Genomic DNA, 57,671 nt, shown 5'->3' on the forward strand with positions numbered 1-57,671 from the left:
GAGCTGCAGCGATGCAGGCATCTGCCGACTTGTGGCCGCGGATGACTTCCACGAGCGGCATCACCGGCGCAGGGTTGAAGAAATGAAAGCCTATGATGCGCTCCGGATGAGGCAAGCCTGCTGCAAGTTCCGTAATGGAAAGGGAAGACGTATTGCTCAGCAGCAGAGCATCACTGCTGCAAAGCTCTGTTAAGCGGGCGAACACAGAGCGCTTCAACTCCAGATTCTCGGGGATCGCCTCGATGACGATCGAGCATGAGCTTAATGCTGCCATGTCCTGCACTAACTCAATAAGATTATGTGTCGACCGTTTCTCTTCCGCCGAGATTTTCCCCTTCGCAACATCCTTCGACAGAACCGTACCAATATAGGTTTGCGCAGCTTCCAGCACCTCTGGCTTAATATCCTGCAATCGAACACGGCGACCCTGCCGAGCGCATACGAGCGCAATCCCCGCTCCCATCGTGCCAGCACCGATAATACCGACCATGCCGAGGCTTCCTCCGGAAACATAGTCTTCCATCGGCTATACCCCCTTGAACATAGGCGGCCGCTTCTCTAGAAAAGCCTGCATGCCTTCCCGGTGATCCTGCGTGCGTCCGGCAATCTCCTGGGCATATGCCTCCTGCTCCAGTGTCTCCGCCAGCCCCTTTTCCAGTCCCCGGTTCATTGTCTGCTTCATCAACCAGATCGCCCGCGTTGGAAGCTGAGCTAGCTTGGCTGCAAGCTCATCTGCTTCCTCGTCCAGCCGTTCGGCAGAGCATACGCGATTGACCAAGCCAATCCGATGCGCCTCCTTCGCCGTAACGCGATCCCGAATCGTGACAATTTCTATCGCCTTGGCCAAGCCGACAAGGCGCGGCAGGAAGTAGCATCCCCCTGAATCGGGAACAAGCCCTATATTAATGAATGCACTGACAAAATAAGCCCGCTCAGACATCACACGCATATCACAAGCAAGAGCGAGGCTCATCCCTGCTCCTGCCGCTACGCCGTTCACAGCCGCGATAACCGGCAGCTCCGTGTTGCGAATTTGCATAATGAGCGGATTGTAGCGCGAACGCAGCATGTCGCCGTGGTTTGCAGCTCCGTCCTGCCCGACCGCACTGCCGGCACCCGGCACATCGCCCAGATCCTGCCCTGCGTTGAATGCTTTGCCCGCTCCGGTCAGGACAATACAGCGCGCCGCAGCATCTTTGCCTGCTTGACGGAACGCATCAATGATCTCGGCGATCATCTTCCCGGTGAAGGCGTTGTACTTATCCGGCCGATTCATCGTGATCCGGGCTACGCCTGCTGATACTTCGTACAGAATCGTCTCATACACAGCCATGATTCCTCCTATCTGCCCTTGAATTGGGGACTTCGCTTCTCTTGAAAAGCAAGCATGCCTTCCTTCTGATCCTCGCTCGCGAACAACAGATGGAAACATTGCCGCTCAAAATCAAGACCTTCGGCCAGCGAAAGATCCTGCGCCTTGCGAACGGCCTGCTTAATAAGGGAAACAGCCAGTGGCGGCTGGTTGGCAATGCGCCGCGCAAGCTTCAGCGCTTCCTCCAAATAAAGCTCAACTGGAGCTACCTTGTTAATTAGACCACAGCGTAGAGCCTCTTCCGCGAGCATCGTATCCCCGGTCAGCAGCAGTTCCATCGCCTTGCGCTGCCCCACTGCCCTGGTCAACCGCTGCGTTCCTCCAGCACCAGGCATAACGCCAATACGAATTTCCGGCTGCCCGAAGCGCGCCGTATCCGAGGCAACAACGAGATCACAGTTCATCATCAGCTCACAGCCTCCACCGAGCACATATCCGCTCACAGCGGCGATGATCGGTTTAGCGATGCCGCCGATGCGATCCCAGACATCGAACTGCCGCTTCAATAGCAGCGATACAGCGGATTCATCCGCCATTTCCCTAATATCCGCTCCGGCGGCGAAGGCCTTATCATTTCCTGTAATAACTAGCACCTTCACAGCATCGTCCCGATCCATTCGTTCCAGCTCGACCACCAGTTCCTGCATCAGCTCGCGATTCAAAGCATTCAACACGTCAGGCCGATTCAGGGTAAGCACACCTACAGCGCCGTCCACCGACACGGTCACATTCCTACTGCCCATCTTCGTCATCCCGCCCCCACTCCTTCACTTTCTTGAACGTCTGCCGCTCGCTTGCGGTTATCAACAATGCGTACTGCTTTTCCCTCGCTGCGCGCAATCGAATCCGGCTCATTCACATGCAGTAAAACAGAGACACCGAGCGAGCATTTGATCGCCTTGCCGATCTCCTTTACCAGCTCGGCAACCTCCTGGCTTTCCAGAGCGCTGCCTACCCGATTCCAGAATTCCGGCGTAATCTCGCAATGAATCTCGAAGCGGTCAAGTGCATTGTCCCGCTCAATGACGACTTGATAATGGGGCGCAAGTTGGGAGAAGTTAAGCAGCACAGCCTCGAGCTCGGTTGGGTAAACGTTGACGCCGCGTATAATCAGCATGTCATCTACTCTTCCTTTAATCCGGGACATCCGCATCGTCGTGCGGCCGCATTTGCAGGTACCCGGGTGAAGCGACGCAATATCGCCCGTCCGGTAGCGGATGACTGGGAATGCTTCCTTGGTCAGTGAAGTAAACACCAGCTCGCCTTCCTGCCCGTACGGCAGCGGTTCACCCGTCTCGCGATCGACCACCTCCGCCAGAAAATGATCTTCGGCAATATGCAGACCATCCTGCGCTTCCTGGCACTCGATAGCGATACCTGGCCCAAGCACCTCACTCAATCCATAAATATCAATCGCCTTAATGCCAAGAGCATCCTCTAGATGGCGGCGCATTTCCTCCGACCAAGGCTCCGCGCCAAAAATGCCGTACTCGATGCTCGTTGAACGGGTATCAATGCCCTGCTTTCGCATTTCCTCCACCAGATTCAAAATATAAGACGGTGTACCTGACAACCCGCGCGGCTTGAAATCCTGAATAAGCGTAATCTGGCGCGGTGTATTCCCTCCCGACACGGGCACAGCGACTGCGCCCAGACACTCGATGCCATAATGCAGGCCCAATCCGCCCGTGAACAAGCCATACCCATACGCGTTGTGGAAAATATCCCCGGGTCGACCGCCTGCGCAGCAAATGGCGCGCGCAACAATTTCCGCCCAAGCTTCAATATCCTGCTTCGTGTACCCCACAACGATCGGCTTGCCTCTCGTGCCGGATGAACCATGGATACGTACAACTTCGCTCATCTCGGTCGCGAACAATCCGAACGGATAATAATCGCGCAGATCGGATTTCTTCATGAACGGCAGGCGGCGGATATCATCCAAACTGCGAATGTCCTCCAGATCAAGGCCCGCCCGATCCAACGCGGCACGATGAAAAGGTACTCGGTCATATGCCCGCTTGACGGCGTGGCGGAGTCTCTCCAGTTGGAGCGCTCGCATCCGTTCATGCGGCATCGTTTCCATTTCGACATTGAATATCACGCGCTACCCTCCTACTCCCCACGGAAGACAGGCTTTCGTTTATCCGCAAAGGCTTCTAATGCCTCCGCCCGATCCTTCGTCGGGATAATCATCTCATAGGCTTGTGCCTCAACCTCTAGTCCGGAATACAGACCAACATGGCTGCCCCGGTTTATGGCGTATTTGGCCTGATAGACCGCGAGCGGCGCATTAGATGCAATCTCATTTGCCAAATCAAGCGTCATTGTGTGGAGCTGCTCTGCGTCATCGGCTATTCCGTTCAGCAATCCGTATTGCAGCGCATCTTGGGCGTTCATTTTCCGCGCAGTCAGGATGAGCTCCTTCGCCCGCGCTGGCCCGATAAGCCGCGGCAGCCGCTGCGTTCCACCTGCACCGGGAATGATGCCCAGACTCACCTCGGTAAGTCCCATACGGGCATCCCGGACAGCTAAGCGCAAATCGCAGGCCAGCATTAATTCGAAACCGCCGCCGAACGCATATCCATTCACCGCTGCAATCGTCGGCTGCGGAAGCTCCTCCACGGCGGTGAATACATCCCGGATCGCACGCACGTTGCGTCTCACCTGTTGTTCATTCAGCGTGCGCCGTTCCTTTAGATCAGCCCCTGCGCTGAAGGCTCGGCCCGTGCCCGTCACGATGACGGCACGAATCTGATGACGATCCTCCCGGATTTCCACAACGATTTCTCCCAGGCGCACCAGCGTTTCATAATTGAGGGCATTTAAGTCGGCAGGCCGATTCAGCGTAATGACGGCAACATGACCGTGGCGATCCAGCTTCACTGACTGTACCGTCCCTTGCTCTTGGAGCGTACCCTGAACTTGTACCTGGTCTTTTACCTGGTCTTGTACCTGTTCATGTCCCTGTTTCAGATTTTTCTGATATTGACCCTGTTCTTGATCCTGCACCGGCACCTCACTTTGCACCGACGCCCTGCTCAGCCTCTGCTCCTGCATCTCCATCGATTCGTTCAAGCCCCCTCTTTTCCGCTGATCCGTCTGCTCGACAACCTCCCATTGCTTTTACTCCATCGCCTTATTCCTGCTTCGTGGACGGCAATTCCGCGCCTTGTTCCCCTCGTTTTGGACTGACGCGCGCGTATGTCCCCAAAGCGACAGCGACAAGCTTCCCATCGCAGGTAATGCGAGCGTCCGTCACAATTAAATTGCGCCCCCGCTTCAGCACCCGAGACTCCGCAACGAGAAGTTCGCCGATGGCCGGAGACAAATAATTGATCTTGCTCTCCACGGTTACACACTGCTGCACCCCGTCAATCGGGGGTGCAGCCGCATGGCCCATGGCGGCGTCAGCCAACGTGTTCGTCACGCCGCCATGTACAAAGCCTTCGATGCTGTTATGAAGATCAGGATGGGTATGCAATTGCATAACACAGCCATCTTCATCCAGCCGAACGATCTCGATTCCAAGCAAATCATTAAACCGGTTGCGATGCGTCGGCTTGCTCACTCATGAACCTCCGCCATATGCATGGATACCACTTTGCCGGCAAATCCCATCAAATCCTTGCCGGACGCCTTGCCCTCAGCGGATGACAGGGCTGCCTTCAAGGCCTCTTTCGATTCAAAATACATCTCGCAAATCAGGTGCAGATCGCTATCCCCCATTGGCGTTCCATAAATCGTTCCCACTTCCATCTTCACGAGTCCAGGCATTTTTGCTGCCAATGGAGAATGGGTATTAAAATAATGCTCGTTGAACGCCTCGACATCCTCAGGCTTGCGGTAGATCGCGATTAATTTGACCATGAATAAATCCTCCCTTATCTCTCAATATTCATTCATTACATCTATCAAAACGATGATTACAACCCGAACGAAACAAATTTCGTTTCCAAAAATGCATCCATTCCGTAGCGTCCGCCCTCCAGGCCAAGTCCGCTTTCCTTCCAGCCTCCGAATGGCGCCTGAGTCTGTGTTGGTGAACCATCATTAATACCTACGATGCCGTATTCCAAAGCCTCTGCCAGACGGAAACAGCGGCTGCTGTCGCGCGTATAGGCATAGGCAGCCAAGCCATATGATGTGTCGTTCGCCATTTGGATAACGTCCGTTTCATCCGTGAAGGTCATCATCGGCACAACTGGGCCGAATGTTTCCTCGGCAGCAATCTCCATTTCCTTAGTTACGCCCGTAATGACGGTCGGCTCGCAATAGAAGCCTTTGCCGTATTCCCCCTCCATCAAGCGCTTGCCGCCGAAAACAATTTTCCCGCCTTTGTCTTGTGCATCCTGAATATGGCGCAGCACTTTATCAAGCGCCCGTTGGTTGACGAGCGGGCCAATTTCCGTCTCTTTGCTGCGTCCGTCGCCGACCTTTGCCTTGCTCAGCCGCTCGATCAGCTTGGCGCTGAATTCCTCCGCCACAGACTCATGCACATACAGGCGGTTCGTACAGATGCACATTTGACCCGAATTGCGGAACTTGCTCTCGAACAGCCCTGCAACCGCCGCGTCCAAGTCTGCATCCTCGAACACAATAAACGGCGCATGCCCGCCCAATTCCAGACTGACCCGCTTCACGTGCTTGGCCGCCCCTTCCATCAATAGCTTGCCGACGCGCGTCGAGCCAGTGAAGGCAATTTTGCGAACCTTTGGATTGTCGAGAAGTTCCTGGCCCACCGTCTCCGGCTGGCCGATGACCAGATTAGCGACACCGGCTGGGAACCCTGCTTGTGCGATCAGCTCGAATAACTTAATTGCGCTTAGCGGCGTGCTCTCGGCTGGCTTCAAAACAACCGTGCACCCTGCGGCGAGTGCGGGCGCAATCTTCCGCGCGACCATATTAACCGGGAAGTTCCATGGTGTGATCGCTCCGACGACGCCGACCGGATGGCGGCTGACCATAATTCGCTTGTTCGGCACAGAGGACGGAACCGTCTCGCCATACACCCGCTTCGCTTCCTCTGCATACCACATGAAGTTGTCGGCAGCTCCCAGCACCTCGCCCTTGGCCTCACGCAGCGGCTTGCCCATCTCGGCCGAGATGATGCTCGCCAATTCATCACGATGGCTGCGCACCAATTCATATAATTGGTACAAATATTTTGAGCGCTCACGGGCAGTCAAGCGGGACCAGCTTGGAAATGCCAGATGGGCCGCATCGATGGCCGCTCTGGCGTCCAAATGGTCACCGTAGCTTACCGTCCCTACCTCTTCACCGGTTGCCGGATTAACAACGCGGAGCGTACCGCCGCCTTGCGCTTGCGTCCATTCTCCGTTGATAAACATCGACTTCAATTCAACAGTTTGCATGCTTTTTTCCATCGTTATCGGATACCCTCCCTCTTCCTCTGCAGCTTATTCCGCTCCAAAGGCAGCGCAAATGTGCGCAATAGTGTTTCTTGCCTTTCATGACGTTGCCTTTAAAATAACTTGATCAACCCTTACAGAACCTTGTAATACCACACAAAAAACGCAGTGCAACAAACCAAACGTCTAACAACATCACATTCCCGCTAAACTACAGGCATCAATCCTTAAAATCTTGAAGCCTTAGAGCACTAGAGATTAAGCATTAAGCATTAAGCATTAAATACTAAGCACTAGAGCATTAAAGGCATTACGAACCATACAAGCCCAAGCCTAGCCTCACAACACTTTCAAGGCTTCGAACGGATTTTTGCAGTGCCTGCAGTATAAAATGCTGCGGCAAGCCGCCGGACCGAACATATTGTCCACGCGAGTGTAGGGAGAATCGCAGTAGGGGCACCGCACCTTCCACTCCTCCCCCGGCGTACAACCGCGCGGCGGTGCAACAATGCCGAATGAACGCAGCTTCTCCCGGCCTTCGTCGCTAATCCGATCCGAGATCCAGGCTGGTTCCCGCAGGAAGTGGACGTTCGCCTCGCGCACTTCCTCGATGGAAAGCAGCTTCTCCTGAATTTCGCTCCTCATCAATTCCAGAGCAGGACAGCCAATGAAGGTCGGCAGTACCTCCACCTCAACCACGCTCTCGTCTACAACTACCCTGTGAATCATCCCCATCTCGATCATGCTGATGACGGGGATTTCTGGATCCTTGACCTCCTGCAGCAGTGCCCAAATTCGTTCCTCAAGCCCCGTTGGCATCTGCCGCATAATCTGCGTCACGATGAACCGCCTCCTTTACCAGCTGGCCGCCGGGTCAATCCGGTACACCTCCGACAAGATGCCAACGACTTGCGTCAAATCGTCGGTATGCTGCCCGTCGCGTCCAGTCCTGACAGGAGTATTCCAGTCTCCTGGCCATGCGAGCCCACTCGCTTCGAACAAGCTCTGCGCCGATGTCTTCCAGCGCCGTGCCAATTCATCGCCACCTATGCTCAGACCGAAGCGTACGATCGCCTCCTCCTCGCTGCCTAGCGGGAACAGGCTTCCAATATCGCTCCACACCTGGGCTACAGCCGCAATCAATCGGGAACGCGCCTCGTTCGTGCCGCCTGCCAGCCGCGTGAACCAGGAGCGCCAATACCGGCTGTGATACTGATGCTCGCGCAGCATTTTGCTGGCCTCCTGCCTTAGCGGCACATACGAGGAATAGGTCAGCACTTCCAGCCGGATTTCCTTGAATAGGCCGTATAGGCTGCAGCGGGCAATCGCGAACGCCCAGTCGTAATGCGGCTCATTCGCATATTCGCCTGGTCCGTTCGGTCGCTCGAGCAGTATGGCATTGCGGAACGCCTCCGGGCTGCGCAAATGCGCCAGGTCATCCGCCTTGCCAGCTCCCAACTCCTCCAGCATCTCGTATAGCATCGCTGCATGCCCCATCATGTCCTGCGCCATCGAGGAGAAAGCGACATCTTCTTCGATGTGAGGCGCCAGCCCAAGCCATTCCGATCCCCGGTATGCCAAAATATAGTCATCGTCTGCAATCTGCAGCAAAAGCTCCTGCAGCGCCCGAGTATAATCCGGGCGGCGCTTGGCCTCTTCCGCCGCCGCTACTTCGATATGCTCCGACATTTCACCCCTCCTTCTGTGCTGCGATATCCACCATGCTCTCATACTCTTCCTTGTGGCGCCGCCACCTCGATTGGATGTCGCCATATCCCTTTGTTTCGCGGTAGCTTTTGTTGTCCAGCCGTTCGAGGCTCTCGCGTTCCTCCGGTGTCAGTCCGTGAATATCATCGCGGTTCACAACCCAGATGTTGATGCAGGGCTCGCGGCGCATGAAGTTCTCCCGCGCCATCAGGAGCGCGGCTTCCGGGTTAGGCGCCAACAAGCTGAACTGGTGCACGAAGCCGGCAGACGGGCTCTTTTGGCTGAATACCTCATAGACGGCAAATTTCTCTTTCCGTCGTTCGCTGCTCATATCGCCTCTCCTCCAGCCGCATAGGATGTACGGGGCGGAGGCGCCACCATCGCTTCCCGCACCCATTCCGCCTCTTCGTAGGACGTTTTCCGCAGCCGCAGCCGCTGTACTGAGCAAGGCCCGTTTCCACGCACAATTTGTACAAAGAGATCCCAATCGGGCTGCTGGTAATGCCAGACGCCCTCCGCTTCGTCGTAACGAATCGTGTCGTCCGGAAGCGTCAAACCCAAATGATAAATCCGGTTCACATATTTATGGAAAAAGGCCTGCCGCAGCTCCTCGTTCGTCTGCGTGCGAATCTTGTAACGCATGTTCATCTGCTGGTTGCTGGACACGGTTCCGCCTTCTGGCGGGCCAAAGAACATCAGCAAGGAAGGCCACCAGCGGTTTACGGCCTCCTGCAGCATCCGGCGCTGCGCCGGCGTTCCTTCGGCCAGCCCCAATACAATGCTTTCACCGTGCTGGGCATGGAATTTCTCTTCCGCGCATATGCGCTGGAGCGCGCGGGCATATGGCGCGTAGGATGTCTCGAGCGACATAGACTGGGTAATGATCGCGGCGCCGTCGACGAGCCAGGCGATGACGCCGGCATCTGCCCATGTGGGCGCCTCCATATGGAACACGTTGTGGAATTTCAGCTTTCCTGAGAACAGATTGCGCAGCAGGTCCTCACGAGTCTGGCCAAGCGGCGCCATTAGATCCTCCGCGACCCGCAGCAGCAGCTGTCCATGTCCCATCTCATCCTGCACCTTAGCCATAATCGCCAGTTTGCGGCGCAGCGTCGGCGCCTTCGGAACCCATTCCTTCTCCGGAAGCGCCCCCATTATTTCACTAACGCCATGCATCGATATCAGCTTAATTAACTGGTTGCGGTAATCGTCTGGCATCCAATCGTCCGCTTCAATCTTGTCTCCCCGGTCAATTCGGTTCAGAAAATGCGCCAAACGCTCGTCGTCCAGCGATCCATCCTGGCCCTTCCGATTACTCATCTTCCAGCCTCCTCTCGTTCACAATGTGTATGGCATGCCCCAAAGCGGCGGCGGCGGCTTCCAGCCAGCCTTCACTAAGCGTCGGATGCGGATGCACCGTCATAGCCACATCCTCCGCTCTCGCAGCCATTTCGAGGGCGAGGACCCCCTGGCCAATCAAGCTGCCGGCATCCGCCCCAACCACATGCATGCCCAACAGCAAGCCGGTATCCTCTTCGATGACTACTTCCGCAAAACCGTCTATCTTCCCAGCCGCCAATGCGTATCCGTTAGCACGGAAAGGAAAGCGGCCCGTTTTTACCTTAATGCCCTGCCGCTCGGCTTCCGCCCGCGTCAGTCCCACTCCGGCAATTTGCGGGTCAGAAAAAATAACGTACGGCACATACGGCGAGTCGAAAGCACTCGGCAATCCGCCGATCACCTCCGCGGCGACCGTGCCCTGCCTCGCGGCGCGATGAGCAAGAGCAGGCCCCGGCGTAATATCACCAATGGCGAAAATGTGGCGCACATTGGTTCGACATTCCGCATCGACCGGAACATAGCCGCGCTCATCCATTCGTACCCCGGCCTGACTGAGACCGAGTCCTTCTGTGTTCGGCATGCGTCCGACTGTCACAAGCACCTTGTCGCAGAGGACGCTCTCCTCCCCTTGCTGCCTCGATTCGAGTCGCAGCTCAACATGATCATCATGCTCCATAACCGCGCGCACTTCCGTACCCATCTTGATGACCATCCCTAGCTTGCCGGCGCGCCGCTTCACTACCGCAGCGAGGCTGCCTTCCACAAGCGGGAGAATTCGCTCCTCGCGCTCAATAAGTGTGACGCGGCATCCAAGTTTGGCGAATGCCATGCCCAATTCGATGCCAATATAGCCGCTCCCGATAATGACTAAATGCTCCGGTATACTGTCCGATTCCAGCGCCCCCGTGGAAGTGAGGATGCGGGAACCACCTGCCGCAGCGAATGCTGGGAGATGCGGCCGCGATCCTGTCGCGATAACCGCCTGCTTGAACTTGTAGGTCTCGAAGCCGGATTCCGTCTCTACCCCGACGCGGTCATCGGACAGGAAGAGTGCGCTCCCTTTCACGACCGTAACCCCGTTAGCGGCGCAGAGCTGCGCCACTCCGCTTCCCAGCCTGCCGACAATTCCGGACTTCCACAACTGCCAATCGGACATATTGAAGGAAAGAGCCCCAGGCTCCATCCGCAGTCCCAGCTTGGAAGCCGATCTGGCTTCGTCATACAATCCGGCCGCATGAATCAGCGCCTTGGACGGAATGCAGCCCGAATGAAGACAAACACCGCCGAGCTCCTCTTTTTCCACCAACACGACCGATTTGCCTAACTGGCCCAGCCGGATCGCTGACGTATAGCCGCCAGGCCCGCCGCCAATGACAACAACATCCGTTTCTACTGCAATTTCACCGACGACCATCTATACCATCTCCGCCCATAATAAGTCGGGCTGCTCTAGCAGCCGCTTGATCCGATTCGTGAATCGAATCGCCTCCGCCCCATCGATAAGTCGATGGTCGAAGGAAAGCGCCATATTCATCATGAGGCGTATGACACCTTCCCCATTGCGAACGACCATGCGCGGCTCCATTTTGTGCAGCGCCAGAATGGCCGCTTCCGGATGGTTAATGATCGGCGTTGCGAGCAGGCTGCCGATCGGGCCGACGTTGCTGATCGTGAAGGTACCGCCGGTAATGTCCGCAAGCTTCAGCTTTCCTTCCCGCGCCCGCTCCGACAACCGCCCAATTTCTTCCGCCATCTCAAATACTGTCTTCCGGTCGGCGTCCCGGATAACCGGAACAATAAGACCGTCCGGTGTATCGGTCGCAATCCCGATGTGATAATAGCGCTTCAACACAATTTCCTTCGTCTCGTCATCAAGCGAAGCGTTGAAGAATGGGAACTCCTTAAGCGCGATGACAATTGCCTTGATGAAAAACGGCAAGTATGTCAACTTCACCTGCCGTTCGGCCGCCAGCGGCCGAAGCCGCTCACGCAGCGCCTGCAGGGCATCGGCTTCCAGTTCATCCACCTGCGTGACATGCGGGATGATGGTCACTGCCTTAACCAGCCTCTCGGCGATCTTCAAGCGAATGCCGCGCAGCGGAAGCCGCTCCTCGGCGCAAGAAGTCGGTGCGGCCCCATGCAACCCGGCAGCGGCATTCTGCGGCCGGACAGCGGAAGCCGTCCGCTCCAGCGCAGGCTGAACCGCATTTTCCCATGTTAGGTCTGCCCCTGCCCCTTCCGCTTCCTTAGTCGTGCCCGCAGCAGCATAGCGCCGTACGTCCTCTTCCGATATCCGCCCGGCGGCTCCGCTCCCCTTCACTTGCTCGATGTCGACATTCAACTGCCTCGCAAGCTGGCGAACATAGGGAGCTGCGCGCACTCTTTCCACAGGTAATTCAGCAGACACCGACGGCGATGTCGCTGCAGACAATGGCAAGGCCACTGCTGGTGATGGCGAAGGAGCGTTGACAACCGCTGCCACTGAAGCCGCCTGTTCCGCCTTGCCCGCTTCCATCGCAGGGATGCGCCCCTCCGCTTCGAGAAGGAACAATACCTCGCCTACTCGAACTCCAGCACCCTCGGCGAACATCAGCTTGCGCACTACGCCGGCCGCCGGAGAGGTCAGCTCGGCGTTCACTTTGTCCGTCTGCACCTCGACGATCGGCTGATCGCAGGCCACCCATTCCCCTTCCTTAATGAGCCATTTCCCGATCTCCCCTTCGTGGATGCCTTCTCCTACGTCGGGAAGCTTGAACTCTATCATTCGCGTTCCTCCTCCTGAACGGTCAGAACTGTATCGCTGCAGCGATTCCTTCTCTTACCCGCCCGACCGTCGGAACATAGACATCCTCGAGCGAGAACTGCGGAACTGGCACATCAAAGCCAGTAATTCGCTGAATCGGAGCCCGCAAATACATCAGCGCTTCATCATTGATCAGCGAAACAATTTCTGCTCCGACGCCGGCCGTCTTCTGCGCCTCATGAACAATTATCGCGCGGCCTGTTTTCTTCACGGATGCGGCAATTGCATCCCGATCAAGCGGATACAACGAGCGGAGATCGATGACCTCACAAGACCAGCCCTTCTCCTGCTCCAGCTGCCGCGCCGCTTCAAGCGCCACCCGCATCATGGCCCCCCATGAAATCAGCGTCACATCTGTGCCTTCCCGGACAATGTTCGCCTTCCCTAGCGGAATGCGGTACATCTCTTCCGGCACTTCTGCCTTGAAGGCTCGGTAAATCCTTGCCGGTTCCAAAAATACGACCGGATCGGGATCCTCAATGGCGCTAACAAGCAAACCCTTGGCATCGTAAGGATTGCTCGGTACGACCACCTTAAGCCCGGGCGTATGAACGAAGAATGCTTCCACACTCTCCGAATGAAGCTCTGGCCCTCTAATTCCCGCGCCGTATGGCGTGCGGATAACAATAGGGACATTGTACTGTCCCCGCGTCCGATACCGCATGCGGGCCGCATGTGTGACGATCTGCTCGAAGCCGGGATAAATGAAGGCCAAAAACTGAATTTCAACGACTGGAATGAAGCCATTCAGCGCCAGCCCGATTGCCGAGCCAATAATGCCGGCTTCAGCCAGCGGCGTATCCACAACCCGCTCCTGGCCGTACTTCTCGAATAGTCCTTCCGTTGCTCGAAACACACCGCCGTTGACGCCAATGTCTTCCCCTGTCAGCATGACGCGCTGATCGTCCGCCAGCTTCTGATCAAGTGCTTCATTAATCGCTTGCAAGATCGTTACGTTCCGGCTCATGCTTCACCCTGCCTTTCCGCACACAGGCCGCTCTGTTCCCGCTGCTCAGCCACAGGCCACAGCATGTCAGCGTTTACGTGCATGAACATATCCTCAGGCTGGGAATTCGGATAGCTCTCCGCCTCTGCAACCGCGGCCTCGATAAGGCCGCTGATCCGATCCACAAGACGCTCCTCATGCTCCTGGCCCCAAATTCCCCTCTTCACGAGATACCGCTTCAAGCGCTCTATTGGATCGCGCTGCTCCCTCCACTCGGCAGAGAGCCGGGCTTGATCCCGATATTTGCGCGGATCGTCGCTGGTCGTATGCGGCCCGTAACGGAACGTGACTGCCTCGATAAGCGTCGGTCCGCCGCCGTTCAAGCCGCGTTCAATCGCTTCGCGTACGGTCAGCCAGACGGCGAACACATCGTTACCATCCACTCGAACACCCGGCATATCGTAAGCAGCCGCGCGCTGGGCGATCGTTCGGGAAGCGGACTGCGCATGGAACGGCACGCTGATGGCGTAGCCGTTATTCTGGCAGAAGAATACAGTAGCCGTCTGATATACCCCGGCAAAATTCAAGGCCTCATGGAAATCTCCCTCCGAGGTTGCCCCTTCGCCGAAGTACACGATGCTCGCCTGCTTCTCACCCTTTAGCTTAGCGGCCCACGATGTGCCTACGGCATGCGTCAAATGCGTGGCTATCGGCACGCATGGCGGCATAATATGGCGGCCTTCCGGACTGATCGAGCCTTCCATATGGCCCATCCAATAAAGCAGCACCCTGCTGAGCGCCTGCCCATGCGTAATTGCAGCAGCATGATCGCGATAGCTGGGAAACAACCAATCATTGGGGGACAGTGCCAGTGCACTCCCGACCTGCGAGGCTTCCTGCCCCTCATAAGGGGCGTACGTGCCCATTCGGCCCTGCCTTTGCAGGTTGACCGCCTTCCGATCGAACATTCTTGTCAGCATCATGTTCTCGTACATTTTTATTGCCAGATCCTCGTCAATGGCTCCCTCGGTAGGGTGGCGAAGCTCTCCGTCCGGCGCCAGCACCTGATAGGGTTCAAGCACTTGATACGGCTCAAGCAGCCCGCGCATATCTTCATGCCGCATTCTCTTTCCTGCCTTCTCTATAACTGGCGAGGCAGACGGATGCCCCTGACTTTGAATCATCAATACCGCTCCCTTTCCCTTTTTTGCTATCCCAACAGCAAGCGGTCATCCGCGACTCCCTTCAACTGGGAGAATTTTTTCAACAATACCTCAATCGTCAAATGCTTCTTTTCCTCCTCCGGCACATCCAAAATAATCTCGCCTGCATCCATCATAATCAGGCGGTTGCCGAGCTCGATGGCTTGCTGCATATTGTGCGTCACCATCAGCGTCGTGAAGTTGGAACGCTCGACGACTTCCTTTGTCAGCGCTGTAATCAATTGCGCCCGCGCCGGGTCAAGCGCAGCCGTATGCTCATCCAGCAGCAACACCTTCGGCTGCGTGAAGGTCGCCATCAGCAGGCTAAGCGCCTGCCGCTCTCCGCCTGACAGCAGTCCGGCCTTAGCTGACAGCCGATTCTCGAGCCCTAGGTGCAGTGAGGCAAGGCTCTCGCGGAACAGATCCTTCCGCTTCTTGTTCACACCCCGGTACAGGGTACGTCCTTTGTCACGCGAGTAAGCAACCGCGAGATTCTCCTCAATCGTCATCGTCGGCGCCGTGCCAGCCATCGGGTCTTGGAACACGCGCCCGATCTTGCGCGAACGCTCGAATTCAGAGAGGCTGGTCACGTTCTCGCCGTCGATTTCAATGGCTCCGCTATCTGGAGTCATCCCGCCCGAGATCATATTCATCAGCGTGGACTTGCCCGCCCCATTGGAGCCGATAATCGTTACGAATTCACCCTCACGAAGCGTCAAGTTTATATGTTGCAGAGCAATTTTCTCGCTCGCCGTCCTGCGGTTGAACACTTTTCGAATCCCCTCAAGTTTCAGCATGGCTTTCCCCCCTTGCTCCGTGGTCGATGGACAGGTGTGGAGCATCTTCTTGAAAGGATCTCATTCGCCTTTCTTTCCATGTTGTTAGAACCCGTGACATGACAAGGGCAGCGACCACAATGACGGCGGTTAGCAGCTTCAGGTCATTCGGATTCAACCCGATGCGGAGTGCAAGCATAATAATGAGGCGATAGACTATAGCTCCTCCGATTACGGCGAAGGTTGCCCGCCGAATGGAAGCACGACCGAACACGGCTTCCCCCATAATGACGGAGGCCAAACCGATGATGATAATGCCGATTCCCATTGAGACATCCGCAAACTCCTGATATTGGGCGAAAAGCGCGCCGGATAGCGCTACCAAGCCATTAGACAGGCTCAGCCCGATAATTTTCATATTGTCGGTGTTCGCAGAGAGGCTGCGGATCATTTTCGTATTGTCGCCGGTGGCCCGAATCGCGAGGCCAATCTCTGTATCCAAAAACCAGTCAATGGCCCATTTGATGAGCAGAACGAATATCCCTACGGCTGCCAAAATCGCAAGCGGCTGCAGACTGGACAAGAAGGATTTGAGCTGTGTGAATAGAGTGCTTTCCCCCAGCAGCGGTGTATTCGCCTTACCCATAATCCGCAAATTGATCGAATATAAAGCAATCATCGAAATAATACCGGACAGCAGCGTATTGATTTTCCCTTTCGTATGGAGCAGTCCGGTCACGGTTCCTGCCACACATCCCGCCAGCAGCGCCCCCAATGTAGCGAGCAGCGGGGAATAGCCGGATGTAATCATGACAGCCGCAACGGCCCCGCCGGTGGCAAAGCTGCCATCTACGGTCAAATCGGGAAAGTCGAGAATTCGAAACGTTACGTAAACGCCCAGAGCCATTAACGCGTAAATGACCCCTGCTTCCAAAGAACCTGTCAGCGCATATAGCACGATAGCATCCTCCTAATTTGGAACGACTTATTTCTCTATCAGGATTGCGCCTTGTGTCATCTCTTCCGTCAATTTGATTCCTTGCGCCTCCGCCGCCTTCGGGTTAATCATCAGATCCAACTTCTTGGAGACCTCAACGGGGATATCTGCCGGCGATGTGCCCTTCAGAACCTTCACAGCCATCTCACCTGTCGCGTAGCCGAGATCATAATATTTGAATCCGATTGATGCGAACGCGCCTTCCCCAACCGATTCACTGCTCTCGCAGAAGAGCGGAATGTCCTTGTCATTAGCGACCGAAACGACTGAGCTTAGCGCCGAAATGACCGTATTATCAGACGGGAGATAGATGATGTCCGCGCGGCCTACCAGCGAATCGGCAGCCTGCTTCACCTCCGAACTGTTCGTCACGGTGGCCTCGACCGTCTCCAATCCGCCTTCCTGCAGCACCTGCTTCACATTGGCGATGTTGACAACAGAGTTCTGCTCCCCGGAATTGTAGATAACGCCTACCTTGCGGGCCTCAGGGAAAAACTTCTTCATCGTCTCCATCGTCTTCTTGATCGAGTCTGGATTCGTGTCGCGCGTGCCTGTCACATTGCCTCCTGGCTTTTCAAGACTGTTGACCAGCTTCGATGCAACCGGATCCGTCACAGCCGTGAACAGCACGGGAATGTCTTTCGTCGCCTTCACAACCGCCTGTGCGGTCGGTGTAGCGATTGCCAAAATGAGGTCATTTTTATCGCCCACCAGCTTTTGAGCGATCGTGAGATTGTTGTTCATATCCCCCTGCGCATTGTGGAAATCAACTTGCAAATTAACATTGTCCTCGTGCCCAGCGTCCTTCAGCGCCTGCAAAAAGCCTTCTCTCGCCCCATCCAGCGAAGGATGATCCGCGAACTGCGCAATGCCGATTTTGATCATCTTTTTGCCGTCTGCATCCTTACCCATGTCCTTCGGTTCGTCTGAGTTCCCACATGCTGTCAGCAACAGTGAGCAAACCATAAAAATCGGGAAAAACAGTTTCATCCAACCTCGCTCCTTTGCAACAATAATTGGTATTGATTGCGCTTTCAATATAATAATTAGATAAAAAGCGTATTGGCGAGTTGTTTAGATATAAGGCTTTCAAGGCTCTCTAGTGGTATCAAGACATGTTAGGGATTCGCTCTGCTGCTTCGCAGAAAATTCGTTCCTAGTCTGTTGCTGTGTTTCATCTGGAAGGATAAACGTGAATGCGCTTGCCCTCGTGGCTGAGCGCTGCTGCCTGATGGCTTAGATGTGGAGATGTCGCGTATGTATGCGTTGTAAAGATCGCGTAGATGCACAGATCCGTGCTAAATGCTGGAGTTTTTTCATTTCGAAATCGTTGAGTTGCTCAACATAATCGAGCATTTGTAATACGTTTTTTCTATGGTGCGTTATTTTAACGTTATATTATCATGCCGTCATAACTAATGTCAATATTTGGACAAATTTTTATATGAAATGTGTGATTTATGTTATATCCCATGCCGTGAAAACAAAAAAACCTGAAAGGTACAGGCCATTCAAGGTCGATTGAGCACTTATGCAAGCTTGTATAAATTTGTTGACTGGTCAAAAAATAAAGCGGTGACACCGCGATCATCAGATCGTCAGCGTACACCGCTATCCCGTATTTAGAGCAATAATCCCTATTCCTTTTGCTCAAAAAATTCCGTATGTATAGGCTTAAAAATCCGAAATCTCCGGTTTTTTCCACAGCATCGCTGCTTGCAAACGCGCTTAATGAAAAGACGGCAAAGAACAAAAGCGAAACACAGGTCAGAATACATATCGGAATCAAGAGCCATTTATTACGGTTCCCCATGATATAAAATTCAAATAATCCGAAGGCCACCGCAAGCGGAAATCCAGGCCATACCGTACCGAATGCATCGAACAGCATCCCGATTTGACATACCACACCGCTAACGATCAAGATCCCGCCAGGTATAAGCAGCCCCGCTGCGCGCCCCTTGGTAACAAAGAAGAACATAAAATGAAAAAACAAACCGAGTGGGATGACAAACAATGTTGGCCAAAAATAACCGAATATGCTCCCCGCAGTTGCAAACTTCTCAGCGCCCCATCCGCTCCATGTAACCAGCATCAGCAAAATACCGAAGCCGATTAATGAGAGCGCCTTAATACTTCTACTATTCAAACTCCTCTACCTCCCTTTACTTTCCCAATGTTACCCCTATTTCGTTATCCATACGCCGCTTCATAAGACGACATTCCCCTCGCTAATCCCTTCATTCCCTTTATGAAAAAAATTTATGTGACATGAATGACCTGCTCTCTCCGTTCAGCCTCCTTATAGGCGCTGGCAATCCCTGACTTGTGTATTTGCTCCTTGGCTACAACTTTATAAGATAACACGGCGGTAAACGGTTCCGTAAATGGAGTTGGAGTTACCCGAATCGTCCTGTCATCCAGCCACTCGGCTTGCAATTGCTCACCTGATTCCATATTAAAAGGCTCTGTGCGCTCGAAGCCGTCCTGGTACCAAGGGAACTCTTCTGCTTTTTGTACTCCTGGCTCATTCAAGCACACATACAGGGACAGATCATCGCAAAATTGAAGCATTCGAAAATGATTGGCTATCGTCGAATCCGACAAATCCACAACTTGTTCCCTAATTCGCTGTTGACGCTGCCGTTCATGCTGGAGAAATTCGATTACGTCCTGCTGCTCTTCTACATGAAAGAAAGAGGCGAAATGCTTGCTGCACAATAGGCTGGCATATGGATTGGCTGTCTCGATATCGTCCAGCCCCTTACGATAGAACACAAGCTTTAAGGCCATCGGATAATCCATGAATGTATACGGCTCCTGTTGTGCGTCATTCCAAATTGGTGTATCGTCAAGTCCGATCCAGCTGCAATCATGCTCGTAGGCAGCATATACGGCATCCTTATATCTGTCACAAGTACCAAGCAATTCCGTGCGGAACTTCGAAGCGATTTCGCCGGATAGATATCCATGGTCGTGCTGTGCAATGCATACGATTTCATCTTTCCTCGTCCGAATAATCATTTTCATACAGCTCCTTTATCGTCGTACTGTCCATATAAGGCAAGGAAGTGCCATTTTTGATCCTTACTTAGGACTCACGGTTATTGATTTTTCCATTGGCAGCAGTTATGCTGTGTGAGATGAACATTTAGGAGGGATATTATGAGTAAGACATCCAACAAGCGCCGCAAGTCAGAGCGCGCAGGACATTTAGACCCGAGCTTACTGCGGGGAAGCTGGACACGGAAGCCGTATACACAAGTCGTGCCGAATAAGAAAGCAGAGCAGCGCCGAAGCCTATGCCGGAAACGGGTAGATGACGGCGCTGTTGCTATTTAACAACATCTAATCTTTTTGTATCTCCTCATCTCCTCGAATTTGTTATCTTTTCGAAAAGTGCCATTGAACATTTGCAGCTTCTTCCCTGCTTCGATACAATATGAGTAAGCAGATCCGATTGGACGGATCCCACAGAAAGGAAGGTGCCGCCGTATGGCTAACACTCACACCTATTCGCGCGGCGAAGAAATCGCTAACGCGATTACGCATGGCATTGGAGTCGTTATGAGCATAGCTGCCCTGACGCTGCTTATCGTATTCGCCTCATTGTATGGACAACCCATTCATGTCGTCAGCTTTACGATTTATGGGATATCGATGCTTCTCTTGTATACCTCGTCGACATTGGTGCACAGCTTCCCTGAAGGAAAAGTAAAGGACTTGTTCGAGACCTTCGATCACGCATCCATCTATTTATTCATCGCAGGCACTTATACACCGCTTGTCTTAATCGCATTGCCTAAGCTTATCGGCTGGACACTGTTCGCCATCGTATGGACCATTGCTGTCGGAGGCGTTGTATTCAAAGCCTTCTTCACGAAGCGATTCCTCTTCATGTCCACGCTGCTCTATATTGCTATGGGGTGGTTGATCGTGTGGGCGTGGCATCCATTGACAGAGGCTATGCCATCCTTCGGACTGACGATGCTGATCATTGGCGGTATCCTATATACACTAGGCACTATATTCTACGTATGGAGAGGTTTCCCCTTCCATCATATGATATGGCATCTATTTGTGCTAGCAGGTTCCGTTGCTCACTTCTTCTCCGTACTGACCTTAGTCCAAATTCATGTATAGCTCGTAAGTAGAGGTTGTTCACAAAGTCCGCTTTTGATCACGCACTATGTAGGATTTACCCGATTGATGAAGCCGCCAATCTCCGCTTGCCGCAGAGATTGGCGGTTTTGTGTAGGTTGATGCAGAAGTTTATTGTTCGCTCTGGCATGGGCCAGTTGAACGTCTATTTACGAATTGAGGCTCGAGGATAACCTTGTGGTACGCTTCTTTGCCGGCTTGCCCTTCCTGGTCGGAACGCTCCATAATATCCGCTAATATCGTAGCGGCACGGCGTCCAATCTGTGCTTCATTCTGATAAATATGACTAAAGAATGTCTCTCGCTCCTCCAAGTGCTCTGGATCATCAAACGTCACGATCGAGATATCCTCTGGCACTCTCAGTCCCGCCCGCTTCGCGATCTGATGCATGCGCATACCAAGCTTGCCATGCAGCGCAATATACGCAGTGGCCATCTCACTCTTCATATACCGAGCAAGTACAGAATCATCGGCTTCCTCTCCGACAGGAAGCGTAAAATCAGTTAGAATGAGTGCCGGATTGATCATGGCCCCCCGTCTCTGATATTCATTCATATACCCTGCTATGCGATCCTGCACACTCACACAATCTCGGAACGCATCTGTGCAGATCGCAATATTCCGGTGACCGAGTTCCCATAAATGAGCTACCGCCATCTCCGCGCCTTTGCGGTTGTCCGAGCATACATAATGGGTGTCCACTCCAGGCAAATATCGATCGATAAGCACGAATGGGAAACCATTTACCTTCAATGACAATATTTCTTCATTGTAGATATCTTCATCCACAGGGAATAACAGCAAGCCTGATATGCCCATGTCCAGCATCTCCCGAATTTGCTGCTCTTCCCGCTCCTTCGAGCCTCCGCTAAAGGCCACGATTAGAGAGTATCCACGCTCGTTCAACGTCTGCTGAATCGAATTAATAAGCCGCATCGCAAAATAATCATCTAATGTTGGCATCATGAATCCGACTACATTTCTTCTTCGTTCCTGATTTCCAGAGCCTGCTCCATTGACATCCAATCCTTCTGTACCTCCAGCTTGCTCATCACGTACCGAGCTGGAGCCAATTGATTTCGGCTCCGCTACGAAGCTGCCTCTTCCGGGGACTCGATAAATCAACCCTTCCTTCACAAGAGCTGCAAGCGCATTCACAACTGTAATGCGGCTAACTTGGAACTGCTCCATCAGTTCCTTCTCTGTCGGAATTCGGTCATTCGTCTTCAATTGTTTCGTATGAATCATATCCTCAATATATCGCTGAACTTGCAAATATAGCGGCGATCGAGAATCATAGCTCATTTAGATCATCCTTAATTATTAATTTAATATATATAATATAGCATTTAGGTAGAAGAGACAATGATTAGGGAAAATTCGGAAGCAAAAAAGAGCGATGCACCACTCTCCACCGCTCTTTCCCAGATTCATATCTAAACGGACGACTATCGCTCGTGCTTCGGGATATACGTAAAGATATCACCGGATTCAAACGCATCTATCAATTGATTAAGCCATCCATAATACGCTTCCGCCTGCTCCATCTTGGCGATATCCTTCGCAATGACTGCTGCAAGCTGTTCATCCTCCGAGCTGCCGCGCAGCAGCTCCAGCTCTTTGACTGAACGCCGAATCGCAGACAAGTTCATCTCTACAGCTTTTCTCCATTTCAGACCGAAGTAATCAGCAAATGTCTGATGCCAGTCCTGTTCTGCCTCATATAAATCCTTGCGCGTCCCCTTCTCCCACACTTTATGCACCATCTTCATGTCTACAAGTGTGCGCACGCCCGTACTCATGCTTGTCTTGCTCATCTCCATCTCCTGCTTCATGTCATCCAACGTCATCGGATGATCACTGAAGAACAGCAGGCCGTACAAATGCCCAGTAGAATGGGTCATGCCGTACAAGTCCATATTTTGTCCGATCGCTTCAATGACACGATTGCGAGCCTTCTCCACGGCGCTCTTCTGCTCCTGTGTCAACTGTGCGAACGTAGTCATGAGTCATTCCTCCTGTGCCGAATCCTATCCCTGCAGCAATGGCAGACCGATTCGAAACCGCCCTATATATATTTGTCGAACATTGCTGTAAAAGCTCATTCTCTATGTTCCACGAACATTGTAAGAGAATAGGAACAAATTGTAAAGAAGCAAATGGGATAGCAATATTTAGCATATTGGAGAATTCGAAAGAATAAGTTTATAAAGTTTTTTCTGAACGTATCTTACAAACTGTTTTCATGGTTGTTCTCTGTTTTTTCCAAGGGTTAAAATGGATATAGCGTAAACAACGCTCAATTCCATACGCAAGAGAGGTGACAGGATTGTCCATGATCAAGGTCAACCAAGTGACTAAAATATTTGGACAGCACGAACAAAAAGCACTCACTCTACTGCAACAAGGGTGGTCAAGAGAGCGGCTCGCCACAGAAAAACAAGCGACCGTAGCTGTGAACCAGGTATCCTTTGCCGTGGAAAAAGGAGAAATCTTCGTTATTATGGGCTTGTCCGGCAGTGGCAAATCCACACTCGTGCGCATGCTAAACCGACTCATTGAGCCAACCTCAGGTGAAATCTGGCTGAAGGATCGCAATATTTCGAGACTGAATGCAGGCGATTTGCGAGAGGTGAGGCGAAGGACAATTGGGATGGTATTTCAGAAGTTCGCACTTTTCCCCCATCGTACTGTGCTTGACAATGCCGCTTATGGCCTCGAAATACAAGGTCTCTCCAAGGAACATCGCTACCGCAAGGCGACTGAAGCGCTAGAGCTCGTCGGTCTAGGTGGCTGGGAAGACAAATACCCGGAAGAACTGAGCGGCGGCATGCAGCAGCGAGTTGGATTGGCACGTGCCTTAGCTAATAATCCAGATATCCTCCTTATGGATGAAGCATTCAGTGCACTAGATCCGTTAATCCGCCGCGACATGCAGGATGAACTGCTTGCCCTGCAGCAGAAAATGCACAAAACCATCATTTTCATTACCCATGACTTGGATGAAGCGCTGCGCATCGGCGATCGCATCGCCTTGCTGAAAGACGGCAAGCTTATTCAGATTGGAACCCCTGAGCAAATGTTGATGCAGCCAGCTGACGAATATGTAGAGCGATTCGTTGAAGGCGTAGACTTATCCAAAGTCCTTACCGCCTCGCATATTATGCGCAGGCCAGAGACGATATCCTTAGATCGCGGGCCGCGAGTGGCGCTGCAATTAATGAGGGATATCGGTATTTCCACACTGTTCGTCGTCGGAAAGGATAAGTCCCTTCAAGGAGTCGTTACAGCCGAACAGGCTAGCGAGGCAGCACGCACAGGCCTATCCTTGCAACAAGTCATGCACATCGACGTTCCCATCGTACCTCCCTCTATTGTTCTTCATGAACTGCTCGCTCTATCTGGCGAAGCGAAGCTTCCTATTGCTGTTGTCGATCCGGATGGCAAGCTAATGGGCGCAATCGTACGCGGTGCCGTACTCGGAGCGCTGGCAGGCAATCTAATTGACTCAGCGGATGAGATGGATGATTCTACGAAATCTATGCCAACTGCCTCATTAGGACTCGAACGCCTAGAGCCCTTAGCTAACGCTGACAACAGCAGTCGCTCTACGGAAGGAGTGACAATCGATGCAGCTGAGAATCGGTGATTGGGTCGAGCACGCCGTCAATTGGCTAAGCACGAACGCAGATGGATGGTTCCGACTGCTCTCCAAATGGATTGAGCGAATCGTTGAGGGCATCTCGGATCTCTTTTTGCTGCCACCGTCTTATGTGTTCATCTTCATGGCCGCACTGCTTGCCTTTGTCATCGGCCGGTGGTCACTATCGCTGCTTACGCTTATCGGGCTCTTTATCATTGACTGGCTTGGATACTGGGAACCCACAATGAATACACTTGCACTCGTAATTGTCGCCACAATCCTATCAATCATCATCGGCGTCCCGCTAGGCATCGCTTGTGGAAAAATAGACCGATTGTCCCGAATTGTCAAGCCAATACTGGACTTCATGCAGACGATGCCGGCATTTGTCTACCTGCTTCCCGCCGTATTTCTATTCGGCCTAGGAATCGTTCCTGGCGTGATCGCCTCTATTATTTTTGCCGTTCCTCCTACCATTCGTCTAACGGAACTCGGCATACGTCAAGTGCCGCACGATATGATCGAAGCAGCTTCGGCGTTCGGCTCTACATCCATGCAGACCTTATGGAAGGTACAGCTTCCCGTAGCCATGCCGACACTAATGGCCGGCGTGAATCAGACCATCATGCTAACGCTATCCATGGTCGTGATCGCATCCATGATCGGGGCACAAGGGATTGGCACCGAAGTCTATCGGGCTGTCACCATGCTTAAAATCGGCAAGGGATTCGAGGCAGGACTGTCTGTTGTACTGTTAGCCATCATCTTGGATCGTTTCTCTCAACAATGGCTGAAAAAACGGAGAACGAATAAACAAGGAGCGTGATGGAAATGAAACAGCGTCGTACAAAGTATTGGGTGCTGGTTGGACTTGTTGCTATGTTAGGCTGGACTTTGGCCGGATGCACTGACTCATCAAGCAGCACGGCTGGCAATGATGGAACCGCGAGTTCAACAGGTGACAGCATCGGGAAGCAGGTTGATTATAAGATTATCGGAATTGATGCCGGTGCAGGCATTATGCAATCAACAGAAGCAGCTCTTAAGGAATATGATCTGACCGATTGGAAGTTGATCGAAGGCTCCGGGGCGGCGATGACTGCCGCTCTCGATAAAGCGATCAAGAAGCAGGAGCCTATCATTATTACGGGTTGGACGCCACATTGGATGTTCGCGAAGTATGAATTGAAATACTTAGAGGATCCAAAGGGAATCTACGGCGGCGATGAAGAGATTCATACGATTGCTCGCAACGGATTGAAGGAAGATGAGCCAAGTGCGTACAAGACATTGGATAGATTCGAATGGACGGCTGCAGACATGGCCAAGGTAATGGTGGACATTCATGATGGTCAGGAGCCGAAGGATGCAGCTAAGGCTTGGATCGAAGCGAATACAGACAAAGTCCAGGCCTGGACGAGCGGAGTCGATAAGGTTGAGGGGAAGAAGCTCAAGCTTGGATATGTGGCTTGGGATTCCGAAATAGCGAGTACAAATATCATTGCTTCCGTATTAGAAAATGAAGTCGGGTATAAGGTCGATCTGATTCAGGTAGAGGCTGGCCCAATGTGGACAGGTGTTGCCAATGGCGACGTTGACGCAATTGTAGCAGCTTGGCTGCCTACTACCCATAAGGACTATTATGAGCGCTTCCAAAATAATGTGGACGATCTTGGCCCGAATTTGAACGGTACCAAAATTGGTCTCGTCGTCCCTTCTTATGTTAATATTCAATCGATTGAGGATATGAAGAAATAGACCCCACATTATGGGCAGTCCTTGTCTGATAGATAGAGCGGAAGCATCGTACCGTGATATCCAAGCCATCACAGATGATTATGCGCATCGTAATAGCGAATACACGATACTATCATCCATTTAAAAAAAGCGCCTGTGGCAAGGATCGGATTCCCGATTCAATGTCACATGGCGCTTCTTCAATTGCGTACATATAAGTTGTTATCCGTTAGCTTCTTCCTTGGTTCCATGAATCAAGGAACGGTGTCACTGATCCAACTGCCAACAAGGCAAGGCGATGCATCGCTCGCGTACACACCGTGTAGAACAGCTTGCGATCTGCTTCATTCCCATAAGCCTGCTCTTGCGCGTCAAATACAATAACTCCATCGAATTCAAGACCCTTCGCCAAGTAGGATGGGACAACCCATAGTCCAGATACGAACTGCTTCGTATGCTTCGATACCCGCTTCAATTGCGGGAAGCTGTGCTGCAAGCGTTCGTGAACCTGCGCCGCTGTCGCTTCATCCTTCGTAATAATTGCGATGGAAGCAAGCTCCCCTGCCTCAGTCCATGCCGATAGCTGCTTACTAGCTTGATCCAGCTGCTCCTCCTCGTCCTCGCAGCGAATGAGAATAGGCTCTTCACCCTCTCTACTGAAAGGCTCTACCTTCTCGCCATTTGGCAGCACACTGCTCGCGAGCTCCATAATATTTCGGGTGGAGCGATAGCTCTTGCGTAGCGTAATAACACCGGACTTCTTCTCTGAGAATACAGCTTGCAGCGCGGACGCCGACCCCATACGATTCGATTCGTAGATCGCTTGATTCCAATCGCCCAATATCGTGAAGCGGCTGCGTGGGAATAACCGTGTCAGCAGCGCATATTGGAATGGCGAATAGTCCTGCGCCTCATCGATCACTACATGACGAATATGGTTGAAGGTGTCGAATCCTTCTACACTTTCAATCAAATACAGCAATGGGGAAGCATCTTCAAACGGAATCATCCCCGATTCGAACTGCTTTACTGCCCGCTGGCCAATTGCCCGTATTGTCTCCACGTCAATGGTTTCATTGCCGCTCGCGATACCATCCGTCTGACGTGCCCAATGCTCAAGCTTGCGCATGCAGTCACAATACATCTCTTCCCAATCGACGAAGCGAAGCTCCTTCGCCTGCTTGCGGAACCGCTTCAACCACTTGTTCACCTGCTTGCGGCTCAAGTCGCGAAGCTCTTCTTCCGTCCCTAAATAATTCGGCTGCTGCTGCAGCTTGCGATAGACACGCTTCTGTTCCTTCACTGCCCAAGCACGAAGCTGTTCCAGCAGCCAATCTCTCAGCTTGTCCATCCGAGCAGGCAATGACCAATCCGCAAGCTGGCCATAGAATTGCTCCGCAAGCTGTTCGGTGCTAATAATCGTCCGCTTCGGCGTTCCGAAGCGAATGAAGCGCATGCCTTCCCGCTGCAAGGATTCAATATAGCGATCGAGGATCTGCTGATAACCCGCCGAAGCTTTCCATCTTGCCGCAGCCGCTTCGACTCTTGCCCCTCTAGAAGCTGTCCAGCGTTCCATGCCCTGCATGAGGCGTTCCGTCTGGTCATAAATGTCCTCAATATTACGCTCGGTGACGAGGCGATGCTCGATATAAGATTGGAACGTCGTCTGCGTCATATTCTCCTCACCAAGCTCAGGCAATATGCTGGACACGTAATCATTGAATAGATCATTCGGTGAGAATAAGATAATTTGCTCGGAGCGCATGCTGCTGCGATATTTGTACAGCAGGTACGCAATTCGCTGCATAGCTGCTGACGTCTTGCCGCTTCCTGCCGCTCCCTGCACAATAAGCACATCATGCAGGTCATCCCGGATAATCGCATTCTGCTCGCGCTGTATCGTGCTGACGATACTCTTCATCTTCGTGTCAGCGCTCCGCTTCAGCATCTCCTTCAGCATGTCGTCGCCGATCTGAATACCGGTATCGAAGACAGCCTCCAAGCGGCCATTTCGAATAAGGAACTGACGCTTGAGCGTCATCTCTCCTTCAATAACTCCTGCTGGAGTCCGATATTGCACCGGACCTGGCGCATAATCATAGAACAACCCGGCTATCGGCGTACGCCAATCGTAAACAAGATGTTCTCCGCTCTCTTCATCCGACACGGACATGAGCCCGATATAGACTGGTAGCGTCTCCATGTCACCATCTTCTATAAAGTCAACGCGCCCGAAGTAAGGCGCCTGAATATGCTTGCGCAGCTTGTTCAGCCATTTGGCTGCATGCTTCTGTACGCGTTCGTGGCTTGCCAAGTCCTTCGCCTGCTGCATGATGCTCACATACGTCTCGAACATCTCGTCATTATCGACCGATACCTCGTCCCAGAATTGGCGCTTCATCTCCACAATTTCTGCTTGACGTTCCTCAGCGGTCGCTTCTAATGCAGTGATCTGGCGATCCATTAAGCGAAGCACGCCTGTTAGATATAATTCTTCCTCATCCCTCATGGATGGTTGTTCGTTCACCTTGCAACTCCTTTCTGCCTGCTGGCCGATTCGAATCCTCTTAGGATCTGTATCGAAAAGTACTATTATATCCTAAACTTAGGCCCCATGTAACGTCCCTGCACTTTCATTTGCATTCTCCGCATCATCTAAGTGAAGAATGACCGTTTCAAGCGCCTTCACCACATCATCCTGCGACATACTCGGCATGTTGGAATAACGAGCTGCCTGTACGGGCAAAAAAGGGATATGAATAAATCCGCCGCGCTTATAATTTGGATCTTGCTGCTCATTAAGAAGGTGCATCAGCTGGTAAAATATCGCATTACACACGAACGTTCCCGCTGTATAGGAAATCGAGCATGGGATGCCCTCTTCTTGTACAGCCGCGCGAATTGCCTTCAAAGGCATACGGGCCCAATAGGCAACTGGCCCATTCTCGACAATGGCTCCATCAGTTGGCTGCGCCCCATCATTATCAGGTATGCGTGCATCCTTCAAATTAATGGCTACACGTTCCAGCGTAATATCCGGTCTGCCTCCGGCTTGACCGACACAGATCACGGCTTCCGGCTTCACTTGCTCCATTACTTCCGCCAGCACGGTTCCCGCCCGCTCGAATGAGGTTGGAAGCTGGATGGCATGAACGTCGTAACGTCCGATACTGCGACCATGAAACAGCTTAACTGCCTCCCAAGAAGGATTAATCGTTTCATTGCCGAATGGGTCAAACCCTGTGATGATTACTGTGTTGCTCATCGATACAGCACCCCGCTCTGTTTTATTTTCAATACGTAGGAAATATGCTATTCTTGTCAACGAATGTGAAAGGAGATACATACCATGTCACAACTAGATATTTCATCCCTCATCCTGCTCGGATTTGCAGGACTCGGCATTGTAAGCGGCAATTCTACCGTTACGATCGCGATGGTCGTTCTTCTGCTGCTCCGCGTGACGAACATGCAGAGCCTATTCCCTTGGATTGAGAAGTACGGACTAACCGTTGGCATCATTATCTTGACGATCGGAGTCATGGCACCGATTGCAAGCGGCAAGATGTCCATCGATACGATCGCGCAATCCTTCATGAATTGGAAGTCGCTGTTAGCTATCGCCGTCGGAATCCTCGTTGCGTATTTGGGAGGCCGTGGTGCCCAATTAATGACTCAATCTCCAACTGTGGTCGCTGGTCTGCTCGTAGGCACCGTCCTTGGCGTGGCCTTGTTCCGCGGTGTTCCGGTCGGCCCTCTCATTGCAGCAGGCATATTGTCATTGCTGCTCGGGAAATCATAACGATGACCTCGAATCATCTTCATCATACGATGATTCCTGATATACGGCAAATCACCTATTAGGGCTATTTTTCTCGCATAGCAGCTGTTTTAGCTGCCGCATATTAGCAGTTGAGCAGCATATATGATCGATGGGATTAGGCACGTCAAATGTTAAATTTGTGCAACAAAATGATTGACAATATTTCATCCACAGTGCTAGAATCAACAAGCAGACAGGACGATAACAATGAATCGTCCAACTAAATTGATGCAGAAAGGCAGGTAAACTCCATGTTGACAGTACAATTGCTAAATCAACACATTGATAACGCAGCACAAGCAATTTCATATCAGTGGAGCCCTGCTGAACCGAGCGATCTGACTGGTTTCTAACCATTAGATCGAACGGAAGAATGAATCCATTTCGATAGATCATGAGGTACTGATTGGGTAATCGCCAATCAAGTGCCATGATGGATTTCGGATCGTGGAATCAGGATTGGACAACGGGCGCTCACCGCTCGTACATATGACCTTATTCAACAAGGGATATCGTTTACGAACGGTATGCCCTTTTTTTATTGTCTGACGATCAATCTGCAACAAATGACAAAGGATGTGAATGTATGTTTTCCGTACTAGGAAAGCTCGGCTGGTTCTTTAAAGAACACAAAACGAGATACTTAATCGGGGTAACCCTGCTCATCGCAGTAGGCATACTTGAACTTCTGCCTCCCCGACTGCTTGGTAATGCTATCGATGAGATCGTAACAGGTGCGATCACGTGGCAATCTCTTACGAAGTACCTATTTTACATTCTCGGTTCCATGGTTATCATTTATGGAATTACGTATGTATGGATGTATCAAATCTTCGGCGGAGCCAACCTTGTGGAGCGCAAGCTGCGCTCCAAGCTGATGCGCCAGTTCTTGAAGATGACGCCTCCGTTCTTCGAGAAGAATCGTACAGGCGACTTAATGGCTCGATCAACGAATGACCTGCGTTCCGTTGCCATGACAACTGGCTTCGGCATGCTTACCTTAACCGACTCGACTGCATTTCTCGCGACCGTGCTTGTCGCAATGCTTATTATGCAGTGGAAGCTGACACTTGCGGTGCTGCTCCCGCTGCCCTTCATCGCCATCGCAATGAAGATATTCGGCAAGAAGATTCATGAGCGCTACACCATTGCACAGGATGCGTTCGGCAAAATGAATGATCAGGTGCTCGAATCAGTTGGCGGTGTGCGCGTACTTCGCGCCTATGTACAAGAGAAATCAGATGAACAGCACTTCCGCAACATCGTACAGGACGTGTATGAGAAGAATGTCGCTGTTGCCAAAATTGACGCGTTGTTCGATCCGGTTATTCGCTTGTTTATCGGACTTAGCTATATGATCGGGCTTGGATTCGGTGCTTATCTGATTATTCATAATGAGATGACACTAGGTGAATTGCTGACATTCAATATGTACCTTGGATTTATGATCTGGCCAATGTTTGCCATAGGAGAACTTATCAATGTTATGCAGCGCGGGAATGCCGCAATGGATCGGGTAAACGAAGTTCTTCATTACACCCCAGATGTACAGGATGCAGCGCAACCGAAGGAAGTCGATGTTCCAGCGACTTTTACTTGGAAGCATTACAAATTCCAGTATCCATCGTCGACGGTGCCTAATCTGGAGGACATTTCACTTACGCTGCGCAAAGGTCAGACGTTGGGCATTGTCGGGCGTACCGGCAGCGGCAAGTCAACGTTCATTAAACAATTGCTGCGGGAATACCCGATTGGAAATGGTCAGTTCTTAATTAATGATGTGCCGCTCGATCAAATTCCAATGGATCAACTCCACAGCTGGATCGGTTATGTGCCGCAGGAGCAAATTCTATTCTCAAAGACCGTGAAAGAAAATATTCTACACGGTTCAGAACATGGTACGGAACAAGATGTGATGAATGCCATCGATACGGCCTCCTTCACACATGACCTTCCTACCCTGGTCAACGGTATCGACACGATCGTTGGTGAGAAAGGTGTGGCGCTGTCTGGCGGTCAGAAGCAGCGTGTATCTCTGGCACGTGCCTTCATTAAAGACCCAGAAGTGCTTATTTTGGATGATGCCCTCTCTGCGGTAGATGCACGGACAGAAGCGAATATTATTAAGAATATTCGTGAGCAGCGTGCCGGCAAGACGACACTCATTACCACACACCGTCTGTCTGCCATCGAGCATGCAGATATGATTATTGTCATGGATGACGGACGCATCGTCGAGCAAGGCACGCACGAGCAACTGCTCCAGCAAGGCGGCTGGTATAAGGAACAGTATGACCGCCAGCAATTGGAGTCTGGATTGTAAGAAGGGAGGAAATACACCGTGGAAATGGAACAACAAAAAGAAGCGCCTCGTCATGTAGGCAGACGATTATGGCGCTATGCGTTGAAATATAAAGGTACGTTCATACTTGCACTACTCATGTTGGCGCTGGCCGTGGCGGCAGAGCTGTCCGGCCCATTCATCGCCAAGACGATTATCGATAAGCATATCTTGGGGATTGAGAAGCCCTATTATGAAGTTAATGCGCTAGCAGAGGGTGCCATCACATACGAAGGACGTACCTTAAAGCGCGAGGATCGTTTTGAGCCTGGCGAGGAGAAAGGCGCCGAAGCACGCATTCTGCAAGTCGGCTCCCAATTCCTATTCGTGAATGGACACATTCCTGAACAAGCAACGGGTGATCGGATATTCAAGGATGGAACCTTGACGATCGGAACGGGCGATAAGGCTTATAGCTCCCCTGCTATCGTCATGTCTCTGCAAGAGATATTGCATTTCTACGAGCCGGAGATTGCAAGCATCGTGAAGTTGATGGCTCTCTATTTTGGATTGCTTGTCGTGAGTATCTTCATGAGCTTCGGCAAGACACTTGGCTTACAGACGGCTGCGAACCGAGTTATTCGAACACTTCGCGGCGATGTCTATGCCCATGTGCAGCGTCTGCCAATCCCGTACTTCGATAACCTGCCCGCAGGGAAGGTTGTCTCACGTGTAACTAATGATACCGAAGCAGTGAAAGACTTGTTCGTCTCCGTACTAGCGAATTTCACATCTGGGATCATTACGATATCCGGTATTTATGTCGCACTGTTCATCTTGGATGTAAAGTTGGCGCTCGTCTGCATGTTCGTGCTGCCACTTATCGTATTGTGGGTTATTCTGTACCGTAAGTTCGCTACTCGCTACAACAAGATCATTCGTTCGCGACTGAGCTCCATTAACGCCATGATCAACGAATCGATCCAAGGGATGCCTGTCATTCGTGCATTCCGCCGTCAGCGTCACACAATGGATGAATTCAATGCCATGAACGACGAGTACTTTACGTACCAGAATAAGATGCTGAACTTGAATGCATTCACCTCGCACAACTTGGTTAATGTACTGCGCAACATCGCATTTGCGGTTGTGCTCTGGTATTTCGCCGGCGCTTCCTTGAACGGCTCCGGGATCATCACGCTCGGCGTGCTGTATGCATTCACCGATCTGTTGAACCGCTTGTTCCATCCAATTATCGGAATGGTGAACCAACTGGCCAATCTCGATTCATCCATCGTCTCGGCTGGGCGCGTCTTCGAGCTCATGGATGAATATGGTGAAGAGCTCGACGAAGGCTCCATGCCGCGCTATAAGGGGCATGTTGAGTTTGACAGCGTCTCCTTCGCTTATAAGGAAGATTACGTCTTGAAGAACATCAATTTCGAGGCGAAGCCAGGACAGACGGTTGCTCTCGTCGGCCATACTGGTTCCGGAAAGAGCTCAATAATGAACTTGCTCTTCCGTTTCTACGACCCGCAAAAAGGGGAAATCCGCATTGACGGTACGCCTATCACGAGCGTTCCGAAGCAATGGATTCGCGAGCATATGGGAATCGTGCTGCAAGATCCGTTCCTCTTCACCGGAACAATCGCCAGCAATGTCAGTCTCGGCGATCCGCGCATTTCGCGCCAACAGGTGGAGGACGCCTTGAAGGCCGTCGGCGCAGATCGAATATTGAAGCAGCTTCCGAACGGTATTGATGAGACCGTTATCGAGAAGGGAAGCACACTCTCAGCCGGACAGCGTCAGTTGATTTCCTTCGCCCGTGCTCTAGCGTTCCAGCCTTCCATCTTAATCTTGGATGAGGCAACTGCGAACATTGATACGGAAACAGAGGCTCTGATTCAAGAGGCACTCGATGTATTGAAGCGTGGACGTACCACATTCATCATCGCCCACCGCTTATCGACGATTCGCAGTGCGGATGTGATTCTTGTGCTCCATCGTGGTGAGATTGTAGAACAAGGCTCCCATGATGAGCTTATGGAACTGCAAGGACGTTACTATAAGATGTACCAGCTCCAGCAAGGTTCAGTCGCTGCACCTATAGAGCATACCGCAGCAGTTTTATCCAGTACGAAGCTTGGCACGAGTTCGGCTTCTGCTGTCCCTACGACCTAATCGATCATAATCAATAAGAAGAGCGTTCACTACGTCTGCATAAGCAGACATGGTGAACGCTCTTTCTGAACGTACAATCAGTTAACGCAGGGAACACTTATTTTTAATAAAGTGGATTTGATTCTCTACTCGATTGAGTTCCTGCTCCAGATCATAAGACATGCCTCCAATCGCCTTTGAACGAAGCGATTCAAGTTCTGCCTTAAGCTGCGGCAAATCGGTACTTGCCTGAGAGCAGGAGTAGTCGCTCTCCAGATTCAGATGATCCATCGATTTGGCATCCTCCTTGAAAGGCGTTAGACAACAGGAACGGCAATACTTCATAACTGCAATATCGAGGATAAGCCAACATGATTCCTGTATACATGCTTAATTGTTATTGCAGTTACTTGTGTTTGCCTTTTGCATTATTGGCATCTGAAGTACGCGTCGTCGTATTTTGACGGGAATGTCCTTGTTGTTTATGTGCCATTTGTTTACACTCCTTTGTCTTGTGCTTTGTCGTCTGTCATCCATGAGTTGGGAAGGTCAGCATTGCACGCAAGTTTATTCCTTCTTCCGGAAGTACGAGGCATCAGGCATCATATAATGAATGAGTATCCGTCTAGCCTTGCTGCTTCGGAATCTGGTTCAAGCTTGCTGCCCGGTGGGCAATCTTGCCTAGCTTCGGAGTTACCTGCTCCTCCATGACGCTGGCCTGATTCTGTTGTTGATGAATTCGCTGCGCTTTGTTATGCGGCATATTACTCACCTCCACTTATAGACTTCCCGCTTACCTCACATTTATAACGTCTTATGCCGATCTAATTCCTGTAGGATTTCTTCAAGTATCTTCAAACATATCTTGGGACTATCCTCCGAGCACAACCCGATCATCCACGAATTTCTCCCCACGAACACGCTCGAACTCGCGAAGCAAGGAATCTACCGTTAATGTCTGCTTCGACTTCGCTGGAATATCAAGCACGATTTTCCCCTTATCCATCATGATAAGGCGATTGCCTAGCCGTATGGCCTGCTCCATGTTGTGTGTTACCATGAGTGTAGTAAGCGCTGATGCTCGCACAATCTCTTCTGTTAGTCGAGTAATAAGCTCAGCTCGGCCGGGATCAAGGGCTGCCGTATGCTCATCAAGCAGCAAGATACTAGGCTGCGTGAACGTGGCCATCAATAAGCTTAAGGCTTGGCGCTCACCGCCAGATAATAATCCCACCTTAGCGTTCAAGCGATTCTCCAAACCAAGCTTAAGTCTGGACAATTCCTCTTTGAACAAGGTTCGGCGAGCGCGCGTAACACCGAATCCCAGCCCCCGTCTCGTTGCACGGCGCAGGGCAATGGACATATTCTCCTCAATCGTCATATCCGGTGCCGTTCCAGCCATCGGGTCTTGGAACACACGACCGATCCAGCGACTCCGGCGATGTTCTGACATGGATGTTACCTCATGACCATCTAACGAGACGCTACCTACATCAGGCGCGATCACTCCGGAAATAATATTCATTAGGGTCGATTTGCCTGCACCATTGCTGCCAATAACCGTAACGAAGTCGCCAGGTTGTAAATGCAGTTGAATATGAGACAATGCCATCTTCTCATCAGCCGTATTCGCATTAAAAAACTTACTTACTTGATTGACATGCAGCATCTCTATTCACCACCCTTTTGAATCATCTGGATAGCACGAAGCTTGCTTGCACGACGTTGATTCCATGACTTGCGAATCATCGGTATCGTTAAGGCAATAATAACGATAATTGATGTGAGCAGCTTCAAATCGGTTGCATTCATTTGCATTCGCAAAGCAATTGCGATAATGACCCGATACAGAACAGCACCTAGCACCACAGCTAGCGTAGCACGCATGATCGTGCGATGGCCAAATATCGCCTCACCGATAATGACAGAGGCCAGCCCCACAACAATCATGCCTACCCCGGATTGGATATCCGCGAACCCTTGGGATTGCGCAACAAGTGCGCCTGATAGAGCAACAAGTGCATTCGAGAGACTGACGCCAAGAATAATCGTATTGTCGGTATGCACACCGAAGCTGCGAATCATCCGCGGGTTGTTCCCCGTCGCGCGCAGTGACAAACCAATTTCCGTACGCAAAAACCAGTCCAGACCAAATTTAATAAGCAGCGCAAATGCTCCCATTACCAAAAGCAGCGTAAATCCATGCGATAGAGGCGTCAGCAGCGTTTCATTCTGCATCAGGCCAATATTGGCCTTGCCCATAATCCGCAAATTAATGGAATGCAAAGCAATCATCATCAATATGCCAGATAGAAGTGCGTTGATTTTCCCCTTCGTATGAATAAGACCCGTAATCATGCCTGCAATTCCACCACCGAGAAATGCAAGCAGCGTACCAATCCAAGGCGATATGCCCGAAGTTATTGATAATGCAGCGATCGCTGCACCCGTCGTAAAGCTTCCGTCTACCGTTAAATCCGGGAAATCAAGTATGCGAAATGTTAAGTATACCCCTAACGCCATTACAGCATATAACACACCTAACTCGGCCGATTTCAGCATCGCTAATCCAAATCCATCCACGAGCCATCGCTCCTTCCTCGATTCGTATAAATGAACGAACGGCCCGTATCGAAATCAACCCGAACGACCACTTATGATCGCGGTCGCCAAGCCGTTATCGTACAGGCCGTATGTAGTGCGGCTGCCTGCTTACACTTGATGCGCGATTAATGCCTCATAGAACGGTTCGGTAAAGCATGATTCTGCTCTCTTTCGTCTTCCGCATGTGCAGCGAAGCAATGCATTCCGTCTTTATTGGAACAAGTTCTCCGGCTTGACCTGCTGCTTCATCGCATCCGATACATCGAATCCTTGAGCAGCTGCAGCCTTCAGGTTCAACGCCAAATCGAGAGATTCAGGAATACGAGCGGAAACATCAGCCGGTTTCTTGCCGTCCTTGAGGATTTCAACAGCCATCTTGCCGGTCGTATAACCTAGATCGAAATATTCGAAGCCGAAGGAAGCAACACCGCCGTTCTTTACTGAGTCTTTCTCTGCAACGAACACCGGAATCTTATTGTCATTGCCCACACCAATAACCGAGTTCAACGCACTTACGACTGTATTATCAGAAGGAACATAAATGGCCTGCACCTTGCCAATAAGCGATTCCGCAGCTTGCTTCACTTCCGAGCTATTCGTTACAGGGGCTTTGACAACCGACAACCCGAGCTTTGTTAGAGCTTCCTCAGCTTTCTGGACATTGACTACGGTGTTTTGCTCGCCTTCATTCGCGATGATGCCTACTGATGCAATATCTTTGACATTGTCCTTAATGAACTCCATCAACTTGGAGATCGCTTCTGGATGCAGATCTGTCGTTCCCGTCACATTGCCGCCAGGGCTCTCCATGCTCTGCACAAGACCCGCTCCTACAGGATCCGTAACCGCCGTAAACAGCACAGGAATATCCTTCGTCTCCTTCGCTGCAGCTTGAGAAACCGATGTGCCAATCCCTAAAATGAGATCCACTCCGCCCGTCGCGAATTTCTGCGCGATCGTAGCTGCATTTGTCTGATCACCCTGAGCATTCTGATAATCCAGTACTAAGTTCTCTCCTTCGACATAACCATTATCCTTTAATGCTTGAACGAAGCCTTTATAGGCCTCATCGAGGGATGCATGATTGACAATCTGGGTAATGCCAATTTTGACTTTCTTGCCTTCAGCAGAGCCCTTAGCTCCTCCGCTCCCTTCACTAGTGGCATTATTGGCAGATCCACCATTCCCACATGCAGCTGCAAACAGCATCAGAAGCGACATAATTGCAGCCATAACAAGATGAAGACGAGATTTCATCATGACCATTCTCCCTTTCACATCATAAATTCTTGTAAACTATCATTTTTTCTTGGTTCACCACAACACTAATGTTGTTAGCAGTGGTCAATTTCAACAAAAATGATTTATCACATAAAAGCATAAAACCACAAAAGCTTAAAAGCATGATCCAAGTAACGCGTTATAGGCATATTGTACCTACATATTCCAACTCGTCAATAATAACGTTTGATAAATATGGCATTTTCTAGTATTTTATTTCATTTTTTTGTGTTTTTCTCTACTTTTTAAATAATCGCTGTCCTACATATAAAACAGCCACCCCTTCAGACATCGTAGTTTGAAAGAGTGGCTGTCATGTATGATTGTTTTCAAATGTATTTCTAAGCATGAAACGCAAGCAGAACAAGGTGCATCAGGAAGCCTCGAGACTTATCCGCTTCCTACGATATTCAATTTCAGCAAGAAGCATATCGACAAATGTAGCCTCCAATTGCATACGAACAGCTTCCTGATAAGCTTCTTGTAGTGATTCGTCGGTCAATAACGTGTACATAACGTGTAGATTATACCCCTTTGTTCACGTCTCTGTAATCACGTCTGCGTGCCACGCCATCCGCATAGGCCGCATCTACGACCGCATCACGAACCTTCGGCACAACTTGTGCATTAAAGACGCTCGGAATGATATAGAGTTCATTCAGCTCATCGGCAGGTACAACTTCAGCAATTGCATGTGCCGCTGCCAGCTTCATACGTTCTGTCACCTTGGACGCACGGCAATCCAGCACGCCGCGGAACAGCCCTGGGAAACAGAGAACATTATTGATTTGGTTCGGGTAATCCGAACGGCCTGTTGCAATAATGCGAGCAATATCTTCGATTTCGTCCGGATCGATTTCTGGAGTCGGATTGGCCATAGCAAATACGATTGGGTCGGAAGCCATTGTCATGACATCCTCTCTCTTCAATACACCTGGCCCGGATACGCCGATAAATACATCCGCACCTCGGATAACATCACTCAGAGAACCGCTCTCTAAGTTCGGATTTGTCTTCGATGCGTACCGATTCCATGCTTCATTTTCATACACGGTATCGCGTACTAGCGCACCCTGACGATCGACACCAATGATATTCACAACTCCTGCTGTGAGCAGCATCTCCGTGCATGCCATTCCGGCTGCACCTACGCCGCACAGCACAATCTTGCAATCCTCGATCGACTTGCCAACGATGCGCAACGCATTGAGAATTCCCGCCAGCATGACTACAGATGTACCATGCTGATCATCGTGGAAAATAGGAATATCCAATTTCTCGCTTAATCTCTGCTCAATTTCAAAGCAGCGCGGTGCCGATATGTCTTCCAAGTTAATGCCGCCAAATGCCGGCGCAATCGCTTCAATCGTTCGTATGATTTCTTCCGTGTCCTGCGTATCCAGACAGATCGGGAAAGCATCTACATTGGCAAACTGCTTGAACAGCATTGCCTTCCCTTCCATAACTGGCATTGCTGCCAGTGCTCCAATATTGCCAAGCCCCAGCACTGCCGTTCCATCCGAGATGACGGCAACCGTATCCCGCTTAATCGTCAACGTATAGGCGCGGTTAGGATCTTCGTGGATGGCCATACATACACGGGCAACACCTGGCGTATACACGCGTGACAGATCGTCACGGTTACGAATCGGTACTTTCGGGGTCATTTCAATCTTGCCGCCGAGGTGCATCAGGAATGTCTGATCCGAGACGTTCACGATCGTAACACCCTTCAGCTGCTTCAACCGCTGTACAATGCGATCACCTACACTGCCATCATACACATTGACCGTAACGTCTCGTACTGTAAATGCCGGTGTGCCGCGAATGACGTCTATCGCAACAATATCCCCGCCGCTCTCGCCGATTGCTGCTGCAATCTGAGCAAATGTACATACATGCTTGTCAATTTCCATTCGAATAATAATATTCGTGCTTGAACCTAGTGACTTGGCCATGGCTTGCACTCTCCCCTGAATCAACTGCTTCCTTAACGTTACAGACGTTCCAGTATACTAGCCAACAATGCAGTTCGACGCGGCAGCTCATGCAGCCAAATAAATTCCGACGGTGAATGTGCGCCATCTCCGCGCACACCTAATCCATCGAGCGTTGGTGCTCCACATGCTGCTATGAAATTCCCGTCGCTTACACCGCCCGTGCTTGTCTCCTCCAACTCCAAGTTCAATTGTTCTTTCGCTGCTTCTCTAGCTATCTGATACAGCTTCGCAATCGAATCTGTCCGCTCCATAGGGGGACGATTCATGTCTCCAGTCAATCGGAGACGAACATCGGGATGAATTGAAGCAAGTCCATGAATCCTCTCTACAAATTGATTGAAATCTTCCATCGTCCGGACGCGCACATCAATGTCTGCTTCGGCATAATCTGCTACCACATTGGCTCCAATTCCACCGCTTATTTTACCAACGTTCACATGTATGCCGCGTTCTGGGTCCGACATACGGTGAAGTTGAATAATTTGATGTGCTAACTCTTCGACAGCAGATACGCCCGATTCGGGATTGACACCCGCATGTGCTGCTTGTCCCTCAACAGATAGATAGAATCGACCACTACCCTTGCGAGCTGTCTTCAATGCTCCAGTAGGCTCCATCGGTGGCTCTAGCACGAAGGCCGCCTCGCAGTCTCTCGCATAGAATTCAATCCATTGTCGCGAAGTTGGACTTCCAATTTCTTCATCACTATTAATTAATAACACAATTGATAGCTGTTCGGGAAGTCTGTTTGTAAATTGTAGAATTTTTATCGCAAATAATGCTTGGATCAAGCTCGCCTTCATATCATATACACCAGGCCCGTAAGCCCGTTTGCTGTCTACGCGGAATGGCCTTCTCTTCGTCTCTCCCGCAGGCCATACAGTATCCGCATGGCCCACGAGCAATATGTTCCTCGGACCGCTGCCTACACGAACGACGAGCCTATCTCCATATCTATCATTCGGAACTCGTTCTACTACTGCACCAAGTTCCTTCTTGAAGCAATCCTCATACCAATCTATCATCCGGTCGGTTAACACTTTATTCGTTGATGGAGAATCCATATTCACACTCTGCTCCAGCAGGGCAAGCATTTCGGGCAGCCACCGTTCCAATTGCTCTATGAATTTCATATCTACTTTACCTGCCTTAATGGGATTGCGAATTGGAGCCGAACAATCGATCCAACCCGTACACCCGTTCTAAGATGAAGATAAATACGAGACTTAGCAATATCATGATGGAAGAAATAGACGCGACAAGCGGTGTTAACGATTCCTGCATATAATTGAAGATAGCCATCGGAAGTGTTGTCGTTGATGGAGATATTAAGAATAAGGATACCGTGACATTATCGAATGACGTCAGAAACGCAAACACCATTCCTGAGAAAATAGCAGGCCGAATAACTGGCAGGGTAATGTCCCAAAACGTGCGAATCGGATTCGCACCTAGAATAGCCGCCGCCCGCTCCAATGTATAATCGAAGGAACTGAGCCCGGTCAGCACAAGCCGTACGACGTATGGTACCGAGATCAAGATATGAGAGAGCAGCAACCCCGTAAAGGTACCAGCAAGTCCAATTCTCGTAAAAAATAGAAGTGCAGATATCCCTATAATCAAGGAAGGTACTGTCAATGGGGACAAGAGCAGCGCGTTGATCGCTCCACTCCCCTTGGGCTTATATTTGTGCAGTGCGAATGCAGCCAGTGTACCAATGATTGTCGCGATTACAGCTGTAATGGATGCCAGCTTCACACTTACCCAAAATGACTCAATGAACTCTGGACGGTCAAAAATTTTCACATACCACTGCAGCGAAAAGCCCTCTGGTGGAAAGCGAAGTACCCCCGTCGAAGTAAATGAGGTGGGCACGATAATAAGGAGCGGCGATATGACCATTAGAACGACGAGAAACGTAATGATGCCAAGCGGCGAAATTCGAAATCGTTTCGATTCGTTCATCATGACGAGAACACCTCCTTATATCGTTTCGTCTCAACCAATCGTGTAAATAGAGCCACGAGGCCAAGCGTCGAGCCAAGAAGCAAAAAGGCAAGCGCTGCGCCAAGCGACCAATCATAGGCAGCCATCATCTTCTCGTAGGCGATAACCGGCATTACCTTCACAGATGTCCCCCCCATAAGTGCAGGCGTGACAAAGGCACTCATCGCCAAGCTGAACACAAGCGTCGTGCCGGCAAATATGCCAGGCATGCTTAGCGGCAGCGTCACACTGAAGAACATCCGCGAACGGGAAGCACCTAGTATCCCTGCGGCCTTATACAGGGAAGCATCTACTGCATATAGGCTCGTTGCAATCGCAAGTACCATATAGACAATTAATGAATCTGCAAGACCGATAACGACGCCAAGTTCGTTGTACAACAGACGCAGCGGTTTCTCAATTACTCCTAGCGAGATAAGGGTGTTATTAATGAAGCCATCGTCGCCTAAGATGACCACCCAGCCGAAATTCCGGATGACGACGCTAATAAGATGAGGAGAAATAATGAGAAACGTAATGAATCCCCGCATTTTGGGCGTTGCCTGCGCCATATACATGGCTACGGGATAGCCAAGTAGCAGGCACACGATAACTGTGTACAGACTAAGCTTGATTGTCCGCCACAGCACCTCTACATAGTATGGATCTTGAAAAAATAATGCATATTGCTCCAGTGTAAATGCACCGGTTCCTCCATCTTCACGAATGCTAATTACGAACATGTACAGCATCGGCAGTACAAATACACCCAATATCACGATCAGGCTGGGAACAAGCAGCAGTAGAGCTGCCCAAGACTTACTTCCTGCGGGCTTCGCCATATGCTAGCCCTCCTTCCGCGGGAAGACGATGACATCTTGCTCATCCCATGTAAGCTTCACCAGCTGTTCGTCTGACACATGCTGATGACGACGCTGGGAATGAGTTCGCACACTGATCAAACCATCGGCTGTTCGTACAACCATCTCTCCATACGAACCAAGGAAGGACACCAGCGAAACAGCTCCATGTGAGCAATTGGATTCATTCGAGGAATCTCCAGCTTCCGATCGTGCTGCTTCCATTCGAATATGTTCAGGCCGGACATAAGCGAGCACCTGCTCTCCTTCCTTGAACGAGTATCCATTCCGTTCAGCCTTTAGCCTTATTCCTCCTGCTGTACGCAGCTCCCCCCAATGATCGTTTACAGCAACGACAGTAGCTTCGAAGCGATTGGATTTGCCAATAAACTCATGCACGAACGCTGAGGCCGGCTCATGATAGATTTGCTCGGGAGTCCCAATCTGCTCTACGGCTCCGTGATCGAGCACGACAATTCGATCCGAGAGATACATTGCTTCTTCTTGATCATGTGTAACAAATATCGTCGTTACGCCGATTTCCTGCTGCAGACGCTTCATTTCCTCCCGCAATTCCTCTCTTAGCTTCGCATCGAGATTACTAAGCGGTTCATCCAGCAGCAGCAGTGACGGCTCCGTCACAAGTGCCCGTGCGATAGCGATCCGCTGCCGCTGTCCTCCTGACAATTGCTTCGGATATCGATCAATGACATGCGGAAGCTTCACGAGATCAAGCACCTTCTTCACGCGATCCGCCATCTCCGATTTCGATGTCTTTCTCAGCTTCAAGCCGTATGCAACATTTTCCCCCACTGTCATATGCGGAAATAACGAGTACGTCTGAAATACCATGCCGAGGTCTCGTTTATTCGCTGGGACACCATGCATGGGTTTGCCTTTAATTCGCAGTTCTCCTCCATCCGGTTCTAAGAAGCCGGCGATCATATTTAATGTCGTCGTCTTCCCACAACCCGAAGGCCCGAGGAAAGTAACACACTCTCCCCGTTCCACTCCCAAGTTGAAATTGTCAACGACGACCGTTCCACCGAAGCGCTTATGAACGCCCTGCAATTCTACGTCGTACGTGATCGTCATGAGCTATCCTCCATCCTAATTATCTATAAGTTATTTACCTACGAGAGGCGCTACTTCCTTATTGAACTGATCGAGCCATTGCTTCGTATTGTCACTAATGACACCATAGTCAAATTTCACAATTTTACTTTTATCAAAATCAAGCAGCTTCGCTGTATCCTCAGGCAGCTTCACATCAACAGCCGTGTTGTAATACAATTTCGTCGCATACAGCGTCTGAACTTCATCCGTCAGAAGGAAATCGATGAATGCTTTGGCCGCATTAGGATGCTTCGCACCCTTGATTAGGGAAGCGACGTTCGGCACGATGTTGGCGCCTTCTTTCGGAATGACGAACTGCAAGTCCACGCCTTGATCCTTCTGTACGATACTTCTTGCCATCGTCCAAGCTGTATAGGCTGCCGTATTATTTTGCAAATTCTGCTGCAGCTGAGCCGCGGTCTTCGCGAATGTCGGCATATAACCTGCAATCGTCTTCAGCTTATCGAAGCCTGCAGCCATGTCCTTCTCAGAACCGCCATTGGCATAAGCAAGCATAATGGTGGCTGAACGGCCGAAGTTGCTCGACATTTCTGTCAGCGTAATATTTCCCTTCATGGCAGGAAGAGCAAGATCATTCCAAGACTCCGGTACAGGCAGTCCCTTCTCCTTCACCAGCTTGACATTGTATGAGATGCCCATTGGGGTATAGTTGACCGTTACGCCGCTGTTTTCATTGATCTTCAGTTGTTCGTCAACTTTGGACATGTTCGGAATCTGTGCAGGATCGAGTGCTTCCCATAGTCCCTTCTCGCGGCCTGCCTCCTGCTCGCCACCTTCAATGACGGCTACATCAATTTGCGGAGATCCCTGCTGCGCCGTGACCTTGGCCACAATATCTGTCGATACGCCCGATACATAGGACAGCTTTACGTCTGGGTATTTTTCATTGAACTTTTTGAAAATTTCGTCCTTCATCAAGGTCTCCACCGTAGCTCCATTCCCGGCGATAACCAATTCACCTTCCACAGACGAACCATTGGAACCGCTTCCATCTTTGCTGCTGGAATTTGAAGATCCGCAAGCAGCCAACAAAGAGCCGATCAAGGTTAAAGTTAATATCAATGATGCCCAGCGACGTGCTTTCATTGTATTCCTCCCCCAAATTTGTTCACTATTCGTGAACAGTGTTTATAATTGGTGAATCTTGGTTTGATTTTAGCATAGGGGCATGGTATGTTCAATATAGAACCATGAAATTTGTCACATTTTAACACAATTTGTACCCAGCACTCGCACAATTACTTGAACAACGCCATATTTCCATTTGTCAGCATCATGCCACCAATTGAAAATATCGGCTAGTACGATCATAGGAGAGAGAATATGGAGCACTATCTGTCATCCGTTCAGAAATGCTGTACACTGCTGAAGCTGTTTCTTCACGGATCGAAGGAATGGGGAGTCACGGATTTAAGCCGCGAATTGCAGTGGTCTAAGGGGGCTGTCCATAAAATGCTGACCACCTTGGAGAGCGAAGGACTGATCAAGCAGCATCCACGGACGAAGCTGTATTCATTAGGGTATACACTGCTGGAATTAGGAAATAAGGTAAAAAACGATGATGATATGGTCAGCTTTGCAAGACCTTACTTGCAGCAGCTCGCAGAATTGACGAAGGAGTCGGTATGCTTATGTATTCGCGATCAGCTGGACGCGATCTATGTCGACAAGCTCGACTCCCCGCTGCCAATCCGCTTCATCATTGATGCCTATCGGCGGTTTCCGCTCTATGCGACAAGTGCCTCGCGCGTTATTCTGGCCTATAGTCCGGAGTCGCTGCAGCAGGCCTTGCTTGAAGAACCAATGATTGCTTTTACGAACTACTCCATCACGGAGCGCGAGCAAATGAGCGAGCGTCTTGCAAATATCCGTGAACAGGGCTATGAGATGAGCTCGAACATGCGCAATATTGGCGTAACGGGCATTGCTGCACCGATCTTCCATGGTGATGGCTCTGTACATGCATCTATTAGCTTAATCGGCCCGAGTGATCGAATGGAGCCTCATGTCGATCGCTGGATCAGCATGCTGCTGCAGGTGACCCAAGAGATGTCGCGCCTGCACGGCTTTAGTTAGACGCGTATCCTTGCAAGCAATGCATCGCCCTCATCATACATAAGGGAAGCTGGATTGAAGAGGAACCTTCCCCTTAATCAGCTTCCCTTATTGTTGTTCTTGCTATTAGATGAGCACGATTAGCATACCGTAACCGTTACTCACGGTTCAGTTCGAGCCACTGCGACCCGTCATGTTTATTGATCGTAAACGTGAAGCCTAGCATTTGCGACAGTGAGCGGAGCGGAACATATAATTGCCCATCCTTCACTTCTGGTGCTAGCGGCATGACAAGCGTCTGCCCACCAACCTTCGCCTGCTTGCTATTCATCGTTAGTTCCGCTACTGCTCCCGTAATATCATCAGTTATGGTTAGCTTCGTCTTGCCTTCCCATTTCAGCTTCGCATCGAATTCCTCCGTAATAAAGCGCAGCGGAACCATCATCGTTCCACTCTTCGTATACGGCAGCGCCATATCATCATAGAACCAGTCGTCATAGTTCGTTGTTGAGACTGGGATTGTCGTCCACTTCTTCGTTACTCCCACTTGCTTCAGCCATTTGTGCGCTACAGATGAAGGGTCGAAGTGTCTGAGCCACTTGCCAGGCGTCATCTCTGGATCTGTTAGGGATACGGAAGAGGAGAAATCCACGTCATCCACCTTCACATTTCCATTCAGATTGCTGTATTCGGTTGATTGGTTAATGGTAACCTTCTTGAACGGAGCTCCAGCAGAAGCCGGAACAGCGATCGCCAGCGATGCATTCAGCTTGCGAATATTCGATTCCTGATCTGCATACAGATCCAAGACGAGCTTCGTATCTGGCCCGAGCAGAACGGCCGCGTCCGGATTGCTCTTCACCCAAGCCTCATAACCTTGATCGAGCTGTGAAATGATGGATGGCAGCTGTTCTTTGAACATTTTGTACGCCGATAATCCAAATGCCTCGCCATCCTTCAGCATATCTGGAACCTCTCCCTCCATCTCAGGAGCTGCTTGCGAAAGCGCAGCCGTTAGCATCGGTACGTACCACTTGCCCATTTCCAGAAACCAAGCCTTCATGCCCTCTTCGTCCTTCAAAGCAGATTGAAGCAGTTGCTTCACCCATGGCACCAGTTCATTGCCTCCGAATTCAATATGGAGCTGCGATAATGGCAGCGATTGTCCCATTATTTGCTCTGTGACTTGCTTTACAGATGCATTTTGAGGATTCGGTGCATGCTTGCCAAATAGCGTTATCGTAGATTCAGTAAAAGCCTTCAATTGCTTTGAAGCAGGTTGAACCGTAGATAAAAGTTGAGTATTCATATCATTGCTCATTACAATAGGGGATTTAGCTCCCTCCAGCTTAAGCGCCATGCGATTGTCTTTCCTGCCAATTGTGAACGGAACCTCGTCGCTTGCCACCTTCAGCTTGCCACTCATCGAAAAACGCTGGGCATCCTGCGCCTTCACTTGAATTGTCAATTGCGCATCGTTGAATGCTTTTATCATTGCAGTATCATCATCTTGCAGCTTGCCAGATGCCGGCTCAAAATGAATGCTCATCGTCTGCTGTGCTTCATACGAGTTGATGTCCAGCTGCTTCTTCATGACCTTCGTCACATCAAGTCCGCCAATTGATTGACAGCCTGTTAGCAGCACAAGCACTGCCGCCATGCACATTGCTAACCACTTGCATGTTTTCATGTCCCGTTTCCCCTCTTTCCATTTCATATCGAATACCTGCCTTTACAATTCCGATCTGATACGTAAGCTGTATGTATCTCATGACCATTATGAAGGACATCGGAATACCGTGTAAAGAAATAATTCCAACAATATATCGGAGATCCCCTGTTGGCTGCAGTTACTCCTGCAATTACTCTAGTGGTTGTTCTTGTAGTTGTTCTTGCAATTCATCTGCATCTATATCAGCAGTCCTCCAACCGTCTCACTGCCTGATTAGAAAAAGCGCTGACAGCTATATTCTAAGAATACAGCGAACAGCGCCAATTGTAGCAATGCCTATTCAATCATTCATATGGAAGTACTAGACATCTAATTAGCTATTCGTTCATTGTGGAAAATCACTGAACTCCGCTTCATTCCACATTGCAAATTACAGAACCTTGATTGGAGCCAAGCTCCACACTTCCTGATGGGTTGCTACAGCTTCTGGTTCCAAGGTAACAAGCGGCCCGAGTGACTCTAGTTCCAATATATGCTCGTTCGTATACAATTCAAAGGAGCAACCCCCGTCCGGATAACTCGCACCAGAAATCGGTTCATAGCGCTTCTCAAAAACGATTCCATTTCTTGTATAAGACGCCTTGCCCTCCTCTTGTAGCATACCGAACTTGAACGCTTGCTTCAGGTGAGCAACTTGCTTCACTTCGATGTGTCGTTCTCCCCATGTCACCCGTTCATCATTCATAGCAGCATATGGCCACAGCGAAATGGAGCGGTTTGGGAGCAGGCCGGTATCTCTTGTAATCTGCGGAACAACAGCTGTACCACCCGGTGCCATAACCGTGATCGCCCACGGTGCCAGCTGAATCGGCCATGCTCCCTTATTGGCAATACGGTGGATGACAACGACGTCGTCTTGCTGAAAAATCAGCTCGATCTCCTTGGCGCATTGCGTCCATGGTTCTACCGGAGCAATCAATCTCACGCCTGACGCTGTTCGTACGTATTCAATAGGCCGATCATCCGGCGTGTACGTCCGTGGATAAGCTTCTGGACTTGCCCATAACCGATGCCCGCCGCGAAGCAGCCAACCGTCGCTGCCTAAGGCATGGAACGCTTCTCCCTCCTGGCGGATTGCTCCTTCACGATCCTCGAACAGCATATTTTCTTGACCGCATAAGCTGAAATGCATAATTCGGATGCCAAATGTTAGCGGCACAATTACCTCATAGGTTCCATTCTCTAGGTGCAAACTCTCGCCCCAGCGTTCATGCTGAATGGTATTCATCTGTAAAGCAGCCACTGCCGCTCCCCCTTCCGTCCTCATTCCCTTTTGATCTTCTCTCTATACTGCTTTAATGGCACTATTACGTACTTTACTATCTATGCGATTCAATCGTTTATACTAACAATCAATAACATTCAGCAACACTCGTTAATCCTTATGTTCCACTATCACTTACATCTCAGTATTAACAGAATTCAGTATCTCTTATGTCTCATTATTAATAGAATTCAGTATCTCTTATATCTCAGTATTAATAGAATTCAGCATCACTTATATTTAAGTATTAATAGGATTCAATTGTTAATATTACGATGTCTTCCAAAATTCGCTCATGGCTTTACTTGCTCATACCCACATGCCATGGCGAAACGGCAGAAGGCCTCGCGTCCCAACTCATCATGCTTGAATACGCCCGCTTGACCCAGTATGGTCACAAACTTATTGCCGATCTCATGCAAAATGACCTGTCTAGCCTTATCAACTGCCATAATCCCGTATTGATCCAGTAATTGATCCACCCAAACACGATGAGGATATAGGCTATCGGTTTCTTTCAGTTGATCCCTTGCCTCCATCCATTGTCCTTGTTCGGACAACAGAGTCGTAATCCGCTCAATATCTTGCTTCAGACGCCCTGGGAGAATCGCAAGCCCCATCACTTCAATTAAGCCGATATTTTCTCTCTTAATATGGTGATGCTCTCGGTGTGGATGGAATATGCCCTCAGGGTGAACCTCATCTGTGCGATTGTTGCGAAGCACCAAGTCCATCTCGAATAACGAACCCCGGCGCCTTACAATTGGCGTGATCGTATTGTGACGAATCGATTCCCCGTCACGAGTCGTACTCGCTGCAATCCCTACGCTGTCATCACTGTACAGCTTCCACTGCTCATAGATTTCATCCGCACATTGAAGCAGGACATCCGGCTGCTCACCTTGCAGCCGCAGCACTGACATCGGCCAGCGAACAATCCCTGCGGTTACGCCAGGGTATGCCGAATGCGTGAACCGAGTCTCGATCGGCGCTCGTTCAATTGGGAACGTATGTCTGCCCGCTTGGAAATGATCATGACTGAGGATCGATCCGCCTACAATGGGCAGGTCAGCATTAGAACCAATGAAATAATGCGGGAATTGCTCCGTAAAGTGCAGCAAACGTGCAAACGTATTACGCGTTAGCTTCATCGGAATATGCTCACTGTTGAAAATAATGCTGTGCTCGTTATAATACACATACGGCGAGTATTGGAAATACCAGGATTCTCCGTTCAACTCCACTGGGAGAATGCGCAAATTTTGCCGGGCAGGATGATCCAGTCTTCCTGCATACCCTACATTATCCGCGCAGAGCAGACATTCGGGATAGTGAGATGCGGACAACTGTGCAGCAAGCGCAATTTCCTGCGGACTCTTCTCCGGCTTCGACAAGTTGATCGTCATTTCCATTTCACCGAACTCACTCATATGAAGCCAGTATTCATTGTTGCGGACACGATCAGTCCGAATATAATTGCACTTTTGATTGAGACGATAGAAATCATCGGTTGCCCGCTCCATTCCATCCGTCATCCGTATCCGTTGGAAACGGTCCTGCATCTCAGAAGGACGCGCCATGAGAAGCCCCATAATCCGAGCATCAAGTAGATCGCGCTGCGTCATAGTGTTATCTGGAAGAATGCCGCTCTTATAGGCATAATCCAGCAGCTCATCGAGTATAGGATGCGGTTCATCCGGAATTGCTTCCCATTTCTCATCTCGGAAGCTTGAACAAGGCTCTGGCAATTGGAATAAAGCTAATAGCTGATTGCGAACATAGGGCATATCAAGCCGATTCATCAGATCATGATGTACTGCATATCGAATCAAGGTCTCAATCGCGAAGCTTGCCCGCTGGGCAGATGCTCGCGACAGAACTAATCCTTCCACACCTTGTGTCATCTCGCATTCCTCCTCAGCTATCGTATCCGTGTGGACGTGCTTGATGCCATTTCCAAGCACTCTCGATCAACACATTCAGATCATCCCGCTTCGGATTCCAGCCCAGAACAGACTTCGCTTTGTTAGCGGATGCGATAAGCACAGCAGGGTCTCCGGCTCGGCGCTCTTCCACCACAGTTGGTACACTTCTTCCCGTAACCCGTTCTGCAGTCTGGATCACTTCCAGAACCGAAAACCCGTTGCCGCTGCCCAGATTGAACACATCGCTCTGACCGCCGCCGCGCAAGTATTCAACTGCCAGCACATGGGCATCAGCCAAGTCGCTGACATGGATATAATCACGAATGCATGTGCCGTCAGCTGTAGGATAGTCGTTGCCGAACACCTTCATTTCCTTCCGCTGGCCAAGTGCTGTCTGCAATACAAGTGGAATGAGGTGCGTCTCAGGTCTATGATCTTCGCCGATCTTGCCATTCTCATGAGCGCCAGCCGCATTGAAGTAACGCAGCGAAACGTAGCGAATATCATGTGCTTGATCGAACCAGCGCATCATCCGCTCCATCGTCAGCTTCGTCTCCCCGTATACATTCGTCGGGTTCGTCGCTTCTGTCTCTTCGATCGGTGTGCGCTCCGGCTCCCCATAAGTTGCTGCAGTTGATGAGAATACAATCCGGGACACTTGATGCTTGCGCATCGCTTCAAGCAGAACAAGCGTGCCGTGGACATTGTTATCGTAATATTTCGCAGGATTGCTCATGCTCTCGCCTACAAGTGAGTAGGCAGCAAAATGAATGACTGCATCAATAGAATGTTGCGCAAATACAGAATCGAGAAATGCACTATCGCGAACATCACCAATATGAAGCGTACCGCCTAGAACCGCATCTTTATGTCCAGTCTCTAACGAATCTACAATCACGACCTCTTCACCGCGCGCCAATAATTCCGCAACCGTATGCGAACCAATATACCCTGCTCCACCTGTAACTAATACTGCCATGCTATTACCACTCCTCACCAATTGTTGCTGTCTGTATAGAAGGCTTGATCTCTCTTACTCCATCTCCTACGCGACAGATATAAAATTCCGGATGTAATCCGGTCTGCTGTTCATATGCGGAACCTACTTGCGCGACAAATTGTTCAGCATCCCCTTCACGTACGAGCGATACCGTGCAGCCACCAAATCCCGCTCCCGTCATTCGAGAACCAAGTGTCCCTTCGATATGTCGTGCTTCCTCTACCATAATATCCAACTCGTTGCAGCTGACTTCATACAAATCACGCAAGGAGTCATGCGATGCATTCATCAATTCGCCGAAACGAATCAGGTCATTGTTCTTCAGCGCCTCAACCGACTGCTTCACGCGATCATGCTCTGCAATGACATGCGCCGCACGTGCACGCACGATATCATCTGCAATCGTATCGGCCGCAGCTTCGAATTGCTCCGCGGTAAGCTGCGCCAGCAGCGTCATATGCGGATATGTAGCTTGCAGCGCCCGTACCGCCTCATCACACTGTGCTCTGCGCTCATTATACTTCGAATCGACTAGCCCGCGGCGCTTATTCGTATTGCCGATAATAAGACAATACCCCTCTGTCTGGAAAGGTACATGCGTATATTCCAACGTATCGCACATTAATAGAATGGCGTGATCCAGCTTGCCTTGCGATACTGCGAATTGATCCATGATGCCACAATTCACGCCCACGAATTGATTCTCTGCTCGCTGGGACAATACAGCGATGTCTGTTCGATCAATGCTGTGCCCTTCCATCGTAAGCAGCGCATAAGCGGTTACCACTTCCAGCGATGCAGAAGAAGACAATCCTGCCCCATTCGGAATATCTCCGTGGAATAGCAGCTCATATCCTCTAGTCAAGCCACGAGCCGATTGCTCGAGCTGATTCATGACTCCGATTGGATAATCTGTCCATTGATCCTGCTTCGCTTCTGCAAGTGCATCCAGTTCAATATCCAGCTGGTATTCAAAATTCGTCGTCGCCAGTCGTATGCATTGATCCTCACGTTCACGGATTATTAGAGTCGTCCCGAATTCCAATGCGGCAGGGAGCACATATCCTCCATTATAGTCAATATGCTCTCCAATCAAATTCACTCGTCCTGGAGCATGGAAAAAACGAACCGGTGCAGAACTCGTTCCATATCGTTGTTCAAAACCTGCCAATAGTTTGCTTGCATCCATTACAATGACCTCCCGTTGTCTCACGTGAATACGATACCGTTACATTTATCATACGAATATCCGCTGGATTTCGTAATATATCGATGTGCGCTACATATGGACTTATGTGACTCTACCATCATTTTCATGCTACAATACTATTATTGTACACGCAAGGAGGATCTCATTATGACTGACTCCCTTAATTATGAAGCGGCAGAGGCAGCAACTGCAACTAGCGATGCAGAGGCTAGTGTCGTCAGCGCTCTAGAGACCTATACGGTTGCTTCAAATCCAACCTACGTCGAACAAGAAGGATTACGCGTCCTATTTGCAGGGGAAAGCCAGACCGTCCCCTCTCATAAGGTCGGCCCTAAACTTTACGACTACTATTTGCTCCATCATATTATGGATGGACAAGGGAAATTTTCAACGGAAACGAAAACTTACGAGCTTCAGGCGGGGGATGCGTTCCTCATCGCACCCGGACGCCTCGTCAGCTATGAATCCGATGCAGCTAAGCCATGGAAATACTGCTGGATTGCCTTTCAAGGCAGTTCTGCTGATGACCTCGTAGGCCGTGCTGGGTTCTCGGAACAAACCCCCATTATTCGTGCAGACGATCACATGGATGTTCCCTATCAGATGAAGCACATTACTACGGCCTTTCAAGAGCGAAGTGTAGCAGCCGATCTGATTGCACACGGCTGTCTCCATCTCATTATGGCGAAATATGCAGGCATGCAGCGGCAATTGGATGACACGAATCGACTGCGTCCCGAGTCTGAAATGCAGCAGACCGTACGGCAGGCTATCCAGATGATGTCTACTCAATATGCGCACCCATTATCCATCGAGCATATCGCGGAGAGTTTAGGGTACAGCAGGGCCTATTTTTCTCGCATATTTAAGCGGATAACGGACATGACACCTGTTACCTTCCTGTTGAAGCTGCGAATCGATAAGGGCCGCCAATTGCTTCGAGAACGTCCTGATCTAACGGTTGAGCATATAGCCGCCTCGGTCGGCATCCCTGATGCGCTCTATTTTTCGAGACAATTCCGGCGGTTCTATGGGCAGCCTCCTACAACCTATCGCAATCAAGTTATGCAACCCGACAGCACTTATCAGCGTAAATCTTAGTATGGATGTACACCAAGAATTAGGAGGGAACACCTATGAAAAGACTGAGCATCAAGGAAGAGTGGGAGCAGCAGGCGCGATTAGCGGAATCCAGTCGTAAGGAAGCTGCATCCAAATCCATTTCAGAGCTTATTCAAGACCTTACGAATACTGGTGGAGTCTACGTACAGGATCACAAGCAGACTAGCGCAGTTGGCGAGCTGTTCCGCCGCGCGGTAGATAAGCTGAATCCATTTCACAAATCCTAATTTAGCTAAATGAAAAGGAGCGTTGCCCTGATAAACAGAAAATAGCAACGCTCCTTATTATGTGAATGACATATCCACTCTAATGCTGTAGTTGTTTCAATGCTTTCGATATGGACTCTTATCGTTATTTCTTCCAAGTTATGTTATGAATCCAGCTCTCTCGTTCCACGCCGATGGAACTTTCATTTCTCTTAATGGATCGCTACATCCCGCACAACGCTTCTGCAACAGGCATATAGCGTGAGTCGTATACCTGTTGATAACGAAGGTGACGCTCTGCATGAGGATGATAGGTGTCTACGCCTCGACTTTGCATCGCCTGACGCACTTCCTCTGCATGGGCATAATACCCGCCCCCAAGTGCAGCTGCGCATGCAGCGCCAAGCATCGTCGCCTCCTCAATAGGCGGCACGACGAGCGTTGCATTCGATATATCCGCCTTCATTTGCAACCATGCAGGAAGCCTTGTTCCGCCTCCAACTGCGCACATATTGCGAATCTCATGCTCCGAATTGCGTTCCGCACTTTGACGAATCATCTCCAGCTGATAAGCCGTACCTTCAAATACTGCCCGCAATAGCTCCTTCTTGCCGTGCGACTTGGACAGACCGATAAAGGCAGCACGCGTCTTCGAATTTGGATACGGGGCGCCGCTTCCCGACAAATACGGGAAGAACAGAGCTTCCCCTGGGCCATCGTTCACATCGTTCATGAGCTGCTTAATCTCTTCGTAGGACAATGTCTCATCGGCAAGCTGTCTCCGAATCCATTCCACTGCACCGCCTGAAGAAGCATTGCCACCCATCCAGAAGTGATAACCCGGCACAACATGATAGCCGTAGGATAATCCGGTATCAAACTCTGCTTGTCCGAGTGGACGCTTCGCGATTGTGCCAACGAGCGTCTCTGCTGTTCCCATAGAAACATATACGTCACCCGGCTGCACAGCCCCAACTGCAAGTGCTGCACAGACATGATCATGCCCGCCAATTGCAACTCGTGTATGGGCAGACAGACCAAGGGCTCCCGCTACCTCTGGCGCTACAGTTCCTAGGGGTATGCCGCTTTGCAGAACTTCCGGGAAAATCTGCTCATCCAATCCGAAATGCCGAATCCACGGGACATCCCAGCTGTCCGTCTCCATACTGTATGCAAATGTTCGCGTCGCAAGCGATGGGTCGAAGGCCATTGCACCAGTTAATCGGTATGCAATATATCCCGATACGGACAGCCACACAGCCTGCTTGAACATACTCGCATCTCGATCCTTCAGCCAGAGCAGCTTCGGCAATCCATGCTTGAACGACAGGTGCAGTCCTGTACGCTGGAACAGCTCCAACGGCGTTCCTTCTTGACGAACCCGCTCCGCTTGCTCGGAAGAGCATGTGTCGAACCACGGCAGGAGCGGAGATTGCACCTTGCCTGTGTGACGGTTCACGAGCAGTCCACTCTCCGCCATGCTCGTAATCCCGATATAATCAACAGGAACTTCACCGTGAGCATCCATTAGCTCGCGAACCATTTCGGATACGTCATTCCACATCGCATCTGGATCATATACAACGTAGCCTTCATTCGTATCTACGGTAACGGTTGGACGACTTGCTTGTCCTAGAAGTCTGCCTGACTCATCGAATAGTCCGACCTTGCGATTGGTCGTCCCGAGGTCAACCCCGATCATGCGCATAGGGCTATACCTCTTTCCCTGTCATCTTGTAATATGCGAGTGCGAACAATTCCCCCATCGGTTCACGATATACCGCATCCGCATGTCCATCCATGCTCGTCGCCGTCCGATTCATCAGCACCAGCTTCGCCTTCGTTGCTAATCGAACAAAGCTGGCCGCTGGCTGCACAGTAAGCGAAGTACCGCCCACGATTAACAGATCCGATTCCCGTATCCGTTCAATCGCTCTTGAAATAACCGCATCATTCAATTGCTCTTCATACAGTACAACATCAGGCTTCAATGTCCCTCCGCATTGCATGCAGGAAGGGATAGCCTGTTCACTGTTCAACACTGCATCCAGTCCATATTCCGCTCCGCAAGCGGTGCAGCGGTTCCGGTGCACCGAGCCATGAAGCTCCCATACTTCCTTGCTGCCTGCTGCTTGGTGCAGTCCATCAATATTTTGTGTGACGACTGCCGACACGATACCATCCTCTTCTAGCCGGGCCAATGCACGATGTGCTCCATTCGGCTTCGCAGAGGGATGCAGCATCTTCGCGCGATAGAAACGATAGAACGTCGCCGGATCACGATCATAGAAGGAGCGGCTCAGCATGACTTCCGGAGGATATCGGAATGCCTCATCATCCGCAAATACCCCATTGTCCGATCGGAAATCGGGAATCCCGCTCTCTGTCGATGTTCCTGCTCCGCCAAAAAAAACAACATGCCTGCTGCTGCGCAATAAATCTGCCAGCTCCTCTGCATGAGCATGAAGAATAGGATTCATTTGTTCTGTCATCGTCGTCGCTTCCTCCCTTTTCCACCTAAACAGTTCAATTTTAAGTATACCGTACCTATTCATCTAGGGAAAGATTTCAAGGGCGGCATGCGCGATCCCACACTGACAAGCTATTCTTCTGCTCCTACGAAGAAGGCCTGAGAAGGCATCAAGTACAGATGCGTTCTCAGGCCTATATGGATTGAGTAAAATATATTAACCTAGCCTATTATAGATACGGGTTCTCGCTCTTCGCCTTGAGCACATTCCAGCGCCGCTCTACTTCTTGCTCGAACGACTGCAGCGCCTCCGCATTCTCCGGCTTGCTCATATGCTTCGTCTTGCCCATCATAACCAGCCATTCGAGTAACGGAACTTTCTTATTCTTATCCTCCGGATTGTACGTAATTGTTGTAACCCCTTGTTCCACTTCATACAACGGGAAGAAGCAGGAATCTACGGCTGCATTGACAATCTGTGTGCCCAGCTTGTCTTCG

The 57,671-nt window shown here is 50.6% G+C and carries 56 protein-coding genes (2 of these 56 cut by a window edge); 11 read left to right on the top strand and 45 right to left on the bottom strand.

From position 1 onward, the window contains the following. The 21 genes from BP95_RS0102775 to BP95_RS0102875 form a co-directional block, all read right to left on the bottom strand. Positions 1-523: the 5' portion of a 3-hydroxyacyl-CoA dehydrogenase family protein gene (locus tag BP95_RS0102775; RefSeq protein ID WP_051613970.1), read on the bottom strand. 356 nt of this gene lie to the left of the window's left edge; 523 of the gene's 879 nt are visible here — the first part of the coding sequence; the start codon lies at positions 521-523; the stop codon falls past the left edge of the window. A 3-nt stretch (positions 524-526) separates the two neighbouring features. After that, the gene (locus BP95_RS0102780) at positions 527-1,327 is read right to left on the bottom strand and encodes an enoyl-CoA hydratase-related protein (protein ID WP_028531353.1); all 801 of its coding nucleotides are present in this window, start codon (positions 1,325-1,327) and stop codon (positions 527-529) included. A 14-nt stretch (positions 1,328-1,341) separates the two neighbouring features. Next, the gene (locus BP95_RS0102785; RefSeq protein ID WP_021256932.1) at positions 1,342-2,124 is read right to left on the bottom strand and encodes an enoyl-CoA hydratase-related protein; all 783 of its coding nucleotides are present in this window, start codon (positions 2,122-2,124) and stop codon (positions 1,342-1,344) included. Next, a complete protein-coding gene (locus BP95_RS0102790) occupies positions 2,121-3,476 on the bottom strand; it encodes a phenylacetate--CoA ligase family protein (RefSeq protein ID WP_028531355.1) in 1,356 nt (451 codons plus the stop codon). Before BP95_RS0102790 ends, BP95_RS0102785 begins: the two co-directional genes overlap by 4 nt. Before the next feature lie 11 nt (positions 3,477-3,487). Beyond that, positions 3,488-4,438 (bottom strand): enoyl-CoA hydratase-related protein, encoded by a 951-nt coding sequence (locus BP95_RS0102795; RefSeq protein WP_081819794.1) that lies wholly within the window; start codon positions 4,436-4,438, stop codon positions 3,488-3,490. A gap of 73 nt (positions 4,439-4,511) precedes the next feature. Next, on the bottom strand, positions 4,512-4,943 hold the full coding sequence (locus BP95_RS0102800; protein WP_021256935.1) for a PaaI family thioesterase: 432 nt from the start codon (positions 4,941-4,943) through the stop codon (positions 4,512-4,514). Further along, entirely contained in the window at positions 4,940-5,242 is a 303-nt protein-coding gene (locus tag BP95_RS0102805) for an EthD family reductase (RefSeq protein ID WP_021256936.1), read from the bottom strand. Before BP95_RS0102805 ends, BP95_RS0102800 begins: the two co-directional genes overlap by 4 nt. A 56-nt stretch (positions 5,243-5,298) precedes the next feature. Then, positions 5,299-6,759 carry an NAD-dependent succinate-semialdehyde dehydrogenase gene (locus BP95_RS0102810; protein WP_021256937.1) on the bottom strand — a complete coding sequence of 487 codons (1,461 nt, stop codon included), beginning with the start codon at positions 6,757-6,759 and terminating at the stop codon, positions 5,299-5,301. Positions 6,760-7,083: 324 nt separating this feature from the next. After that, positions 7,084-7,584 carry a 1,2-phenylacetyl-CoA epoxidase subunit PaaD gene (paaD, locus tag BP95_RS0102815; protein ID WP_021256938.1) on the bottom strand — a complete coding sequence of 167 codons (501 nt, stop codon included), beginning with the start codon at positions 7,582-7,584 and terminating at the stop codon, positions 7,084-7,086. A gap of 15 nt (positions 7,585-7,599) precedes the next feature. Then, on the bottom strand, positions 7,600-8,433 hold the full coding sequence (gene paaC, locus BP95_RS0102820; RefSeq protein WP_021256939.1) for a 1,2-phenylacetyl-CoA epoxidase subunit PaaC: 834 nt from the start codon (positions 8,431-8,433) through the stop codon (positions 7,600-7,602). A 1-nt stretch (position 8,434) separates the two neighbouring features. Next, positions 8,435-8,782 carry a 1,2-phenylacetyl-CoA epoxidase subunit PaaB gene (gene paaB / locus BP95_RS0102825; protein WP_028531358.1) on the bottom strand — a complete coding sequence of 116 codons (348 nt, stop codon included), beginning with the start codon at positions 8,780-8,782 and terminating at the stop codon, positions 8,435-8,437. Next, positions 8,779-9,771: a 1,2-phenylacetyl-CoA epoxidase subunit PaaA gene (paaA, locus tag BP95_RS0102830; RefSeq protein ID WP_021256941.1), complete on the bottom strand. Its 993-nt coding sequence runs from the start codon at positions 9,769-9,771 to the stop codon at positions 8,779-8,781. The genes paaB and paaA overlap by 4 nt, the downstream gene beginning before the upstream one ends. Then, complete coding sequence (gene lpdA / locus BP95_RS0102835) at positions 9,764-11,206, bottom strand: dihydrolipoyl dehydrogenase (protein ID WP_021256942.1); 1,443 nt, start codon at positions 11,204-11,206, stop codon at positions 9,764-9,766. Before lpdA ends, paaA begins: the two co-directional genes overlap by 8 nt. Beyond that, entirely contained in the window at positions 11,207-12,556 is a 1,350-nt protein-coding gene (locus BP95_RS0102840) for a dihydrolipoamide acetyltransferase family protein (protein WP_028531359.1), read from the bottom strand. A gap of 22 nt (positions 12,557-12,578) precedes the next feature. Beyond that, positions 12,579-13,562, bottom strand: coding sequence for an alpha-ketoacid dehydrogenase subunit beta (locus BP95_RS0102845; protein WP_021256944.1), 984 nt, complete (start codon positions 13,560-13,562; stop codon positions 12,579-12,581). Beyond that, the gene (gene pdhA / locus BP95_RS0102850; protein ID WP_394358396.1) at positions 13,559-14,665 is read right to left on the bottom strand and encodes a pyruvate dehydrogenase (acetyl-transferring) E1 component subunit alpha; all 1,107 of its coding nucleotides are present in this window, start codon (positions 14,663-14,665) and stop codon (positions 13,559-13,561) included. The genes BP95_RS0102845 and pdhA overlap by 4 nt, the downstream gene beginning before the upstream one ends. 86 nt (positions 14,666-14,751) lie before the next feature. Further along, positions 14,752-15,540 carry an ABC transporter ATP-binding protein gene (locus tag BP95_RS0102855; RefSeq protein ID WP_021256946.1) on the bottom strand — a complete coding sequence of 263 codons (789 nt, stop codon included), beginning with the start codon at positions 15,538-15,540 and terminating at the stop codon, positions 14,752-14,754. Further along, on the bottom strand, positions 15,527-16,477 hold the full coding sequence (locus BP95_RS0102860; protein WP_021256947.1) for an ABC transporter permease: 951 nt from the start codon (positions 16,475-16,477) through the stop codon (positions 15,527-15,529). Before BP95_RS0102860 ends, BP95_RS0102855 begins: the two co-directional genes overlap by 14 nt. A gap of 27 nt (positions 16,478-16,504) precedes the next feature. Beyond that, positions 16,505-17,506, bottom strand: coding sequence for an ABC transporter substrate-binding protein (locus tag BP95_RS0102865; protein ID WP_028531361.1), 1,002 nt, complete (start codon positions 17,504-17,506; stop codon positions 16,505-16,507). Between the two features lie 403 nt (positions 17,507-17,909). Beyond that, positions 17,910-18,665: a hypothetical protein gene (locus tag BP95_RS34455; protein WP_197035272.1), complete on the bottom strand. Its 756-nt coding sequence runs from the start codon at positions 18,663-18,665 to the stop codon at positions 17,910-17,912. Positions 18,666-18,778: 113 nt separating this feature from the next. Continuing rightward, entirely contained in the window at positions 18,779-19,540 is a 762-nt protein-coding gene (locus tag BP95_RS0102875; protein ID WP_028531362.1) for a DUF3891 family protein, read from the bottom strand. Positions 19,541-19,681: 141 nt separating this feature from the next. Here BP95_RS0102875 and BP95_RS33450 point away from each other — a divergent pair, with 141 nt between their 5' ends. Together BP95_RS33450 and trhA are read left to right on the top strand one after the other, a co-directional pair. After that, a complete protein-coding gene (locus BP95_RS33450; protein WP_021256951.1) occupies positions 19,682-19,858 on the top strand; it encodes a hypothetical protein in 177 nt (58 codons plus the stop codon). Positions 19,859-20,011: 153 nt separating this feature from the next. Beyond that, entirely contained in the window at positions 20,012-20,659 is a 648-nt protein-coding gene (gene trhA, locus BP95_RS0102885) for a PAQR family membrane homeostasis protein TrhA (RefSeq protein ID WP_021256952.1), read from the top strand. A gap of 129 nt (positions 20,660-20,788) precedes the next feature. Here the strand turns inward: trhA and BP95_RS0102890 are convergent, their stop codons facing one another. Both BP95_RS0102890 and BP95_RS0102895 read right to left on the bottom strand, forming a co-directional pair. After that, positions 20,789-21,982, bottom strand: a complete 1,194-nt coding sequence (locus BP95_RS0102890) for a GntR family transcriptional regulator (RefSeq protein ID WP_028531363.1) — start codon at positions 21,980-21,982, stop codon at positions 20,789-20,791. A gap of 143 nt (positions 21,983-22,125) precedes the next feature. Next, positions 22,126-22,683 (bottom strand): GbsR/MarR family transcriptional regulator, encoded by a 558-nt coding sequence (locus tag BP95_RS0102895; protein WP_021256954.1) that lies wholly within the window; start codon positions 22,681-22,683, stop codon positions 22,126-22,128. A 323-nt stretch (positions 22,684-23,006) separates the two neighbouring features. Here BP95_RS0102895 and BP95_RS0102900 point away from each other — a divergent pair, with 323 nt between their 5' ends. The 3 genes from BP95_RS0102900 to BP95_RS0102910 are packed head-to-tail and all read left to right on the top strand — an operon-like array spanning position 23,007 to position 26,078. After that, the gene (locus BP95_RS0102900; protein WP_081819795.1) at positions 23,007-24,326 is read left to right on the top strand and encodes a quaternary amine ABC transporter ATP-binding protein; all 1,320 of its coding nucleotides are present in this window, start codon (positions 23,007-23,009) and stop codon (positions 24,324-24,326) included. Continuing rightward, a complete protein-coding gene (locus BP95_RS0102905) occupies positions 24,307-25,146 on the top strand; it encodes an ABC transporter permease (protein ID WP_028531365.1) in 840 nt (279 codons plus the stop codon). The genes BP95_RS0102900 and BP95_RS0102905 overlap by 20 nt, the downstream gene beginning before the upstream one ends. A gap of 5 nt (positions 25,147-25,151) precedes the next feature. Next, positions 25,152-26,078 carry a glycine betaine ABC transporter substrate-binding protein gene (locus BP95_RS0102910; protein ID WP_028531366.1) on the top strand — a complete coding sequence of 309 codons (927 nt, stop codon included), beginning with the start codon at positions 25,152-25,154 and terminating at the stop codon, positions 26,076-26,078. Between the two features lie 208 nt (positions 26,079-26,286). On the opposite strand, the gene helD is transcribed toward BP95_RS0102910, so the two are convergent. Both helD and pcp read right to left on the bottom strand, forming a co-directional pair. Beyond that, the gene (gene helD / locus BP95_RS0102915) at positions 26,287-28,584 is read right to left on the bottom strand and encodes an RNA polymerase recycling motor HelD (RefSeq protein ID WP_028531367.1); all 2,298 of its coding nucleotides are present in this window, start codon (positions 28,582-28,584) and stop codon (positions 26,287-26,289) included. 78 nt (positions 28,585-28,662) lie between these two features. Beyond that, entirely contained in the window at positions 28,663-29,322 is a 660-nt protein-coding gene (gene pcp / locus BP95_RS0102920) for a pyroglutamyl-peptidase I (RefSeq protein ID WP_028531368.1), read from the bottom strand. 84 nt (positions 29,323-29,406) lie between these two features. Here pcp and BP95_RS0102925 point away from each other — a divergent pair, with 84 nt between their 5' ends. From BP95_RS0102925 to BP95_RS29435, 3 genes are all read left to right on the top strand, one after another. Next, positions 29,407-29,859, top strand: coding sequence for a DUF441 domain-containing protein (locus BP95_RS0102925; protein WP_021260612.1), 453 nt, complete (start codon positions 29,407-29,409; stop codon positions 29,857-29,859). Positions 29,860-30,466: 607 nt separating this feature from the next. Then, positions 30,467-32,203: an ABC transporter ATP-binding protein gene (locus BP95_RS0102930; RefSeq protein WP_028531369.1), complete on the top strand. Its 1,737-nt coding sequence runs from the start codon at positions 30,467-30,469 to the stop codon at positions 32,201-32,203. A gap of 24 nt (positions 32,204-32,227) precedes the next feature. Continuing rightward, positions 32,228-34,342, top strand: a complete 2,115-nt coding sequence (locus BP95_RS29435; RefSeq protein ID WP_051613981.1) for an ABC transporter ATP-binding protein — start codon at positions 32,228-32,230, stop codon at positions 34,340-34,342. Positions 34,343-34,423: 81 nt separating this feature from the next. Here the strand turns inward: BP95_RS29435 and BP95_RS0102940 are convergent, their stop codons facing one another. The 12 genes from BP95_RS0102940 to BP95_RS0103000 form a co-directional block, all read right to left on the bottom strand. Next, positions 34,424-34,612: a hypothetical protein gene (locus BP95_RS0102940; RefSeq protein WP_021256963.1), complete on the bottom strand. Its 189-nt coding sequence runs from the start codon at positions 34,610-34,612 to the stop codon at positions 34,424-34,426. 334 nt (positions 34,613-34,946) lie between these two features. Beyond that, positions 34,947-35,084 carry a hypothetical protein gene (locus BP95_RS33455; protein ID WP_162833952.1) on the bottom strand — a complete coding sequence of 46 codons (138 nt, stop codon included), beginning with the start codon at positions 35,082-35,084 and terminating at the stop codon, positions 34,947-34,949. 108 nt (positions 35,085-35,192) lie between these two features. Beyond that, positions 35,193-35,990: an ABC transporter ATP-binding protein gene (locus BP95_RS0102955; RefSeq protein ID WP_028531370.1), complete on the bottom strand. Its 798-nt coding sequence runs from the start codon at positions 35,988-35,990 to the stop codon at positions 35,193-35,195. A 2-nt stretch (positions 35,991-35,992) separates the two neighbouring features. Beyond that, positions 35,993-36,904: an ABC transporter permease gene (locus BP95_RS0102960; RefSeq protein WP_090511471.1), complete on the bottom strand. Its 912-nt coding sequence runs from the start codon at positions 36,902-36,904 to the stop codon at positions 35,993-35,995. Between the two features lie 231 nt (positions 36,905-37,135). Then, the gene (locus BP95_RS0102965; protein WP_021256966.1) at positions 37,136-38,182 is read right to left on the bottom strand and encodes an ABC transporter substrate-binding protein; all 1,047 of its coding nucleotides are present in this window, start codon (positions 38,180-38,182) and stop codon (positions 37,136-37,138) included. Positions 38,183-38,579: 397 nt separating this feature from the next. Then, positions 38,580-38,720 carry a sporulation histidine kinase inhibitor Sda gene (sda, locus tag BP95_RS34170; RefSeq protein ID WP_081677094.1) on the bottom strand — a complete coding sequence of 47 codons (141 nt, stop codon included), beginning with the start codon at positions 38,718-38,720 and terminating at the stop codon, positions 38,580-38,582. A 10-nt stretch (positions 38,721-38,730) separates the two neighbouring features. Further along, positions 38,731-40,164 carry an NAD-dependent malic enzyme gene (locus BP95_RS0102975; RefSeq protein WP_021256967.1) on the bottom strand — a complete coding sequence of 478 codons (1,434 nt, stop codon included), beginning with the start codon at positions 40,162-40,164 and terminating at the stop codon, positions 38,731-38,733. Positions 40,165-40,202: 38 nt separating this feature from the next. Continuing rightward, entirely contained in the window at positions 40,203-41,339 is a 1,137-nt protein-coding gene (locus tag BP95_RS0102980) for a M20 family metallopeptidase (RefSeq protein WP_021256968.1), read from the bottom strand. Positions 41,340-41,355: 16 nt separating this feature from the next. Further along, positions 41,356-42,174, bottom strand: coding sequence for an ABC transporter permease (locus BP95_RS0102985; protein WP_021256969.1), 819 nt, complete (start codon positions 42,172-42,174; stop codon positions 41,356-41,358). After that, entirely contained in the window at positions 42,171-43,034 is an 864-nt protein-coding gene (locus BP95_RS0102990) for an ABC transporter permease (protein WP_021256970.1), read from the bottom strand. Before BP95_RS0102990 ends, BP95_RS0102985 begins: the two co-directional genes overlap by 4 nt. A 3-nt stretch (positions 43,035-43,037) precedes the next feature. Beyond that, complete coding sequence (locus tag BP95_RS0102995) at positions 43,038-44,147, bottom strand: ABC transporter ATP-binding protein (RefSeq protein WP_021256971.1); 1,110 nt, start codon at positions 44,145-44,147, stop codon at positions 43,038-43,040. Positions 44,148-44,177: 30 nt separating this feature from the next. Continuing rightward, complete coding sequence (locus BP95_RS0103000; RefSeq protein WP_021256972.1) at positions 44,178-45,275, bottom strand: ABC transporter substrate-binding protein; 1,098 nt, start codon at positions 45,273-45,275, stop codon at positions 44,178-44,180. 237 nt (positions 45,276-45,512) lie between these two features. Between BP95_RS0103000 and BP95_RS0103005 the strand changes: the two genes are divergently transcribed. Next, a complete protein-coding gene (locus BP95_RS0103005) occupies positions 45,513-46,265 on the top strand; it encodes an IclR family transcriptional regulator (protein ID WP_028531372.1) in 753 nt (250 codons plus the stop codon). A gap of 136 nt (positions 46,266-46,401) precedes the next feature. Here the strand turns inward: BP95_RS0103005 and BP95_RS0103010 are convergent, their stop codons facing one another. The 5 genes from BP95_RS0103010 to BP95_RS0103030 form a co-directional block, all read right to left on the bottom strand. Beyond that, positions 46,402-47,934, bottom strand: a complete 1,533-nt coding sequence (locus tag BP95_RS0103010) for a copper amine oxidase N-terminal domain-containing protein (protein ID WP_021256974.1) — start codon at positions 47,932-47,934, stop codon at positions 46,402-46,404. 412 nt (positions 47,935-48,346) lie between these two features. Beyond that, on the bottom strand, positions 48,347-49,219 hold the full coding sequence (locus BP95_RS0103015; protein ID WP_028531373.1) for a hypothetical protein: 873 nt from the start codon (positions 49,217-49,219) through the stop codon (positions 48,347-48,349). Positions 49,220-49,533: 314 nt separating this feature from the next. Then, positions 49,534-51,144 (bottom strand): UDP-glucose--hexose-1-phosphate uridylyltransferase, encoded by a 1,611-nt coding sequence (locus tag BP95_RS0103020; protein ID WP_021256976.1) that lies wholly within the window; start codon positions 51,142-51,144, stop codon positions 49,534-49,536. Between the two features lie 13 nt (positions 51,145-51,157). Beyond that, positions 51,158-52,144, bottom strand: coding sequence for a UDP-glucose 4-epimerase GalE (gene galE, locus BP95_RS0103025; protein ID WP_021256977.1), 987 nt, complete (start codon positions 52,142-52,144; stop codon positions 51,158-51,160). 4 nt (positions 52,145-52,148) lie between these two features. Beyond that, positions 52,149-53,354 carry a galactokinase gene (locus tag BP95_RS0103030; RefSeq protein ID WP_021256978.1) on the bottom strand — a complete coding sequence of 402 codons (1,206 nt, stop codon included), beginning with the start codon at positions 53,352-53,354 and terminating at the stop codon, positions 52,149-52,151. A gap of 168 nt (positions 53,355-53,522) precedes the next feature. Between BP95_RS0103030 and BP95_RS0103035 the strand changes: the two genes are divergently transcribed. Both BP95_RS0103035 and BP95_RS0103040 read left to right on the top strand, forming a co-directional pair. Next, entirely contained in the window at positions 53,523-54,476 is a 954-nt protein-coding gene (locus BP95_RS0103035) for an AraC family transcriptional regulator (RefSeq protein ID WP_021256979.1), read from the top strand. A gap of 35 nt (positions 54,477-54,511) precedes the next feature. Next, positions 54,512-54,724, top strand: a complete 213-nt coding sequence (locus tag BP95_RS0103040; RefSeq protein ID WP_028531375.1) for a hypothetical protein — start codon at positions 54,512-54,514, stop codon at positions 54,722-54,724. A 202-nt stretch (positions 54,725-54,926) separates the two neighbouring features. On the opposite strand, the gene BP95_RS0103045 is transcribed toward BP95_RS0103040, so the two are convergent. The 3 genes from BP95_RS0103045 to BP95_RS0103055 form a co-directional block, all read right to left on the bottom strand. Beyond that, positions 54,927-56,411, bottom strand: coding sequence for an FGGY-family carbohydrate kinase (locus BP95_RS0103045; protein ID WP_028531376.1), 1,485 nt, complete (start codon positions 56,409-56,411; stop codon positions 54,927-54,929). Positions 56,412-56,415: 4 nt separating this feature from the next. After that, the gene (locus BP95_RS29440; RefSeq protein WP_021256982.1) at positions 56,416-57,195 is read right to left on the bottom strand and encodes an NAD-dependent protein deacylase; all 780 of its coding nucleotides are present in this window, start codon (positions 57,193-57,195) and stop codon (positions 56,416-56,418) included. 208 nt (positions 57,196-57,403) lie between these two features. Then, positions 57,404-57,671 carry the final stretch of a thiamine pyrophosphate-dependent enzyme gene (locus BP95_RS0103055; protein ID WP_021256983.1) on the bottom strand. It continues 2,039 nt past the right edge of the window, so 268 of the gene's 2,307 nt are visible here — the last part of the coding sequence; its start codon lies off the right edge, out of view; its stop codon occupies positions 57,404-57,406.

It is taken from the genome of Paenibacillus sp. UNC217MF (assembly GCF_000686865.1).
In the GTDB taxonomy this organism is placed as follows: domain Bacteria; phylum Bacillota; class Bacilli; order Paenibacillales; family Paenibacillaceae; genus Paenibacillus_B; species Paenibacillus_B suaedae.

What these genes read in the sequence shown, in the direction of transcription:
- BP95_RS0102785 (WP_021256932.1), bottom strand. Translation starts at nt 2,124, where the DNA reads ATGACGAAGATGGGCAGTAGGAATGTGACCGTGTCGGTGGACGGCGCT.
- BP95_RS0102795 (WP_081819794.1), bottom strand. Translation starts at nt 4,438, where the DNA reads ATGGAGATGCAGGAGCAGAGGCTGAGCAGGGCGTCGGTGCAAAGTGAG.
- BP95_RS0102805 (WP_021256936.1), bottom strand. Translation starts at nt 5,242, where the DNA reads ATGGTCAAATTAATCGCGATCTACCGCAAGCCTGAGGATGTCGAGGCG.
- BP95_RS0102810 (WP_021256937.1), bottom strand. Translation starts at nt 6,759, where the DNA reads ATGGAAAAAAGCATGCAAACTGTTGAATTGAAGTCGATGTTTATCAAC.
- paaC (WP_021256939.1), bottom strand. Translation starts at nt 8,433, where the DNA reads ATGTCGGAGCATATCGAAGTAGCGGCGGCGGAAGAGGCCAAGCGCCGC.
- paaB (WP_028531358.1), bottom strand. Translation starts at nt 8,782, where the DNA reads ATGAGCAGCGAACGACGGAAAGAGAAATTTGCCGTCTATGAGGTATTC.
- paaA (WP_021256941.1), bottom strand. Translation starts at nt 9,771, where the DNA reads ATGAGTAATCGGAAGGGCCAGGATGGATCGCTGGACGACGAGCGTTTG.
- lpdA (WP_021256942.1), bottom strand. Translation starts at nt 11,206, where the DNA reads ATGGTCGTCGGTGAAATTGCAGTAGAAACGGATGTTGTTGTCATTGGC.
- BP95_RS0102840 (WP_028531359.1), bottom strand. Translation starts at nt 12,556, where the DNA reads ATGATAGAGTTCAAGCTTCCCGACGTAGGAGAAGGCATCCACGAAGGG.
- BP95_RS0102845 (WP_021256944.1), bottom strand. Translation starts at nt 13,562, where the DNA reads ATGAGCCGGAACGTAACGATCTTGCAAGCGATTAATGAAGCACTTGAT.
- pdhA (WP_394358396.1), bottom strand. Translation starts at nt 14,665, where the DNA reads ATGCGGCATGAAGATATGCGCGGGCTGCTTGAGCCGTATCAAGTGCTT.
- BP95_RS0102855 (WP_021256946.1), bottom strand. Translation starts at nt 15,540, where the DNA reads ATGCTGAAACTTGAGGGGATTCGAAAAGTGTTCAACCGCAGGACGGCG.
- BP95_RS0102865 (WP_028531361.1), bottom strand. Translation starts at nt 17,506, where the DNA reads ATGAAACTGTTTTTCCCGATTTTTATGGTTTGCTCACTGTTGCTGACA.
- BP95_RS0102875 (WP_028531362.1), bottom strand. Translation starts at nt 19,540, where the DNA reads ATGATTATTCGGACGAGGAAAGATGAAATCGTATGCATTGCACAGCAC.
- BP95_RS33450 (WP_021256951.1), top strand. Translation starts at nt 19,682, where the DNA reads ATGAGTAAGACATCCAACAAGCGCCGCAAGTCAGAGCGCGCAGGACAT.
- trhA (WP_021256952.1), top strand. Translation starts at nt 20,012, where the DNA reads ATGGCTAACACTCACACCTATTCGCGCGGCGAAGAAATCGCTAACGCG.
- BP95_RS0102890 (WP_028531363.1), bottom strand. Translation starts at nt 21,982, where the DNA reads ATGAGCTATGATTCTCGATCGCCGCTATATTTGCAAGTTCAGCGATAT.
- BP95_RS0102895 (WP_021256954.1), bottom strand. Translation starts at nt 22,683, where the DNA reads ATGACTACGTTCGCACAGTTGACACAGGAGCAGAAGAGCGCCGTGGAG.
- BP95_RS0102905 (WP_028531365.1), top strand. Translation starts at nt 24,307, where the DNA reads ATGCAGCTGAGAATCGGTGATTGGGTCGAGCACGCCGTCAATTGGCTA.
- BP95_RS0102910 (WP_028531366.1), top strand. Translation starts at nt 25,152, where the DNA reads ATGAAACAGCGTCGTACAAAGTATTGGGTGCTGGTTGGACTTGTTGCT.
- pcp (WP_028531368.1), bottom strand. Translation starts at nt 29,322, where the DNA reads ATGAGCAACACAGTAATCATCACAGGGTTTGACCCATTCGGCAATGAA.
- BP95_RS0102925 (WP_021260612.1), top strand. Translation starts at nt 29,407, where the DNA reads ATGTCACAACTAGATATTTCATCCCTCATCCTGCTCGGATTTGCAGGA.
- BP95_RS0102930 (WP_028531369.1), top strand. Translation starts at nt 30,467, where the DNA reads ATGTTTTCCGTACTAGGAAAGCTCGGCTGGTTCTTTAAAGAACACAAA.
- BP95_RS29435 (WP_051613981.1), top strand. Translation starts at nt 32,228, where the DNA reads ATGGAACAACAAAAAGAAGCGCCTCGTCATGTAGGCAGACGATTATGG.
- BP95_RS0102940 (WP_021256963.1), bottom strand. Translation starts at nt 34,612, where the DNA reads ATGGATCATCTGAATCTGGAGAGCGACTACTCCTGCTCTCAGGCAAGT.
- BP95_RS33455 (WP_162833952.1), bottom strand. Translation starts at nt 35,084, where the DNA reads ATGCCGCATAACAAAGCGCAGCGAATTCATCAACAACAGAATCAGGCC.
- BP95_RS0102955 (WP_028531370.1), bottom strand. Translation starts at nt 35,990, where the DNA reads ATGCTGCATGTCAATCAAGTAAGTAAGTTTTTTAATGCGAATACGGCT.
- BP95_RS0102965 (WP_021256966.1), bottom strand. Translation starts at nt 38,182, where the DNA reads ATGAAATCTCGTCTTCATCTTGTTATGGCTGCAATTATGTCGCTTCTG.
- sda (WP_081677094.1), bottom strand. Translation starts at nt 38,720, where the DNA reads ATGTACACGTTATTGACCGACGAATCACTACAAGAAGCTTATCAGGAA.
- BP95_RS0102975 (WP_021256967.1), bottom strand. Translation starts at nt 40,164, where the DNA reads ATGGCCAAGTCACTAGGTTCAAGCACGAATATTATTATTCGAATGGAA.
- BP95_RS0102980 (WP_021256968.1), bottom strand. Translation starts at nt 41,339, where the DNA reads ATGAAATTCATAGAGCAATTGGAACGGTGGCTGCCCGAAATGCTTGCC.
- BP95_RS0102985 (WP_021256969.1), bottom strand. Translation starts at nt 42,174, where the DNA reads ATGATGAACGAATCGAAACGATTTCGAATTTCGCCGCTTGGCATCATT.
- BP95_RS0102990 (WP_021256970.1), bottom strand. Translation starts at nt 43,034, where the DNA reads ATGGCGAAGCCCGCAGGAAGTAAGTCTTGGGCAGCTCTACTGCTGCTT.
- BP95_RS0102995 (WP_021256971.1), bottom strand. Translation starts at nt 44,147, where the DNA reads ATGACGATCACGTACGACGTAGAATTGCAGGGCGTTCATAAGCGCTTC.
- BP95_RS0103000 (WP_021256972.1), bottom strand. Translation starts at nt 45,275, where the DNA reads ATGAAAGCACGTCGCTGGGCATCATTGATATTAACTTTAACCTTGATC.
- BP95_RS0103005 (WP_028531372.1), top strand. Translation starts at nt 45,513, where the DNA reads ATGGAGCACTATCTGTCATCCGTTCAGAAATGCTGTACACTGCTGAAG.
- BP95_RS0103010 (WP_021256974.1), bottom strand. Translation starts at nt 47,934, where the DNA reads ATGAAAACATGCAAGTGGTTAGCAATGTGCATGGCGGCAGTGCTTGTG.
- BP95_RS0103020 (WP_021256976.1), bottom strand. Translation starts at nt 51,144, where the DNA reads ATGACACAAGGTGTGGAAGGATTAGTTCTGTCGCGAGCATCTGCCCAG.
- galE (WP_021256977.1), bottom strand. Translation starts at nt 52,144, where the DNA reads ATGGCAGTATTAGTTACAGGTGGAGCAGGGTATATTGGTTCGCATACG.
- BP95_RS0103030 (WP_021256978.1), bottom strand. Translation starts at nt 53,354, where the DNA reads ATGGATGCAAGCAAACTATTGGCAGGTTTTGAACAACGATATGGAACG.
- BP95_RS0103035 (WP_021256979.1), top strand. Translation starts at nt 53,523, where the DNA reads ATGACTGACTCCCTTAATTATGAAGCGGCAGAGGCAGCAACTGCAACT.
- BP95_RS0103040 (WP_028531375.1), top strand. Translation starts at nt 54,512, where the DNA reads ATGAAAAGACTGAGCATCAAGGAAGAGTGGGAGCAGCAGGCGCGATTA.
- BP95_RS0103045 (WP_028531376.1), bottom strand. Translation starts at nt 56,411, where the DNA reads ATGCGCATGATCGGGGTTGACCTCGGGACGACCAATCGCAAGGTCGGA.
- BP95_RS29440 (WP_021256982.1), bottom strand. Translation starts at nt 57,195, where the DNA reads ATGACAGAACAAATGAATCCTATTCTTCATGCTCATGCAGAGGAGCTG.